Origin of the sequence: Streptomyces massasporeus (genome assembly GCF_014648995.1) — a bacterium.
Lineage (GTDB): Bacteria > Actinomycetota > Actinomycetes > Streptomycetales > Streptomycetaceae > Streptomyces > Streptomyces massasporeus.
Genome location: NZ_BMSE01000029.1, coordinates 1 through 56,158 on the forward strand (window position 1 = coordinate 1; position 56,158 = coordinate 56,158).

59 protein-coding genes and 3 pseudogenes (1 of these 62 cut by a window edge) are annotated in these 56,158 nt (G+C 68.9%); 46 read left to right on the forward strand and 16 right to left on the reverse strand.

Going from position 1 to position 56,158, the window contains the following annotated elements:
• Positions 1–20: 20 nt before the first annotated feature.
• From IE153_RS38015 to IE153_RS42130, 3 genes are all read right to left on the reverse strand, one after another.
• Positions 21–1,475: a hypothetical protein gene (locus tag IE153_RS38015; RefSeq protein WP_189594242.1), complete on the reverse strand. Its 1,455-nt coding sequence runs from the start codon at positions 1,473–1,475 to the stop codon at positions 21–23.
• 169 nt (positions 1,476–1,644) lie between these two features.
• Positions 1,645–2,463, reverse strand: coding sequence for a DciA family protein (locus IE153_RS38020; RefSeq protein WP_189594243.1), 819 nt, complete (start codon positions 2,461–2,463; stop codon positions 1,645–1,647).
• On the reverse strand, positions 2,463–3,191 hold the full coding sequence (locus tag IE153_RS42130; RefSeq protein WP_229829362.1) for a hypothetical protein: 729 nt from the start codon (positions 3,189–3,191) through the stop codon (positions 2,463–2,465). Before IE153_RS42130 ends, IE153_RS38020 begins: the two co-directional genes overlap by 1 nt.
• A 634-nt stretch (positions 3,192–3,825) precedes the next feature.
• On the opposite strand from IE153_RS42130, the gene IE153_RS42135 reads away from it, so the two are divergent.
• Complete coding sequence (locus tag IE153_RS42135; protein ID WP_229829363.1) at positions 3,826–4,119, forward strand: hypothetical protein; 294 nt, start codon at positions 3,826–3,828, stop codon at positions 4,117–4,119.
• 1,039 nt (positions 4,120–5,158) lie between these two features.
• Here the strand turns inward: IE153_RS42135 and IE153_RS42510 are convergent.
• The 3 genes from IE153_RS42510 to IE153_RS38040 form a co-directional block, all read right to left on the reverse strand.
• Positions 5,159–5,716, reverse strand: coding sequence for a helix-turn-helix transcriptional regulator (locus tag IE153_RS42510; protein ID WP_308432236.1), 558 nt, complete (start codon positions 5,714–5,716; stop codon positions 5,159–5,161).
• A 216-nt stretch (positions 5,717–5,932) separates the two neighbouring features.
• Positions 5,933–6,475: a GNAT family N-acetyltransferase gene (locus IE153_RS38035; protein ID WP_229829364.1), complete on the reverse strand. Its 543-nt coding sequence runs from the start codon at positions 6,473–6,475 to the stop codon at positions 5,933–5,935.
• Between the two features lie 8 nt (positions 6,476–6,483).
• On the reverse strand, positions 6,484–7,806 hold the full coding sequence (locus IE153_RS38040) for an NsdA family TPR-like regulatory protein (RefSeq protein WP_229829365.1): 1,323 nt from the start codon (positions 7,804–7,806) through the stop codon (positions 6,484–6,486).
• A gap of 220 nt (positions 7,807–8,026) precedes the next feature.
• Between IE153_RS38040 and IE153_RS38045 the strand changes: the two genes are divergently transcribed.
• Complete coding sequence (locus tag IE153_RS38045) at positions 8,027–8,311, forward strand: hypothetical protein (protein ID WP_189594245.1); 285 nt, start codon at positions 8,027–8,029, stop codon at positions 8,309–8,311.
• A gap of 41 nt (positions 8,312–8,352) precedes the next feature.
• Here IE153_RS38045 and IE153_RS38050 read toward each other — a convergent pair whose 3' ends face one another.
• Positions 8,353–9,609 (reverse strand): helix-turn-helix domain-containing protein, encoded by a 1,257-nt coding sequence (locus IE153_RS38050; RefSeq protein WP_189594246.1) that lies wholly within the window; start codon positions 9,607–9,609, stop codon positions 8,353–8,355.
• Positions 9,606–9,935: a putative quinol monooxygenase gene (locus IE153_RS38055; RefSeq protein WP_189594247.1), complete on the reverse strand. Its 330-nt coding sequence runs from the start codon at positions 9,933–9,935 to the stop codon at positions 9,606–9,608. Before IE153_RS38055 ends, IE153_RS38050 begins: the two co-directional genes overlap by 4 nt.
• 219 nt (positions 9,936–10,154) lie before the next feature.
• On the opposite strand from IE153_RS38055, the gene IE153_RS38060 reads away from it, so the two are divergent.
• The 12 genes from IE153_RS38060 (at position 10,155) to IE153_RS38115 (ending at position 21,027) form a co-directional block, all read left to right on the forward strand.
• The gene (locus IE153_RS38060) at positions 10,155–10,556 is read left to right on the forward strand and encodes a hypothetical protein (RefSeq protein ID WP_189594248.1); all 402 of its coding nucleotides are present in this window, start codon (positions 10,155–10,157) and stop codon (positions 10,554–10,556) included.
• Positions 10,557–11,265: 709 nt separating this feature from the next.
• Positions 11,266–11,535, forward strand: coding sequence for a WhiB family transcriptional regulator (locus IE153_RS38065; RefSeq protein WP_189594249.1), 270 nt, complete (start codon positions 11,266–11,268; stop codon positions 11,533–11,535).
• A gap of 102 nt (positions 11,536–11,637) precedes the next feature.
• Positions 11,638–11,787, forward strand: coding sequence for a hypothetical protein (locus IE153_RS38070; RefSeq protein WP_189594313.1), 150 nt, complete (start codon positions 11,638–11,640; stop codon positions 11,785–11,787).
• A gap of 206 nt (positions 11,788–11,993) precedes the next feature.
• Positions 11,994–12,185, forward strand: a complete 192-nt coding sequence (locus tag IE153_RS38075; RefSeq protein WP_308432240.1) for a DUF5999 family protein — start codon at positions 11,994–11,996, stop codon at positions 12,183–12,185.
• 106 nt (positions 12,186–12,291) lie between these two features.
• A complete protein-coding gene (locus IE153_RS38080) occupies positions 12,292–12,657 on the forward strand; it encodes a hypothetical protein (RefSeq protein ID WP_229829366.1) in 366 nt (121 codons plus the stop codon).
• 59 nt (positions 12,658–12,716) lie between these two features.
• Complete coding sequence (locus IE153_RS38085; RefSeq protein ID WP_189594251.1) at positions 12,717–14,897, forward strand: hypothetical protein; 2,181 nt, start codon at positions 12,717–12,719, stop codon at positions 14,895–14,897.
• Positions 14,898–15,012: 115 nt separating this feature from the next.
• Positions 15,013–15,489 carry a hypothetical protein gene (locus IE153_RS38090; RefSeq protein ID WP_189594252.1) on the forward strand — a complete coding sequence of 159 codons (477 nt, stop codon included), beginning with the start codon at positions 15,013–15,015 and terminating at the stop codon, positions 15,487–15,489.
• A complete protein-coding gene (locus IE153_RS38095; RefSeq protein ID WP_189594253.1) occupies positions 15,486–15,791 on the forward strand; it encodes a hypothetical protein in 306 nt (101 codons plus the stop codon). Before IE153_RS38090 ends, IE153_RS38095 begins: the two co-directional genes overlap by 4 nt.
• Before the next feature lie 554 nt (positions 15,792–16,345).
• On the forward strand, positions 16,346–18,097 hold the full coding sequence (locus IE153_RS38100) for an ATP/GTP-binding protein (protein ID WP_189594254.1): 1,752 nt from the start codon (positions 16,346–16,348) through the stop codon (positions 18,095–18,097).
• Between the two features lie 19 nt (positions 18,098–18,116).
• Complete coding sequence (locus IE153_RS38105; protein WP_189594255.1) at positions 18,117–18,536, forward strand: conjugal transfer protein TraB; 420 nt, start codon at positions 18,117–18,119, stop codon at positions 18,534–18,536.
• 77 nt (positions 18,537–18,613) lie between these two features.
• On the forward strand, positions 18,614–20,758 hold the full coding sequence (locus IE153_RS38110; RefSeq protein WP_189594256.1) for a chromosome segregation protein ParM: 2,145 nt from the start codon (positions 18,614–18,616) through the stop codon (positions 20,756–20,758).
• Between the two features lie 80 nt (positions 20,759–20,838).
• On the forward strand, positions 20,839–21,027 hold the full coding sequence (locus IE153_RS38115; RefSeq protein ID WP_189594257.1) for a hypothetical protein: 189 nt from the start codon (positions 20,839–20,841) through the stop codon (positions 21,025–21,027).
• Between the two features lies 1 nt (position 21,028).
• On the opposite strand, the gene IE153_RS38120 is transcribed toward IE153_RS38115, so the two are convergent.
• Positions 21,029–21,190 (reverse strand): hypothetical protein, encoded by a 162-nt coding sequence (locus tag IE153_RS38120; RefSeq protein ID WP_189594258.1) that lies wholly within the window; start codon positions 21,188–21,190, stop codon positions 21,029–21,031.
• 153 nt (positions 21,191–21,343) lie between these two features.
• Here IE153_RS38120 and IE153_RS38125 point away from each other — a divergent pair, with 153 nt between their 5' ends.
• From IE153_RS38125 to IE153_RS38145, 5 genes are all read left to right on the forward strand, one after another.
• Positions 21,344–21,892: a DUF6197 family protein gene (locus IE153_RS38125; protein WP_189594259.1), complete on the forward strand. Its 549-nt coding sequence runs from the start codon at positions 21,344–21,346 to the stop codon at positions 21,890–21,892.
• Between the two features lie 113 nt (positions 21,893–22,005).
• Entirely contained in the window at positions 22,006–22,239 is a 234-nt protein-coding gene (locus tag IE153_RS38130; RefSeq protein WP_189594260.1) for a hypothetical protein, read from the forward strand.
• 88 nt (positions 22,240–22,327) lie between these two features.
• Entirely contained in the window at positions 22,328–23,497 is a 1,170-nt protein-coding gene (locus IE153_RS38135; protein ID WP_189594261.1) for a tyrosine-type recombinase/integrase, read from the forward strand.
• A gap of 21 nt (positions 23,498–23,518) precedes the next feature.
• Positions 23,519–23,839, forward strand: a complete 321-nt coding sequence (locus tag IE153_RS38140; protein WP_189594303.1) for a helix-turn-helix domain-containing protein — start codon at positions 23,519–23,521, stop codon at positions 23,837–23,839.
• A gap of 13 nt (positions 23,840–23,852) precedes the next feature.
• Positions 23,853–26,177: a site-specific integrase gene (locus IE153_RS38145; RefSeq protein WP_189594262.1), complete on the forward strand. Its 2,325-nt coding sequence runs from the start codon at positions 23,853–23,855 to the stop codon at positions 26,175–26,177.
• A gap of 199 nt (positions 26,178–26,376) precedes the next feature.
• Here the strand turns inward: IE153_RS38145 and IE153_RS38150 are convergent, their stop codons facing one another.
• Complete coding sequence (locus IE153_RS38150; RefSeq protein ID WP_189594263.1) at positions 26,377–27,693, reverse strand: MFS transporter; 1,317 nt, start codon at positions 27,691–27,693, stop codon at positions 26,377–26,379.
• Between the two features lie 89 nt (positions 27,694–27,782).
• On the opposite strand from IE153_RS38150, the gene IE153_RS38155 reads away from it, so the two are divergent.
• The gene (locus tag IE153_RS38155) at positions 27,783–28,763 is read left to right on the forward strand and encodes a winged helix-turn-helix domain-containing protein (protein WP_189594264.1); all 981 of its coding nucleotides are present in this window, start codon (positions 27,783–27,785) and stop codon (positions 28,761–28,763) included.
• Positions 28,764–28,840: 77 nt separating this feature from the next.
• On the opposite strand, the gene IE153_RS38160 is transcribed toward IE153_RS38155, so the two are convergent.
• Positions 28,841–29,578, reverse strand: a complete 738-nt coding sequence (locus IE153_RS38160; protein WP_189594265.1) for a dienelactone hydrolase family protein — start codon at positions 29,576–29,578, stop codon at positions 28,841–28,843.
• 285 nt (positions 29,579–29,863) lie between these two features.
• Here IE153_RS38160 and IE153_RS38165 point away from each other — a divergent pair, with 285 nt between their 5' ends.
• The 16 genes from IE153_RS38165 (at position 29,864) to IE153_RS38240 (ending at position 40,922) form a co-directional block, all read left to right on the forward strand.
• Positions 29,864–30,436, forward strand: a complete 573-nt coding sequence (locus IE153_RS38165; protein WP_189594266.1) for a hypothetical protein — start codon at positions 29,864–29,866, stop codon at positions 30,434–30,436.
• Positions 30,437–30,802: 366 nt separating this feature from the next.
• Positions 30,803–31,630 carry a hypothetical protein gene (locus IE153_RS38170; protein WP_189594267.1) on the forward strand — a complete coding sequence of 276 codons (828 nt, stop codon included), beginning with the start codon at positions 30,803–30,805 and terminating at the stop codon, positions 31,628–31,630.
• 46 nt (positions 31,631–31,676) lie between these two features.
• Positions 31,677–31,973, forward strand: coding sequence for a hypothetical protein (locus tag IE153_RS38175; protein WP_189594268.1), 297 nt, complete (start codon positions 31,677–31,679; stop codon positions 31,971–31,973).
• Positions 31,974–32,061: 88 nt separating this feature from the next.
• Entirely contained in the window at positions 32,062–32,742 is a 681-nt protein-coding gene (locus tag IE153_RS38180; RefSeq protein ID WP_189594269.1) for a GGDEF domain-containing protein, read from the forward strand.
• Complete coding sequence (locus IE153_RS38185; RefSeq protein ID WP_189594270.1) at positions 32,739–33,194, forward strand: ASCH domain-containing protein; 456 nt, start codon at positions 32,739–32,741, stop codon at positions 33,192–33,194. The genes IE153_RS38180 and IE153_RS38185 overlap by 4 nt, the downstream gene beginning before the upstream one ends.
• Positions 33,191–33,739 carry a WhiB family transcriptional regulator gene (locus IE153_RS38190; protein ID WP_189594271.1) on the forward strand — a complete coding sequence of 183 codons (549 nt, stop codon included), beginning with the start codon at positions 33,191–33,193 and terminating at the stop codon, positions 33,737–33,739. Before IE153_RS38185 ends, IE153_RS38190 begins: the two co-directional genes overlap by 4 nt.
• Positions 33,739–34,548 (forward strand): Lsr2 family DNA-binding protein, encoded by an 810-nt coding sequence (locus IE153_RS38195; RefSeq protein ID WP_189594304.1) that lies wholly within the window; start codon positions 33,739–33,741, stop codon positions 34,546–34,548. The genes IE153_RS38190 and IE153_RS38195 overlap by 1 nt, the downstream gene beginning before the upstream one ends.
• A 2-nt stretch (positions 34,549–34,550) precedes the next feature.
• Positions 34,551–35,042 carry a hypothetical protein gene (locus IE153_RS38200; RefSeq protein WP_189594272.1) on the forward strand — a complete coding sequence of 164 codons (492 nt, stop codon included), beginning with the start codon at positions 34,551–34,553 and terminating at the stop codon, positions 35,040–35,042.
• A gap of 10 nt (positions 35,043–35,052) precedes the next feature.
• The gene (locus IE153_RS38205) at positions 35,053–35,370 is read left to right on the forward strand and encodes a hypothetical protein (protein WP_229829368.1); all 318 of its coding nucleotides are present in this window, start codon (positions 35,053–35,055) and stop codon (positions 35,368–35,370) included.
• Positions 35,371–35,954: 584 nt separating this feature from the next.
• Complete coding sequence (locus IE153_RS38210; protein ID WP_308432238.1) at positions 35,955–36,893, forward strand: hypothetical protein; 939 nt, start codon at positions 35,955–35,957, stop codon at positions 36,891–36,893.
• Positions 36,890–37,243, forward strand: a complete 354-nt coding sequence (locus tag IE153_RS38215; RefSeq protein ID WP_189594273.1) for an ASCH domain-containing protein — start codon at positions 36,890–36,892, stop codon at positions 37,241–37,243. Before IE153_RS38210 ends, IE153_RS38215 begins: the two co-directional genes overlap by 4 nt.
• 1,159 nt (positions 37,244–38,402) lie before the next feature.
• A complete protein-coding gene (locus tag IE153_RS42660; RefSeq protein WP_308432239.1) occupies positions 38,403–38,840 on the forward strand; it encodes a hypothetical protein in 438 nt (145 codons plus the stop codon).
• Between the two features lie 26 nt (positions 38,841–38,866).
• Positions 38,867–39,190, forward strand: a complete 324-nt coding sequence (locus tag IE153_RS38225) for an MFS transporter (protein WP_229829369.1) — start codon at positions 38,867–38,869, stop codon at positions 39,188–39,190.
• Between the two features lie 78 nt (positions 39,191–39,268).
• A complete protein-coding gene (locus tag IE153_RS38230) occupies positions 39,269–39,562 on the forward strand; it encodes a DUF1330 domain-containing protein (protein ID WP_189594305.1) in 294 nt (97 codons plus the stop codon).
• Positions 39,563–39,667: 105 nt separating this feature from the next.
• Positions 39,668–40,057, forward strand: coding sequence for a hypothetical protein (locus IE153_RS38235; RefSeq protein ID WP_189594274.1), 390 nt, complete (start codon positions 39,668–39,670; stop codon positions 40,055–40,057).
• A gap of 397 nt (positions 40,058–40,454) precedes the next feature.
• Entirely contained in the window at positions 40,455–40,922 is a 468-nt protein-coding gene (locus IE153_RS38240) for a hypothetical protein (protein ID WP_189594275.1), read from the forward strand.
• A 51-nt stretch (positions 40,923–40,973) separates the two neighbouring features.
• On the opposite strand, the gene IE153_RS42140 is transcribed toward IE153_RS38240, so the two are convergent.
• Positions 40,974–42,338: a NucA/NucB deoxyribonuclease domain-containing protein gene (locus IE153_RS42140; RefSeq protein ID WP_229829370.1), complete on the reverse strand. Its 1,365-nt coding sequence runs from the start codon at positions 42,336–42,338 to the stop codon at positions 40,974–40,976.
• Between the two features lie 520 nt (positions 42,339–42,858).
• Between IE153_RS42140 and IE153_RS42965 the strand changes: the two are divergent.
• From IE153_RS42965 to IE153_RS38275, 6 genes and pseudogenes are all read left to right on the forward strand, one after another.
• Positions 42,859–43,850: pseudogene (locus IE153_RS42965) on the forward strand (IS630 family transposase).
• 87 nt (positions 43,851–43,937) lie between these two features.
• A complete protein-coding gene (locus tag IE153_RS38255; protein WP_189594276.1) occupies positions 43,938–44,405 on the forward strand; it encodes a hypothetical protein in 468 nt (155 codons plus the stop codon).
• Positions 44,406–45,172: 767 nt separating this feature from the next.
• Positions 45,173–45,790 (forward strand): sigma-70 family RNA polymerase sigma factor, encoded by a 618-nt coding sequence (locus IE153_RS38260; RefSeq protein ID WP_189594277.1) that lies wholly within the window; start codon positions 45,173–45,175, stop codon positions 45,788–45,790.
• Between the two features lie 248 nt (positions 45,791–46,038).
• Positions 46,039–46,434, forward strand: a complete 396-nt coding sequence (locus tag IE153_RS38265; RefSeq protein WP_229829371.1) for a hypothetical protein — start codon at positions 46,039–46,041, stop codon at positions 46,432–46,434.
• A gap of 1,529 nt (positions 46,435–47,963) precedes the next feature.
• Positions 47,964–48,773 (forward strand): hypothetical protein, encoded by an 810-nt coding sequence (locus tag IE153_RS38270; RefSeq protein WP_229829372.1) that lies wholly within the window; start codon positions 47,964–47,966, stop codon positions 48,771–48,773.
• A 364-nt stretch (positions 48,774–49,137) separates the two neighbouring features.
• Positions 49,138–49,617 carry a hypothetical protein gene (locus tag IE153_RS38275; RefSeq protein ID WP_229829373.1) on the forward strand — a complete coding sequence of 160 codons (480 nt, stop codon included), beginning with the start codon at positions 49,138–49,140 and terminating at the stop codon, positions 49,615–49,617.
• A 5-nt stretch (positions 49,618–49,622) separates the two neighbouring features.
• Here the strand turns inward: IE153_RS38275 and IE153_RS42145 are convergent.
• Together IE153_RS42145 and IE153_RS38280 are read right to left on the reverse strand one after the other, a co-directional pair.
• A pseudogene (locus IE153_RS42145) lies at positions 49,623–50,047 on the reverse strand (IS630 family transposase); the annotation flags it as partial.
• 205 nt (positions 50,048–50,252) lie between these two features.
• Positions 50,253–50,993, reverse strand: coding sequence for a DUF4241 domain-containing protein (locus IE153_RS38280; RefSeq protein ID WP_189594278.1), 741 nt, complete (start codon positions 50,991–50,993; stop codon positions 50,253–50,255).
• Between the two features lie 322 nt (positions 50,994–51,315).
• Between IE153_RS38280 and IE153_RS38285 the strand changes: the two genes are divergently transcribed.
• From IE153_RS38285 to IE153_RS38295, 4 genes are all read left to right on the forward strand, one after another.
• Positions 51,316–52,581 carry a ParA family protein gene (locus tag IE153_RS38285; protein WP_189594279.1) on the forward strand — a complete coding sequence of 422 codons (1,266 nt, stop codon included), beginning with the start codon at positions 51,316–51,318 and terminating at the stop codon, positions 52,579–52,581.
• Positions 52,578–53,729, forward strand: a complete 1,152-nt coding sequence (locus IE153_RS38290; RefSeq protein WP_189594280.1) for a ParB/RepB/Spo0J family partition protein — start codon at positions 52,578–52,580, stop codon at positions 53,727–53,729. Before IE153_RS38285 ends, IE153_RS38290 begins: the two co-directional genes overlap by 4 nt.
• A 314-nt stretch (positions 53,730–54,043) precedes the next feature.
• Complete coding sequence (locus IE153_RS42810; RefSeq protein WP_368858388.1) at positions 54,044–54,391, forward strand: DUF5959 family protein; 348 nt, start codon at positions 54,044–54,046, stop codon at positions 54,389–54,391.
• Positions 54,375–54,695: a hypothetical protein gene (locus IE153_RS38295; protein WP_189594314.1), complete on the forward strand. Its 321-nt coding sequence runs from the start codon at positions 54,375–54,377 to the stop codon at positions 54,693–54,695. The genes IE153_RS42810 and IE153_RS38295 overlap by 17 nt, the downstream gene beginning before the upstream one ends.
• A gap of 678 nt (positions 54,696–55,373) precedes the next feature.
• Here IE153_RS38295 and IE153_RS42815 read toward each other — a convergent pair.
• Positions 55,374–55,784 (reverse strand): annotated as a pseudogene (locus IE153_RS42815) (transposase); the annotation flags it as partial.
• 279 nt (positions 55,785–56,063) lie between these two features.
• On the reverse strand, positions 56,064–56,158 hold the 3' end of the coding sequence (locus IE153_RS38305) for an alpha/beta fold hydrolase (RefSeq protein WP_229829374.1). Its footprint extends 688 nt past the window's final position; only the last 95 of its 783 coding nucleotides appear in the window; the start codon falls outside the window, past its right edge; the stop codon is at positions 56,064–56,066.

Sequence of the window (56,158 nt, forward strand, 5' to 3'; positions counted from 1 at the left end):
ACCGGAGGTCTTCGCCATGATCAAGCCCTGCGACTGTCAACAACGCTCGTGATCAATACAGCTCGCAGGACTCCGTAGTGGTCTTTCCACACCCACACCGGGACCGTGTCCGCTGCAGGCTTGTTGGCAGCAGTGCTCGGGGCGGTGTCCGGTTTCGACGGTGCGGTGCTCTGGTCTATGGGGTGTATCGGAGCCTCGGGGATAACACTCTTGCGGGCGTTGTCGGAGCGTCGTACCCACTCTTCGACTTCGCGGCGGTGGGACGCGGCGAGGTGCTTGCCTGCCTTGGCGGCGTTCTCGGCGAGGTTCTTCGCGTGGCTGTGCAGCGTCGCCTTCGACAAGTGGCGCCGGCCACGATAGCGAAGGTAATAAAGATCCCGGCGCACCATGTCTGCGGCGACTCGCGCGGCCCAGTCCGGCGTCCGTTGCATGTCGCGTCGTGCCTCTGACGCTTGCCGTGCCCGGGTGTGAGCGGCGATGAGAGAGGCGGCGTCGCCGGCGATGCGGTTCTCGTCGTCGGTGCGCTCGTGCGCTGAAGTCGCGTTGACGCGGGTCAGTAGTTCGCGGGCCTTCTTGACGTGTGCTTCAGCCACGGCCTGGTCCAGACGCTCGAACAGCTGGCGCCGGACGTCGGCTTGTTCCTGAAGCCACAGGTGCGCGTCGTGTACGGCGTCGTCGAGTTCGGCCTGCGTTGCCGCGCTCGCGCCGCTCAGGTCGGCTATGTCGTTGCATACCCGGGTCACGACGACGACGGCGTCGACTTTGCGGGCGTCGGCCAGCCGGCGCAGCAGCACCTGCGCGCGAGTGTCGGCGTTTGGTTGCTTCTTGGGCTTCGTCGTAGGCCAGCGTGATGGTGGGGCGGTGGTACGGGAGCGGATGATGTGCTCCACAGCCGGGGTCGTCAGGCCGTGCTCCGTTATCTGGCAGTCGTCCAGCGTGAACCACTCGGTGTCCCGGGCGAACGCCTCGGTGCCGATGCGGACCCGCCGCGCGGTGCCGTCGCTGTCGAGACGGATCCGGTGCACGTACCAGCGGCGGATCAAGGTGTCGCGGTCGACCGGAACAGTCTGGGCGAGCACGGGCTCGAGACCGGTGTCCCATGCTGGAGGCACTGCGTGGTCCAGGTGTACGCGCAGGGCGCCGCGCGGCCAGCGGATGTCGACGACGGAGCCGAGCGGCGCCCCGGCCGAGCCGGTGTACTCGAAGCTCGCCTGCTCGCCGTGGCCGGCGAGCCAGGCCGCGGCCGCCGACCGCACGTACAGGTGATCCGCGCTGTTCACGCCGCGGGCGCGGCGCCCGCACGCGTGCGGCAGTCCGTCCGGATCCGGGTGATGGGCGAAATGACAGGCGCGGTCCGTGTACAACTTCGTGGTCAACTGACCACCGCAGCCACCGAGCAAAGTCCCGCACCAGAAGGTCTCGCCCTCGTAGCGGTGGCGGAACACGTCCAACTCGATGGCCTCCATCGGCAGCATCAGTGGCTCCTCCGACTCCGCAGTACTCAGCACCGCCGTCTGGATCCGCCGCCTGTCAGCCTGCACAAATGCTCCCGTCGCGTCTCGCCGATCGTGCCAACTCATCGTGTCACTACGGGCGTTCACCAGCCAGAGCGTCGGTCCCGTACGTCCGTCTCCGTTCTGCTGGTCATGCCGTTCCACCCAACGACTGAGGCCCGTTCTTGTGGGGCAGCGTTCCGGCCTTCTCGGCGCGGGCCCGGCGCAGCGCGGCGGCCTCGGTCGCCGCGGCCTGGCGGCGACGCTGAAGGCGAACCTGCTCGATCAGGGCCGGCGCGTCATCCGAGACGACGTCGGGCTCGGGGAACGCGCGCCGGGACAGCTCCCGCATCGCCCTGGTCTGCCGTTCCACCGCCTCTGCGATGGCCGGGTCCACACGGGAGGGCCGGGCCGCCTCCTGGTGCGCGGCGAGCGCACGGTGGTAGCCAGGCGAGGCGGTCTCCCGGGTGCGCACCGGCCCGGCAGACACCCCGACGGGCTGCAGGTTGGCGTCGGCCGGGCCGGACACCGGGACCGTGCCGGGCGCGAGGATCCGCAGGGCGCGGACGACCGTGCGGCCCGCCGACTCGTTGGCGGCCGCGATGATCCGGGTCTGCTCCAGGCGGGCCTTCGTTGCCCAGGCTGACGACTCCGGGCACATGGTCAGCCGACCGGAGTCGGCGTCGTACCCGACCGCGGCGACGTGCCCGGCGAGTTCGGGGGCGATGGCCGCCCACCGATCCCGCAGCATCGCGCCAGCGGCCGGGAGCTCCCAGGCCCGCTCGGTCACCAGGGCGTCGATCGTGGCACCGAGCCCCATCGGCTCGCGCCCGTCGCGACGGGTCACCCGGGTCGTGCGCGGCTTGGGCTGCACCGTGCGGCCGCAGCCGTTCGTCTGCGCAGCCGCCTTGGCAGCGCGCAGTGCGACGCGGGCCAGGTCGACGCCACTGAGCTGCGAGTTCTCGGTCATCAGGCGACCTCCCCGGCCAGCTCCTGGACGCGGTGGACACCGCACACGCTGCGCGACAGCAGGGGCTTCCGCCCGCACGGCACATCTCCGTCCCGGCCCGAGCAGGTCTCCTGCCTGGCCTGGGCGGTCTGCGCGGGCACGGCGGCGGCGGTATCCAGCACGGCGGCCTCCTCCCGGCAGAGCTTGCACAGGCCGTCCTCGAGGGCGGGGCCGATCACGACGATCCGGGCGCCGCAGTCCCCGCAGGACCCGCGCGGCGGACCCTCTACCTCGCGCTGCGCCGGGACCGGGGCCGGAGTGCGGACCGCGTCGTCCAGCACGCAGTCGACGCAGCGGCCGCCCGGGCCGGGACGGGTGCCGTGCTCGGGACACAGGCCCTGCTCGATGCGCTGGGCACGGTGCCGGGCGGCGGCCTTGTCCTGGACGATCTCGGCACACACCTCGCAGTCCTTGCCGGTCGACCACAGCACACCCGCCTCGCAGTCCTGGTAGCCGCAGCCCCAGCGCGGCAGGGCCACACCCAGCAGCCAACGGCCCGGGTCGCGGATCTCCGAGAGCATCACCTTGGCGAACCGGACGGTCAGCCGGTGCTGCAGGCGTTCGGCGTCGGTTCCCTCGCGCAGCTGGCGGCCCACCTCACGCGCGATCTGCCGGACGACGAAGTCGCTGGTCACCCGCTCCAGCAACAGGTGCACCGGCTCCAACACGGCGTAGATGTGCGGGCTCATGGCCAACTGCGGTCCGTCGTACGACGACCGCGCGGACCCCCCGCCCCTGCTGCGCTTTTCCGTTTCCGGCTTCGAGGGGGAGGGCTGGCTGTTTCCACCCGCGCGAAGCGCGAGACCATCGTCGGCTTCCGTACGCGCAGCAGTGTCAGCCGGGTTTTCCACAGCCCCAGCGCCTTCAACTACCGGTACCTCGCCTACGGCGGATGAGAAGAACGCGCCCTCGTCATCCGGTGAGTCAGACCTAGGTGATTCCTCATTCGCGAGGGATCCCTCACCCACCGGCGAACCCGATCCCTCACCAACTTGGGAACTGACTGTCTCCTGAGAACCATTGGTCACAGCCGCCTCAGCAGCCACGGCGACCGCCGCGCAGACGCCGTCCGGACGGGCCTCGGGAGCGATGTCGTGCGCGATGTAGTGGTGACGCCCCTGCGCCCCCGCACGCCGCTGCACCGTCACCCAGCGCGCCGCCTCCACCTCGTCCACCACCGCCGACGCCGCCGTCACCGAGATCGACTGACCGGCCTTGTCGCCCGAGTGATGCCGTAGGCCGGCCGCCAGCTCCGCCTCCGTCAGCGCGATTCCCCGAGCCTGCGCGTACGCGATCAGCGCGAACGCACGCAGCTGCCGGGGCGTGAGGTCCTCCGAGGCCGCCACCGGCAGCCACACGAACGCCTCCGCACGAGTCATCGCTCGCACCGTCCGCACCGCCGACGTGCCCGTGCCACCCGGCATCGTCCGACGATCCGAGAACAGCTCCACCACGCCGTCCGGACCCGGACGGCGCAGCTGCGTCATCCCCCGCTCCACTGACGCCACCGACAGCCCCAGATACGAGGCGATCGTCGTGGACTTCGCCTGGCACCCCTCCGGCCGCAGCCCCAGCGCCTTCACCTTCACGTACACCGACAACGCCACGTCCTGGTAGTGCGGCGAGGACACCAGACGTATCGGCACCCGCACCCGCTGCCGCCGAACCGGCGCCCTCTCGTCCATGGCAGCGGCCGACGCCGCCACGGCGCTCATCGGCCCACCGCCCCGACCGGAGCGATGGACACAGCAAGGGCCGAACATCCCAACATCGCCTGTGCCGCCATCGGGCCGGTGTACACGCCAAAGCGGACACCCCCCTCAGCAAGCAGAACTCGCGTTTCCTGATCCACCCGCCGACCCTGCACCGAACAGCCTGTGGACAGATTCCGCTCAGCCCCGATCACCCCCCGCGCTCCCGCACCGCGGGCAACAATCTTGGAACCCGTCCCGCCACACGGGACGCCAACCTCCCGGACGCCGCCGTCGACGGAGTTGTCGACGACCTCCGAGAGCGGGTGCATGAGCCGGACGGCAGACGCCGCGATCACGCTCATCAATCCCGCCCCGAAAGCGCTGCTCTTGTGGCTTCCTACCGGAAATCCAACTTCCGGTACGAACCGCGTAAAGAGGGATGACTCGGGCGACGATCCCGTCACACAAGAAGCCCGCCATGCCTGAACCGGCATGAAACGGACAGGGTCAGGCTGACAGGGGACACCACTCTCGGGCACTATGAGAACGGCCTACCTTCCATATAGCTGGACGACCGAGCCCCTCCGGGCTGGACGGCCAGATGTGCGGATGGGTTGGGATCGCCCCCTTCGTGAGAAGCGGGCGGACACCAACTGGGTGGGGGGAGATTTCTCCTCTCTCTTGGTTTCTGGTGATCGCGAAGCCCCTGTGGTGGGAGCCCGCGATGACGCCAGCGGTGCTGATCTGCGGCTGTGGTGGCCGTGGTGAGCGGCCGGGTGGGTTGTAGTGGCCCTGATGAGGGGCCGATGGAGAGATGTGCGGCTCGATGAGCCGCGGCTCAGGACCGGTGACAGCCGGGACCTGAGCGGCCGACGCGGGTGGTTAATCCGGTCGGTAGACGGGCCGCGCGAGGCCAGCGGGTGGTAAGTCCGCTCCTTGGCGCGCGCGGCCGATGACCTAGGTCATCCCGACCCCCTTGATTCCGAGGCCGGCGTCGGCATGCCCGCATCCGGCTCCGCAGCTTCCGGGAATCGCTCTGCGAGCCGCTTGAGCAGGTGCATGTAGACCGCGCGGTGCGGACGACGCGGATGGGTCTGCCCCAACTCCCAACGAGCCACGGCGAGGCGCTTCACGCCCACAGCATCCGCAACCTCCTGCTGGGTAAGGCCCGCAGCGAGGCGCAGCTGCTGCCGCACACGCGGCGGCGGACCACATGCTGACGCTGGCACCGAGGTCCTGCGGCGGCCGGGCCTGCTTCGGATCCAGGAGGCGCACCTGGACCATCCGCGCCGGGCAACCGAGGCACGGCGCCTCGAAGACGGAGACGTAACGGCCGTCGAAGGTGACGGCTTCGGAAATCTGCCGGGGAGTTCCCGCACCGGCGTGCGCGCACGTATCGGGATCCTTCTCAGCCCAGCCGTGTCGGCCGGGGTGGCCAGGGAAGAGCCCGCACGGCTGCGCCTTGATTTCATCCTGCGGGTTCCAATCGACCGGGCAGCTGTCCAGCGTGACGAGTTCATGTACGTCGTCGTCCCAGCGCACCCACCAGTTGTCCCCTTCAAAGAAGGACTCGACTTCGCTGTGGTGCGGCACCCCCGTGTGCCCGTTCGACAACTCGCACCACTGAAGGGCGGTGAAGCCGTCGACGGGGCTTTGAGGATCGGCACGCTTTAGCACCTCGACCTGGTCCTCAGTGAGCTTCGTCCTGCCGGCGCAGTGCACGAACCGTGTCGCCATCACCAGCTCCACTCGTGGGCGAGTGCGGAGAACAACACGCTGTCGCGCCACTGCCCGTTGGTGAAGACGTGGTCCCGCAGCGTGCCTTCGCGAGTGAAACCGAGCTGCTGCGCGATGGCGATCGAGGCGGTGTTGTCCGGGCCGATCGCTGCGGTGATCCGGTGGAGACCGAGCTCCTTGAACGCGTACGTGACCAGAGTGCGGGCCGCGTCCGTGGCGTAGCCGCGGCCCCACTCCTTCGCTGCGATGGCGTAGCCCAGCTTCCCGGCCTGGACGCCGCTGAGCCCAATCCGGGCGAATCCGATCACGTGGTCGTCGTCGCGCTTGGTCACCCCGAGGTAGAACTCGGTCCGCGGTTCCTGCCGAGCGCGCTCGAGCGTGCCCTCGATCATGGCGACGGCCTGGTCACGGTCACGGCTGTCGAAGCTGAGCCACGTCGTGACTTTGTCGTCACCGATGATCCCCAGGACGTCGTCGACGTCCTGCATGGAGAACTCCCGCAGCACGACGGTGCTGCCGGTGACGCGGATCGGAAATGGCAACGGGACTCCTAACGAGGCAGGGACTTCAGGGGCGTACGGGTGAAGATCTCGATCTGCTCCTGCAGTTCGGCGCCAGCGTCGGCGAGTGGCGAGTCCCGCAGCGCGCGGTGCACCCGATGCGTGCAGTTGATGATTCCGTTGATGCGCTGTTCGGGATCGAGCCCGAGGACCGGTGCAACGGCCTCTTCTGCGCCTTCCAGCTCGCCAGCCTGGATGCGCGCAATGGCCAAGGCGCTGTGGGAGCCGGCCTGGTCGCCGAAGGCCCACTCCGGAGACGAGTTGTCCGCGTAGGCCGCAACGGCCCGCGTGGCATAGTCGCCTGCGGCTTCAGCCTGCGACGGCAACCACGACAGGGCTTCGGCCGCGTAGTAGATCTGCCGTGCGCGGCCGAAGCTGCACAGGCCCCCCAGCTCGTCGACCTCGTCCTCCTGGACGAGGTCCCACGCGTTCTCGGCTCGTTCGATGGCGGCCCGCGCCGCGTTCGCGTTACCGAGGGCTGCCCAGGCGCGGGCCTCGTTCATCGGCAGCCACACACTGGAGGTGTTGGTCGCAGCGAACTCGGCGCCGGACTGGGCGTACTTGACGGACTCGCGCGTGCGGCCAGCCCAGTACGAGACCAGGGACTGGATGCCACGGATCCACGCGCGCAGGCCGTTGTGGTCGGAGTTGTCCGCGCAGACGAACGCCGTCCGCGCCTGGGTCAGGGCCGCGTGCGGGTCGGCGAGGTCGTGCGAGGCCTTCGCGAGCAGCCCCCCGGTGACCCCGGCGAGGAAGTACAGCTGGCGCGCCTGAGAGGGGCGGCGCTGCTGTTCCAGCAGGGTGAAGACCGTGTCCTGCGTCGTGATCAGGTCGGGCAGCAGCTCCGACAGCGGCAGCTGCGGGTAATCCGTCGACAGACGCTGAACGTCCGCGTGTACCTGTTCCATGACGTCGGACGTCAGCTCCGTCTGACCTGCTGCAAGGGCGAAACTCTTAGCGCGTCGTGCTGCCATTTCAATCATCTCCCGGTCCGCAGTCGGCTGCCCTGTGGCCAGGACCAGCCCCGTGGATTCGTCCACCGCCGGTAAGGCTTCGCCGCCCCAAGGAGCGAGAAGCGCATCGAGCGGCTTGCCGAACATCTGTTGCAGAACACGGCGCATGACTGGAGTGGTGCTGGCCCGCTCTCCACTGGCCAGCCGCCGCAGGTGCCGAGTGCTGAGGGTGACGTCTTCACCCAGCTCTCCGGCGAGACGCCCGAAGTCACGGACGATCTCTTCATACGTGCGCGGCTGCTGGCGCAGCAGGAACTCCAGCGTGGTGCGTGGATCCCCCTTGCGTGCGTTGCCGGCCACCGGTCCTCCCGAGTCACGAATACGTGCTCTGCAGCGCCAGTGTCGTGCTGCGACGACGGCTAGTCAGCAGAGTAAGAGCCCTTGTCCGGCTGCGGTCCTCTTCATGTCCCGGACTGGTCCGGTACGGGGCCGCCGCCGGACCTCGTTTGGTCATGCTCCCCCATCAGACGGTTGTGATCAGCAAATTCATGCGATCCAGCGGCGAGTTGAGGGGGGCACCATGACCGACAACCGGCACCTGGTGACCGACGCGCACGGCCGCTCCACTGACCTCACATCCAACATCCCCGTCACAGGCTGCCGTTGCGGTGGGCGCGCACCGCTGCCGAAGACCCGGCACTGGGTCCGAGCCGCTGTAGCCATCACGGCGATCCTGACCGTTGGCCTGGTCGTCTCGGTCCTGCTCCTGATAGTCCGCGACATTCTCGTGGCGGTGGCTGGAAGCAGCGTCACTGGCTTCCTCCTCAAGGTCCTGTTTGCGTCGTCCGACAGGCGCGACCGGTGAGCGCCGCGGGTGGGGTAGAGCTGCTGGAGCTCGGAGCTGAGCTAGTCCAAGGCATCAGCCCGGTCGGCGAGCTCCAGCAGCTCTCGCGAAGCATTCGGCCCAGCAACCAGCACCAGCTCGCGGATTGCCGCTCGGGCAGCTTGGTGCGTCTGGATGATCTCCGGCGCGATGGCTTCCGCGCGCAGCAGGCAGTCGAGCGCCTCTCCCCCGTGACGCCTCTGCGCGTGGGCGCGCCCCAGATCCATCAAGAGCCGGCCTTGCCGCTCGGGCGAGAGCTCAGCGGCGTCGATGGTGAGACCGATGTCCAGCGCCTCGCCAGCATCTCCCAGGTCCACGGCAGTGCTGACCGCCTGAATCTCGACGTTGACCGGACCGAATTCCAGGTTGAAGTCGTTGCGGTTCTCACCGAGCTGCGCGGCGATGGCACGGGCCTTGGCGATCTCCTCCTTGGCTTCCGTTCGCGCACTGGCACGGGCGCGGACGAGAGCCAGGGCCAAGTGGAGGGAGCCGAGGACGGACAGCGACTCCGGCGACTGGCTGGCCTGACTGCCGAGCGCGCTGATCGCGGTCTGCGCAGCGTGTTCGGCCTGTCCGAGGCTGCGGAGTCGTACGAACGCTTGCACCATGCGGAACACGCTGGTGCAGACGTGCAGAGGATCGCCGGATCGCTCGGCTGCGAAGACCGCGCGGTCGGCGGCCACCCAGGCGGCATCCGCCTCGTCCTGTCGAACGAACGCCGCGGACAGGGCCTGGTAGGCCCGGGACAGCAGCAGGTAAAGCTCCGCCTGGTGCTCGCTGGGGGCTGTTCGAGCTGCGCGCTCCAGCTCTGGGAGCAGCTGCACCGCAAGGGTGCTGACCTGCGCGAGCTGACCGGCGTGTGTCAGGTCCCAGAGGTCATCGACGTCGCTCCGCAGCGGCTCGAGGCCGCGCGTCGTCCCGGAGTCTTCATGGCCGGCGCCCAGCAGAGTCTGAAGCGCCGGGTGGCCGGACAGCAGTCGGCGGGTCTCGTCCAGATCGTTGGAGAGCGACTGAGGGGTGGGTGCCTGTGATGGCCCGTCTGCCGGAACGCTGGGACGCAACTGCTGGACGGACACGCCCAGTTCGTCCGCGATCTGCTGGAGCAGGTCCATGCGCTGGACGGGCTGCACACCCCGTTCGACCTGGGAAAGCCAGCTGCTGGTCTTGCCGAGGGCTGCCGCGAACTCGGCTTGTGTGCGCCGCCGCTCCTTCCGGAATCTCTGGACGCGCTGCCCGAAGGCACGATCCTGCGGATCGACGTCCTTGCCGGTCGGCTTCACGACTGCTCCGTTCCGGGGCGCTTGCTCAGGTCCTCCAGCTCGTTGAGGAACGTCACCTCGACGTTGCTCAGGAGCGACTCGCGGGCCGCGAGGAAGCGCTGAGTGTGGGCCTGGTCCTCGTGCGCCTGGAACGCGCCGCGGTCGGCGTACAGCTCGTAGAAGACCCGGACCAGGGGCTCGTCCACCGGGGTGTGCACGGCGTAGACGAGCGTGCCGGCCTCGGTGCGAATGCCCTCGATGGTCTGGGCGACCAGGTCGTCGAACTCCAGGGCTGCCGAGGTGTCTCGCAGGGTGAAGCGCACCACCAGTGCGTATCCGCTGGCCACGAAGTCTTCCTCTCCACGTCGCGTAAGCATGCACACATTCTCACACCTAAAGCCGTGGTGCTAGTTAACAGTCAAAGTGTTGACTCGCACTCGCAGTGCTACTACTGTCCAAGATGTTCCACCCCGCAAGGGATGGACCGCCAGAAGGCGCTTATTTGGCCTGCCCGGATGCACCTGACCCGCCTCTGCGCGGGCTCCTACCGAAGGGAGCTCCACCCCATGAACCTCACCAGCCGCCCCGTTGCCAGCTTCGCCACCGAGGACTTCGACGTTGAGACCCAGGAGTTGCTGGCAGCGATCGAGGTGGAGCTGCCGGATTTCGGCGACGTCGACCTGGACGTCGCGTTCGGTACGCCGCTGGAGCTGCACGAGTTCGTCACCCCGTGCGAGCTGGCCCGCTGGGACGCCGCCTCCAGCCTGAAGAAGGGCCGGAAGGCCGCGCAGGACAAGGTCGCCCACGACTTCGCGGCGCGCAGGGCGGCTGCCGAGGACATCCTCGCGACGGACCCCTCGATCACCGAGCTGGTCCGTGAGCGCCTGGTCGACGCGCTCATCCCCTACGCCGCGCAGCTGCGCATCACGAGGCCGGCCGCCGCGGCGCCTCTGCCGCTCGCGGCCTGACCTTCCCCGCACCACCTCCGGGTCTTCGGACCCGGCTCCCCCACCCGGAACCGCCCCCGCGGGCGGCGCCGGATGAGGGAGCCGGACACGGTCCCCGCCAGCACAGACGCCCTGGGGCGAAGCCCTCCACCTCGGTGGGGGTGGGTCCCCCCGCCCTCCACCTGAGAGGGCGGATCCCAGGAGTGGCCGTTCTTTCTCAACTCCACAGCGACCATCCGGCGCTACGACTAGCCGGCACTCCCGAGCAAGAGACCTGCGGAGGGGTGTCACCAGGTGAGTCCTCTGGTTGAACCGGCCCAGTCCGCAGGGGATGCGGACCGCCAGCCCGCAGGCGAGATGCGGGACAGGCAACAGCGACAAGCCAGCCCTGCCGCGCAGACAGCTTCCGAAGCACCTTTTCCCTTGCCGCCCTCGGGCGGACAAGCGATCCGAACGCGCGGTGAGAAAGGGCGAAGATCGCGGGCCCCGTTGGAAGTACGACGACCGGTTCGAGTCCGGTCCGGGGCACTGCGGCCCACGCGCCGCTCGGACCTGGGCATTCGCCCTCGTCCGAAACGACGACAACCCCCACGGGATGAGGCCCCAGGGGGTTGTCCGGGACCTGTATGGAGGCCCTGTTGAACCCCTTCAGCGTCGCACAGAACGACGACACCACCGACCCGATCATCGAAGAGGCCCTGCGCCGGGCCCGCGCCGGGAAGTGACCGCGATGGACTGGCGCCATCGGGCGTCGTGCCGCGAAGTGGACCCGGAGCTGTTCTTCCCCATCGGCAACACCGGCCCGGCGCTCCTGCAGATCGAGGAGGCCAAGGCCGTCTGCCGCAACCGCTGCCCGGTCATGGAGCAGTGCCTGCAGTGGGCATTGGAGTCCGGTCAGGACGACGGCGTTTGGGGCGGACTGTCCGAGGACGAGCGGCGCGCGATGAAGCGTCGCGCCGCCCGGAGCCGGCTCCAGGCGAGGAAGGCGGCGACGGCATGACGGACGCCGACCAGAAGCGCCTGGAGGAAGCGGTCCGCCGGACCAACGACAACCACGCCTTCGGCCGCCGCGCCCATGGCTGAGTCCTTGTACGACCGATACATGAAGGCCGCGGCCGCCAACCGCGCGCACGGCGAGACCTGCACCGGGTGCTCACCGGACGCGCGATGCGGCACCGGCCAGCGGCTGTCCGAGTCGTTCGAACAGCTCCAGGACGCCTACCTCGCTCAGCAGAAGAAGACGCGAGGCTGACCCGCAGCGCGGGACGGAACTTCAACTTCGCGCCCGCACCACGCTATTCGACCAGGCCGGTCGCCCGCACAACGGGCGGCCGGCCTTTCGCACGCCTCCGACCCGGGAAAGTCCCGGGCCCCGCTTCCCCGCCAGGAGAGCTCATGCAGCGCAGCACCCATCTCGACACCGCGACCGCCACCGGCACCACCCGGCTGCCGGACTCGCTGTGCACGCACACCCCGAAGTGTCCGGCCGCCGACAGCCCGGACCGCGAGGCCGCGCACGTCGTGGCCAGCCACCCGGAACAGGGCTGGAGCTTGCTGTGCAACGGGACCGTGCTCTTCGAGGACACCGGCGAGCTGCTCCCTGACGGCCAGGTCATCGCCCCGCACCGGCCGCTCGCGGTCGTGGCCTGACGGCTGCCTGATCCGCCCGACCCGACCGCCTACCACCGTGGCGGCCGGGTCGGGCGGTGACTGGGAGCCGGACAGCCCGGACCATGTGAGCTGCCAAGGAGTTGCCGTGCGCGACAGCGCCCAGAGCACCACCCCCGCGATCAAGTTCCAGCGGGGCCAGTTCGTCCTGTACCGCGACCCGGAGAAGTTCTGGACCGGGCAGACCGGTCACACCTTCGTCTGCCGCATCGACCGGGTCTGCCTGGACAACACCTACGACCTGACACCGCTGCCCAACGGCCGCCCGATCTACTACGCGAACCCGGACTACATGCGGCTGCTGCCCGCCGTCGACGCGATGCGCGACATCGACACCGCGCCGCTGAACACGGACGGCGCTGCCGACGACATGACCGCGGCCGCCCTCGCCTGGCTCACCCAGCAGCACGCGACCGCCAACCAGCGGCCGGAGCTGCCCGCCCAGCACGACTGACCGAACCACCCCTGAACCGCCGCCCCGACCGGGGCGGCAACGACCCGGAAGGAGGCGGCGTGGCCGCCACTCGAACCCGTAAGAGGCCCACCGCCCGCAAGAAGCCGGCGGCCCGTCCGGCTCCGCAGCCCACCGCCTCCCCCACTCCCGCCGCGTCCCCGGCCCCGGCCGAAAGGACGGACACGGGCCTGGACCTGGAGGCACTGGCCCGCGTCGCGGACGCCCGGGACCGGGCCGCCGACATCATCGACACCGCGCGCGAGCAGGCCGCCGCCCTCCAGGCAGAAGCCGAGGGCCAGGCGGCGCGCACCGTCGCCGACACCCACGAGCAGGTCACCGCGCTGCTGACCGAGGCGCAGACCCGCGCCGCGGGCATCACCGCCGACGCCGACCAGGAGGCCACCGCCCAGCGCGCGGCGGCCAAGGACGACCTGGAGGCGGCGCGCGGCGAGGCCGACCGGCTCCTGGCTCAGGCCCGCGACCGTGCCGAGACCCTGGTGAAGGAGGCCCGCGCACAGGTCACCGACCTGACCGAGCTGGCGGCGACCGACCGCGCGGCCACGGCCACGGCGGTTGCCGAGCTGCGGCGCCTCGCAGAGGCCGACCTCACCGAGATCAGCGCCCTGGTCGACCAGCGCCGCACCGAGGCCGGCCAGATCCTCGCCCGCGCCCAGGAGCAGGCCGACGAACTGGTGGCCACGGCGCAGCGCGAGGTCGACCAGGCCCGCGAGCGGTTCGCCAAGCTCGCGGAGACGGCCGCCGGCCAGTACGACGCCCGGCGCGCGGAGGCGGAAGCGCTGTACGCGGACGCGGTCAAGGCCGCCGACGACCGGCGCCGCGAGGCCGACGCCCACGTCGCCGCCGCGCACACCGAGGCGGAGCAGGCCCGCACCGAGCTGCGCGAGCAGCTGCGCAAGCTGACCGACCAGTTCGACGCGGAGGCCGCCACCAAACGCAAGGCCCTCGCCGACGAACTCGCCGGGCTCAAGACGGCCTGCGACAAGCAGCGCGAGCGGCTGAGGGAGGAAGCCAAGACCGTCGCGCAGCAGCTGCGGGAGGCCGCCCAGAAGGAGGCCGACCGCATCACCGAGGAGGCGCAGCGCAAGGCCAAGGGCATCACCGAGCGCGCCCAGGCCGACGAGGCCCGCGCCCGCCGGATGCTCGATGAGGCCCGCGAGGCAAAGAAGGCCAACTCCCGCTTCCGCGGCTGGCACCAGAACCTCAGCCGCAAGGCGTGGAAGACCGCCCCGTGGATCGCGCTCGCGGCCGGAGTTGGCCTCGCCGCCTCCGGCGAGTACGAGCTGGCCCGCATGGTCGGCATCAACGAGTACGTCGCCCCGCTGCTGCCCGTCAGCATCGACGTCTACTGCGTCACCGCGTTCCGCGCCAAGCGGGACATCCCGGCGGCGCTCGCACTGATGGCGTCGGCGAACGTCACCTACCACCTGGCGGAGCAGGCCCACCTCGTAAAGGAAGGCCAGTCGGCTCCCTGGCAGCTGACGACGTTCGTCGTGCTGATCTTCGTGGCCGTCATCTGGCGCGTCCACGCGCTCATGCACGACGACGCCGGTACGCACGGACACGGTGGTACGGACACGGCGACCGCGACGGACGGACGTACCAGTACGGCCGCCCGGACGGCCGCTCGCACGGACGGCTCGACTGGTACGCAGCACGCCCGTACAAGCCCCTCCGGTACGGACTCGTACGGCGCGGCAGCCAGTACGCCGCCCGCTCGTACGGCCCACGGCACGGCTCGTACGGAGCCAGTACACGGCACCTCGCACGCCGCAGCCCCGGCGGCGGCGAATGTGGGCGTGACCAGCGCGTACAGCGACCGTACGAGCGGCGTACAGGCCGCTGCGGACGGGGCGGCGCGTACTAGTACGGAGCACACCGGCCGTACGGGTACAGCGACCTACGCGAGCGAGACCCGTACTAGTACGGTCACCGCCCGCGCGGCTGCCGTAGACGGCGTTCCGGCAGCCCGTACCAGTACGGCCGGGGCCCGCTCGCGTACCAACGCGACGGCCACCACCGGGCGTACCGGTACGGCAACTCCCGCCCGTACAGACGAGGAGCTGCTCCCCGCCGTACAGGCTCTGCCGCGCGAGACGGACGGCTTCGTCAACATCAGCCGCGTCCGGACCGAGCTCAGCGTCAACCAGCCCCGCGCGATCCGGCTGCTGAAGGAGGCCGGCCTGCTGCGTCCCGAGGACGCGGACAAGTACCTGACCTGATCCACCGTCCGGCACACACCAGTGAGGGCCAGCCCATCGGAAGTGGGCTGGCCCTCGCTGCGACTGCCGGAAGCAGTCGACAGCCCCACCAGTACACCAGGAGGGAATCCCCGCCGTGAACAGCAACAACGACCCGAACTACTCCCCTCTGCGCGACGTGGCGCAGAGCCCGGAGGCAACCGCCCGGTACCTGGCCGACGTTCAGCGGGTCCTGCTGGACATCGGCAAGAACCTGGAGACCCTCGCGCACGAGACCCGCGTGCACCTGCGCGACACGCACGTGGAGGGCGACCGCTGGTACCACGCCAGGCTGCGCGCGATGCCCGTCGAAAAGGCCCTCGGGAACGTGCTCAAGAACCTGAACAACCTCACCGAGGGCCTGGAAAAGAGCGCCTATAAGCGCCGCGCTCACGACGAGGCCGTGATGAATACGGCAGAGGAAAGGAAGGAAAAGGAGCTGGAAAGGCAGCGTAAGAAGAACCCGCAGCCGCTCCAGGCCGCACCGAATCCGTCGCAGCAGGGTGCACAGAGCCAGAATCTCGGCTATGGTGGTCCCACGTCGATTTACGACATGGGTCGGGAGTCGGCGTGAACCGCCCCCTCAGCAGCGCCGAACGCTCCGCACGGCGGCGCCAGAACTGGCTGAAGGAAGAGGCGAAGAAAGCCCGCGAATCTCGCGGCGAGGCAGGGCAGATGGAATTCTGGCTCCGCCTGGCACGATCCCGAATGGCCAAGGACGTCAAAGCCGGTCGCGGCGACGTCTACTCCGGATTCGCGCTGATCTGCCGCCTGTTCATCACGGCGCTGGACCAGCGCGTGGAGGGCAACGGACGGATCTGGAACGACCTGCTGCAGTACGCGCAGCAGGTCGTGGCGAAGCACCCCCCCGCGTGACTGAACGTCACCAGTGAAGGTCCCGCCGGGCTCCGGCGGGGCCTCGCGCGCGTAAAGCGTGCACACGTGCACGTGCACACGCGTGCACACAAGACCCCACGCTCTGTCAAGTCCCAGGAGGGAGGCGCACCGTGTCCGATGAGGATGGCACCGGGACCTTGGTCCAAGGCCCCTGGAGCGGTGATTCCACGTACGTGCCACCGCCGATCCCGGATTACGGCGACACCATTCCGCCGCCGGAAGACATTCCCCCGGCGCCCCCGGAATCGCCGGAAGAAACGACAATGGAACTGCCGACGATTCCGGCTGCCCCGGACCCGTCGACGGCCCTGCGTTCCGAAGGAATTGCGGCACCGGAAATCAGTGAAGATGATGACGAATACGAGGAAGGCGAATACGAACAGCCTCGTTCTCTCGCTGACCGTCTCGGCGACTGGCTGGAATTCCGACTGGAAAGGGCGCGGGTGCTGCATGAGGGCGAAGCGCCTTTCCGTGAGGCCGAAATAGCGCGGAAGGCTGCGCTGCTGGAGGGCCGCACCGCGCAGGAAGTCGCGATGATGGAGCAGAACGGAAAACTCCACGCCGCGATGATGAAAGCGAAGGGCGACAAGGCGGCGGCGCGCGGAAAAGCGGATGCCGGCCGCGTGAAGTCGTCCGCTTCCGGACTGGGGTCGGACAAGGGCCGTTCGAAAGCCGGCGGCGGGGGCGGGTCCTCGCGTGGCGGGGGCGGCAGCGGGCCGTCCCGCACCAACTCCGGCTCGGGGCCGAACCGGTCCGGGGCATCGCGCGGCTCCAACTCCGGCGGCCCCGGCGGTCGTTCCGGCTCTGGATCGACCGGGGGCGGCAAGGGCGGCGCGAAGGGCTCTCAGACGGGCTCTGGCGGCCGTGCAGCAGGTTCCGGGCGCAACGGTTCGTCCGGAGGAGCGAAAGGCTCTCAGACGGGCTCTGGCAGCTCCGGCCGGGGCGGCAACTCGAAGGGCGACGGCAATGGCCCGACGTCCAGCGCCCGTGCCGAGCGGGCCCGCGGCCGCCAGGAGCGGGCCGGGGTCCGGCAGGCCGGGCGGCAGGAGCGGCGCAGTGCCGGGCACGCCGCCGGCGTCGCGGACCGCTCCAAGGACCGCGACCAGGCCCGCGCCCAGCGGCAGCAGGCGTGGGAGGACCGCCGGGCCAAGAAGGCGGAGCGGGCGGAGGCACGGAAGGCGAAGCGGGAAGCCGCGGCGTCGGCCGCATCGGGCCGCACCACGTTGGGCCAGGCCGTCGCCGAGGAAGCCCAGCGCCGCTTCGACAAGCGCCGCGCCGACGCGGAGGCCGCCAAGGACGCGAAGGCCAGCACCGAGAAGGTGAGCCTGACTAAGGACAAGGACTCCAAGGGCAAGGGCACCGAAGGCAAGGACGAGAAGGCCGCCAAGGACGGCCCCGTCGGGGCCTCCAGCGCCGCGAAGGACGGCAAGGCGGGCGATGAGCCGGGCAAGGAGTCCACGGCCGGTGACGGGGCGTCTGACGGCTCGAAGAAGCGTCGTCGGTTCCGGCGCCGGCGCACCGGCGGCACGGGCCGGGCCGGACGGCGTGGACGTACTCGCCGCACCGGCCGGACCGGGCGGGCGGGGCGAGGTCGTACGGGTCGGGCCGGTCGGCGCGGCCGTCCGGCGGACAGCCCGTTCGGCGAGGAGGACTCCACCCCGACGGTGGAGTGGCCCGAGCACGAAACCCGCCCGCCCAAGCGCACCGCGAAGGGCGAGGACGACATCGTCGACGCGGACATCGTCCCCGACGCGCCCGCGGCCGTGACCACCGGCGTGAAGGGGCTGCCGCCCGCGCCGGAGAAGCACACCGCACGGCCTGGCACCAGCCGACCCACCAGCACCGAAGGGAGCAGCGTGAGCAGCTCGGAGGTCAGCAGGCCGTCCGGCGCGGGCGGCCTCGCCGCCCAGCACCGCACGGATGTCACGTTCGACCAGTACCTGATGGAGATGGCGAACATCGCCATCAAGGCCGCCTCCGACCAGGAGCGTGCCGAGGCCCTGATGGAGGCCCTCGGAAAGGTCGCCGACGCCCTGCGGGACATGGCCGCCGACCTGGTCGGCGACCACAACGTCGACACCGCCGTCACCGACTTGATCGCCGACCTGGCCGACTCCGCGACCACCATGAAGGCGCAGGCCCAGCGGTGTGCCGAGCAGTGCGACATCGCCAAGGAGGCCGCCAAGCTCGCCGCCCGGATGGTCGCCCGGATCTACGGCGAGGACATGGCCGCCAAGGAAGACGCCGGTCTCAAGCACGCGTCGGCCGCCGCCCACCACGACTGAGCACGGGAGGAACCTCGCGATGAGCAGCGACCTCGCACCCCGCAACACCAGCGCGACGCCCGCCGTGGCCGACGACGACAACCGGTACAAGGCAGTCCAGGCCAAGCTGGACAAGCTCGGCAAGGCCCTGGACGACGCCACACTCGACCTTCTCGGACTGTGGCGCAGCATGCAGGAAAACGCCAAGCACACCGACGGCGTCGCCACGGACATCGAGAACGCCGACCTGGACCCGAAGTTCGTCGGCCTCACCGCCAACGTGGCCACCGCCTTGGACGGCGCGGCCCGGGAGGTGAGGAAGCTGTCCGACACGGCTCAGGAGACCGTCGACCTCACCCACGAGACCCGGCGCGCCCACGCCAAGCTCTACGGCGCGCTGGACGACATCCGCTCCAACCGGCGCGAGAAGACGCCCAGGCCGGGCTTCTTCGACCGCTGACCCCGCTCCCCCACCCCGCCACGGGCGGCCCCGCAGCTCTCGCGGGGCCGCCCGTGCTGTTCCCGAAGGAGAAGCCGGTGACCACGCCGCGCAGTGTCGCGCTTGAGCGCCTCGCCTACACCCTCGCCGCGCCCGTGCTGGCCGTGGCCCCGAACCTCTACCCCGACAGCCCCGTCAACTCCGTCGTGCAGCTGGCCGGCGCCGCCGGGATCGGCGGCATCTTCCTCGCCGCCAAGAGCGATGAGACCGGCGCCGGGCGCAAGATCCTGCGCTGGTCCCCGCTGGTCCTGGCCGCCGCCGTCGACGTCGCCGCCGGGCACACCGGCGGCTTCGGCCCGTACTGGATGGACGGGCTGCTCGCCGCCGGATGGGCGGCGGCCGGCTACCTGGTGATGCCGTTCTCCCGGCACACCCGCCGCCGTCACCGCCCCGCGCTCGCCTCCCCGGCCCCGCAGCCGGCGCCCGCCCAGGTCGCGGAGCCGACCGTGGCGCAGCCGGGCGACGGAGCCGACCAGCTCACCCGCGAGGCGCGGGTGCTGTGGGAGCGCGCCGGGATGCCCGCCCGCACCCACGTCGTCAAGGCCACCCGGCACACCGCCATGCGGCACGACCTCACCCTGCTGCTGCGTGCCTCGGAGACCGGGCGGCCGATCACCGGCCTTTCCCCCGAGGTCGTCGGAGCCGCATTCGGCGTGTCCGCGGCCGACGTCACCCTCAAGGACGTCGCCATCCAGCCCGGCCGCCAGGGCGGACCCGGTTGGATGGAGGCCCTCATCACCCCGGAGGCCAACGCCCGGAGGCGTACCAAGCCGACCGACCAGGAGCGTTGGATTGACCGGGTCGCCGGCCCCAAGGGCGGCGCCCCCGGCTCCGAGCTGGTCCACAAGACCCGCGACAACGAGCGCGGGGTGACCTTCTACCGGGCGAAGATGAGCGACTCCACCGAGTCGCCGCGCATTGACCTGCCCAAGGTCTGCCGTGCGCTGGACCTGCCCGAGGACGACTCGTGCGTGTTCGTCCTCATCGACGGCTCGGAGTTCCTGATCAGCGCGTTCGACACCCCGCCACTGTCCGCGATCTTCCCCGCCACCCGCGAGCTGCTCACCCCGGACGCCAAGGGCATGTACGTGTGCGGGTTTACCATCACCGGCCAGCCGGTGAAGACCATGGTGTACCAGCACGACAAGAACGCCCCCGCCCACGGCCTCACCCTCGGAGTGTCCCGCTCCGGCAAGACGCAGTTCTTCGCGATCAACATGGCCGCCCAGTCCCTGGACGGCCAGGTGGTGTGGCTGTCCACCGTCCGCAAGGACGAAAAGACCACCGTGCTCGGGAAGTACATCGACCGGCAGGGCTCCAACGCCCTGTGGATGGCCCGCTCCCTGCGGGCGGCGAAGGCGCTGTGCGAGATCAGGGCGGAGATGCCCTGGCCGCACGACGGCCAGCCGCACGACTACAAGCCGGGCGACACGCGCTGCCCCTACCGGCAGCTCAACGTGTACGCGGATGAGTTCATGACCGCCGCGCAGGACTCGGACTTCGGCGAGTTCATCCAGAAGGACGGCGAGGACCTCACGGTCACCGGCCTGAAGTACGGCATCGGCTTCAACCCGGCCGGCCAGTCGCCGTTCGCGCACAACGGCTTCTCCACCGAGATGAAGGACAACCTGCGGCAGAACAGCCGCCCGGTCATCTTCAACATGGGATCGCCCGGCGCCACACGCAAGGCGGCGGAGGGCACCATGGAGAACGCCTACGACGTGCCGACCATCCCGGCCCGCTACTCCCGCAGCGAAGGCTCCGCGATCGAGCGGGCCATGCGCGGCGAGGCCGACCCCGAGAACGGCGTCTCCACCGGCGGCGTCGCGGTCATCGTCCTCGACAACGGCCGCGCCGTGCTCATGCGGTCGCTGTACGCCGACTTCGACACCGACCTCTCCCGGCTGTTCCCCGACGAGGTCAACCGGCTCACCGACTACGAGATCAGCGAGCTGGAGAAGCGCGGCCTGTGGTTCGACTGGAACCAGCCCGTCCGGCCCGGCGAGTTCTGGCCCGAGCCCGACGAGGACGACGAGGGCGAGGGCCGCTCCCGCCGGCGCGGCGGCGGAGGAGGCGGCAAGGGCGGAGGAGGCCGCGGCGCCAAGAGCGGCAACCGCCGCTCCGAGCAGGTCGCCTCTCCCCGCCAGGCGCTGGAGGCCATCAAGAGCCTCACCGACGCCTGATCACACCCACCCATCCCCGGGGCCGGCCTGCCCGAGCGCGGCCGGCCCCACCCGACCCCTTGTGAAGGAGCACCACCACCGTGGCCCTGTCCATCTCCGCCGCCGTGCTGCTGGGCATCATCGTCGTCGTCCTGGTCAAGGGCGGATACGTCCGCGTCGGCTCCGCGCTGGCCTGCACGCTGTTCGGCTTCACCCTCGCCGCGACCGGCCTGGCACCGACCATCAACAGCGGCCTGGTCTCGCTCGCCGGGCTGATCTCCAGCCGCTGAACTACGCCTCCGTCCACGGCGGGTCAGGGGTGTAGTTGAGCCCGTCGCAGAAGCGGCAGTCCCACTCCGAGGGCACTTCCCACTTGTCGACCCAGAAGCCGACCTGCTTGCCCACGAAGTAGTTGTCCCCGCCGCACCACCCGCACTCGAAGACGAACTCCACTCCATCCCCTTCCCCGAGCCTGATGGTCCGAGGATGCCCGGGGCGCGGGTGCGCCGACACCCAAACGCCCACTCCTCCGCTACACAACGCCGAAGGGCGCCGCCGGAGACCCATCCCAACGGCGCCCTTCGGTGCCCCCTGCCTGGAGTCCCGATGTCCCATGCCTCGCTCTCCCCCGCCATAGACCACCCCGCCCCGACCACCCCGGCCGCGCCGCCGGCGGAACTGAGCCTCGAGGAACGCCTCACTCTGGTGAACGCGGCGATGACCGCGCGCCTGGACGAAGCGGCCGTCGCCTACGAGGTCAACACCGCGCACATTCCCACCGAGCCCGTGGACCTGGCCGACGTCGTCACCGTCCCGCTGACCCCGATGCTCCAGCCGCCGCCGCAGTCCTACCCGACCCCGATCGCGGCCCTTCTGCAACGCGCTCACCACCGGCTGCTCACCGGCGGCTGGTGCTCCGGCGCCCTGGTCGACGAGGACGGCGCCCGCTGCATGCTCGGGGCCATCCGGATCGAGGCCCGCGGCGACAGCGGCCTGGAAGCCGACGCGGCCTCGGTGCTCCTGGACGCGATCCGCCGCAAGTTCGGCGACGACGTCGACTCCGTGCCGTCCTTCAACGATGCGCACGGATCGGCCCGCACTCCGCTCCGCATGGTCGACCAGGCCGCCGGCCTCGCCGACGCCCGCGGCCTCTGAACCGCTCCGGACCACCTGCCTCGCACCCGAACCCTTCGCGGTCGGGTGCGTGCCAGGCCGCCCGGCCTGCGCACCACCCACCACACCCGCCCGAATGAGGGAGACGCCCCGCTATGCAGTCCGACGACAAGCCCATCAACGGCCAGCCCAACCCGAACTTCCTCGACCTGCTCGCCCAGACGCCCGAGCCGCCCGACGAGAAGGAATGGCCCCGCCCGAAGCGCTTCGCCGGACTGCGCGAGGCATGGGACGCGTCCTGGAAGCAGGGCGGCTTCCTGTACGAAAGTGGAGTTCCGACGGGTTCCCTGAGCGGCCGTCGGCTGATGCTGTCGCATCTCAGCAGGTAGATGGCACGTTCTGGTCACTCACTCGTTCGTGTGGGATCTCCGCGATAATTGGCGGAATCTGCGAGCGATCCGCGTAATTTGCCGGTACATGGCGGATTCAGGAAGTCGACGGCTGTCGCTGGTGCCACCGCCTGCGGCCCCGGCGCCGCAGGAACCCCGAGCACAAGAAGAGGGCCTGGCGGATGTGCTGACGCTGCAAGAGCGAGCCGCAGCGATCTCCAGCGAGGCGGACGAGGTGGCGTTCTTCCACGACACCGTGGCCGAGTACACGTGGGCGCGGGACGTGGCCGGGCTCGCGGCGACCACGTTGCGGCAGGTGGTGCAGCCGATCATCGAGGTGTGCGATTTCTACGACACCGTGCCGTGGCATCTCACCTCACGGCAGGTCGACTGCTACTTCGCCGGCCCCGGCAAGCGGGCGCACAGGACCATCCGGCAGAAGATGGTCCGGATCGACGGCTTCTTCGCCTTCCTGGAGCAGCGGTACGCGGGCGAGATCCTGCGGCGTTTCGGAGCGGCCGTCGAGTCGCCCATCGACCCGTTCAACCAGCCACGGCACCGTGGGGAGTTCGGCCTGCGGATCCCGCCGTCGAAGCGGGCGACGACGGAGTTCTTCGCCTCCTGGCGAAAGGATCTGCCGCACGCCCGCAAGTACCCGGTGGCCGCACGGGACTACGTCATGGCGAAGATCGCGTACATCTCGGGCGTCCGGGCGACCGAGCTGTGCTCGGTGCGGATCGGCGACGTCCACTGGGAACTCGGCCAGTGGGGTCGCTTCGTCGTTCAGGGCAAGGGCGCCCGGGGCTCCGGCCCGCGCGAGCGGGAGGCGTATCTGTTTGCCGACGGCCGCGAACTGCTGTGGTGGTACATCGAGGAGATCCGCGGAGAGTTCGCCGACGATCCCTGCGACCCGTGTGCGCCGCTGTGGCCCTCGGAACGGCTGCCGACTGCGGTCGCCTCACTGAACGTTCCCATCGCCCCGCCGGTCGGCTCGGATGCCTTCCGGCGGGCGCTGAAGGCCGCCTCGAAGCTGCATCTGACCGGGCCGGTCACCACGCTTCACCCGCATCTTCTACGGCACGCGTGCGCGACCCACAACTACGAGTCGGGCATGCCGTTGTGGGACGTGCAGAAGATCCTCGGCCACGAGTGGCCGACCACCACGGTCGGCTACCTGGGATCGGTCAAGGCCGACCCGGAGAAGGCGAGCCTGGCAGCGTCGCACCGAGCGGTGCGACGCCTGAGTGGAGAGGCGTGAGACGTGAAGTGGAACTTGCGCATGGTAGCGGCCCAGCGGGACATCTGGCGGCCGACGCAACTGCTGGTGGCGTTTCGGGAGGTCGGGTTCACCCCCTCCCTGAGCAAGGTCGCGGCCCTGTGGTCGGGCAAGCCGGTCACGGTCCGGCTGGAGGACCTGGACAAGATCTGCGCGGCCCTGGACTGCACGGTTGCCGACTTGATGGTGGCCGAGCCCCAGCAGCACCTGGCCCAGCGCGAGCAGCCGCAGCAGCGGGCCGTCGGCGAACAGCGGGAGGGCGGACCGGTCCGGCCGGTTCCGCGTCGAGGTGGCGGGCCCCGCCGCGGCCTGCCGCCGAACTGAGGCGGCGGGACCCATGGTGATCAGCGAATGCGTCCGCTGCCATGGCTGGGGACCGGTCCGTCCGCTGGGCAGCTGCCAGGCCTGCCTCAACTGGACGCCCCGCGGCGGTTACAAGGGGCGCTGCCATCGGTGCCGGCACGAGGGCAAGGTCAACCGGGACGGGCTGTGCCGGCTCTGCATGCTGGAGATCCGCATGGTCCCCGATCATGAGTGGGCCGACGCGGCGGCCAGGCGGACGCTGGGACCCGTCCGGGATCTGCAGCTGCCGCTGCTGCTGGAGGGTGTCCGCCTGCCCGTGGTCCTTGCGCGCCACCATGACCGGCCGCTGGTGCGCGAGCGGCTGCGGACCGAACGCTCGGCAGGCCCCTGGACCTGGGCCAAGAAGGGCGATGATCTGCAGGTCTGCCCTCCGCAAGTCACTGGCCAGCTGCCGCTGCTGCCTCGCCTGCCCAGGACGTTCACCCGCCAGCACGGCTACCGGATCGCCGCCCGCGACTTCCCCGAGTGGGCGGACGTCCTCCAGGCCGTCGAGCGGGTCCGCGTCCGGCGTGATCTGTCCGTGGGGTGGAGCGAGAGCGTGGTGCAGATGATGCGGCTGGCGCTGGCCTCCCGGGAGGCCAGCGAGCAGCTGGTCGACGAGTACGTCGTCGCCGAGCTGACCCGGATGAGGCCTGCCGTCGCCGAGGTCCTGCGGGAGGCCGGGCTGCTGCGGCGCCGTCTCGGTTCCGGACTCGCCCAGAACGGCTACCGGCGTGAACGGCGGCGCATGGTCTCCTGCGAGCACTGCCTGGCCTGGAGCGGGGATGCCAGGCCGCTGTGTGACTCGTGCCGGGAGTGGGCCCGTCACCCGGATCGGGAGAGTGGCCGCCCCTGCCTGCGGTGCGGCCGCACCTGGCCCCTGAAGGAGGGACAGTGCCGGTTCTGCCACCTGGTGCTGAACGAACACGTCGGAGACGGCCCGGTGATCGAGCAACTCTGGTTCGGAGCCGGCCTGGGCCACGGCCTCTACACGAAGCAGCCCGGCGACTACAGCCAGGGCAGCCGCAAGAGCCGCCGGCGGGAACTGGAGCGTCGGGAAAAGCAGACCCGGCAGGCCGACCGCCGGCTGTCCCCGCCCTTGATCAACCCACACCAGCTGGAGTTGTTCCCGCCTCCGGCACGTGTCTGGAGGCGAGCCCAGCACACCCAGTTGCCCACGATGACACCAGAGGCCGAACAACTCGCTGCGGAATTCTGGCAGTTCACGGAAGAGCAGCACTGGACCACCCCCTCCCGGGACGTCAATGCCAAAGTCCTGCGGCTTCTCGTCGCCTGGCTCGGTATCGCCGCCCCCATCCTCGAAGCCGACGTCCGCGCCGTCACCAGACTCGGCCCGAACTGGTCAGGACGTCGCGTCGCCGCATTCCTCGACCAGCGCGGACTACTCGTTCCCCTGGAGCGGACCGACCCGGAGCAGGCCGCGCTCGAACGGCTCCTGCAGGGTGTTCCCGATCACCTGCGGGACGAGGCGGACGCCTGGGTCCGCGTGCTCCGCGGGGAAGGCCGCAGGCCCTCCCGCACGATGAACTGGTCGACCATCCGACGCTATGCCCACTTCAACGTCCCGGCCCTGCAGCAGTGGGGCCAGCGGGTTAGCAGTCTCCGTGAAATCACCCCGAAGGACATCGAGGACATACTCAGCAGCCGCACGGGAGAACCAGCCCATTCGCTCCATACCAGCCTGCGATCGCTCTTCCGCGCGTTGAAGCGTGAGCGCGTGATCTTCCGCGATCCAGCCCGCGGTGTCTCCGTGGCCGCCAACGTGAACGCACCCCGGCGCATCCCGTCCGATCGGCTCGTCGGTCTGCTGGACAAGGCCCCGACCGCGATGGCGAAGGTCGTCGTTGCCCTCGTGGCCATCCACGCTCTGGGGCCACAGGAGATCCGTCATCAGCTCCTGACCGGCCTCGACCTTCCGGCAGGGCGCTTGATCGTCCGCCGCCGCTTCGGCGATCACGTCGTCTATCTCGACGAACTGACCATGAAGCTCCTGAGTGACTGGCTTCGCGCACGGGCTGAGCGCTGGCCCCGCAGCACCAATCCGCACCTGATCGTCACGCAAGTCACCGCGGTCGACCCCAACGGCCCTCCGGTGTCCAAGGACGGGCTGCGGTCGGTGTTCAGAAAGCTCGGTATCCAGCCCCGGAGGCTCCGCATCGACCGGCTGCTCGATGAGGCACACGAAACTGCCGACCCCGTGCACCTGATGCGCGTCTTCGGGATCTCCGACACGACCGCACTGAAGTACGTGAGAGCAGCCCACCCTCACCGATTCGGGCCAGAGCCCACCCAAGCCTGATCGGCAGTCCCGAGCCCGGGGTGCAGCCGACATACGCACCAAAGGGGCGATGAGTTGATCTTGATGCGACTTCGCACGTGGTCAGCACAGTGAAGCGCATAAGAACTCCTAACACAATGAGCCATCGGGAATGACTGTCTGTCATGGAGGCGTGGAGGTTGGGTGTGTGATGGTTCGCGGCCGACCCGACCTGCGACAGTTACTGCGCAGGAGAGCTACACGCATGCTGTTCGGTGCCGTTCTCTGATCCCGTTGAGCAGTTCGGGACGGGGACCGGGGAGGCGGGCGGGTGCCAGGTGAGGATCCAGCCGGCGGTAAGCGCCGCCGCGCCGCCTGCCAGGGCGATTGCACCGCCTGTTCCGATGCTTGCGGCCACCGCGCCGAAGCAGGCCGGCCCGACGCCCTGCAGCGTCATGCTGCCGGAGCCGAGCAGACCGAAGGCCTGGCCCTGGCCATCTGGCGGTAAGGCGTCCAGGAACGGCCGTTGCAGGCCGAGACCGTAGGCGAATCCGAAGCCGCAGAGCAGCAGCAGACAGGACGAGACGCCCACTCCGGGCTCGGCAGCGAAGCCGACCAGCGGCAGTCCCATCAGCGCAATCAACGGGACTACCAGTCGCTCCCGGGTGGGCGGCCGTAGCAATCGGCCCACCAGAAGGTCACCGACAAGCATGCCGACCGGCAGACATCCCATCAGCACCGCGTACCATCCGGGCGCGAAGTGGCGTCCTCCCGCGTAGGCGACGAGCAGGCCTTCTGCGCCCGCTACGAAAGCGGTCGGCAGCCACTGCGCCAGCATCAGTCGTCGCACCGTGCGTCCGCGCAGCAGCAAGCCGGCACCGTGCAGGCTTGCCCGGACGGCCCCGCCATCGCCCCGAGCGCTGCCAGGTGGGCCGCCGAACTCTCCCGGCTGCAGCCCGGGTAGCCGGATGCGGACAGCGAGCGCGCAGCCGAGGTAGAGGACGGCGCTTACCGCGAGCGCCCGGTGCGGGCCGAGTACCGCGACGACCGCACCTCCCAGTGCCAGACCGACCAATTGCGCGCCGGAGGCAGCGATGTTGTTCAGTGAACGGCCCAGTACATAGGCGTCGCCCTTCAGCGACTGCGCGACCAAGCGACCCGACGCGCCGTGAAACACCGGTGTGGCGAGGGCGACCAGCGCCACGACACCGAGGCTTACCGCGATCGGCATCGGCACCAGAGCGAGCAGCAGGGCGGCGGCGAACGTCAAGGCGTAGCCGCCGGTGATGAGCGAGCGGGGTGGCAGTCGGTCGGCCAGGGAGCCCAACAGCAGCGAGCCGAACAGCTGCGGGATGAAGCCGATGCCGAAGGCCAGTGCGCTCAGCGGCGCGGAGCCGGTGGCCGAGAAGATCAGCACCGAGAACGTGGTGATCCGCAGCGCGTCCGCAGTGATTGCGACGGTGCGTGTTGAGAAGAGCAGCCGGAATCGTGGCTCTGCCAACACCTCCCGGTAGGTGGCACGGTGGTTTCCCTGCGCGGGCTCGGCGGTTGGGGTCATGACGCCCAGCCTCGCCGTGCGCCCACACCCCTCACCAATGATTCGTCGCTGGACGAATCGGAACAGACGTCCCGCAGTAGCATGGCGCGGTGCTCCGCTTCGAAGTCTCCGTCGAGGACCTGCTGCGCAGCCGCTTCGCACTGTCGCCCGCGATGGACCTGTGCTTCCTACTGCGCTCGCTCGCCGGCCAAGACAGGCCGCTGCCGCGAGCCTGGGCCATCCGACTCCTGCCGGCCTTTGAACGGCTTCGCCGCGAGAGCGAACTGAACGCCGCCCTCGCCCTGCATACCCCGCATTCCGGACCGAACTTCGTCGCCCCGCCCCCGCGCGGCCTCAACCAGACCTGGGCAGACGACCTGGCCATGATCCGGGCGACACCGTTGGAAGCGGCCCGCCACGAAATCGCCACCACCGCGACCGGCCCGTCCGCCCGTGATCCCCGCGTACGCGCAGTGCTGGACTCGACGGACGCCGTCTCCAGGATCGCCGAGGCGATGGACCAGGCCTGGCACGAGCTACTCGCCACGGACTGGCCGCAACTGCGGGCGATCTGTGAGCGCGACGTCGTGCACCGGGTGGGTTTGATCGGCGAACACGGCTGGGTCACGACCATCGAGAGCCTGCACCCCAGCATCGCCTGGCAAGCCGGCGGTATCGAGATCGGCCACTTCCCTCAAGTCGGAACAGTCCGCCTCGCCGGCGACGGGCTCCTGCTGATCCCTTCGGTATTCGTCGCGAATATCGCCGCGCACCTGGAAGACCCCTGGCCCAGGACCTTGATCTATCGTGCCCGCGGCACCGCCGCCCTGTGGGGCGAACAGGAGAGCGTCCCCAGACCGGACGCCCTGACCGCTCTCGTCGGCCGGGCCCGAGCCCGGCTGCTGTTGGCGCTGGACGCCCCGGCCAGTACCAGTCACCTCGCCCGAAGCCTCGCCATGGCACCCGGCGCGGTAGGAGACCACCTCGCCATCCTGCGAGGCGCGGGACTGCTCGTCCGCGCCCGGTCCGGACGGTCCGTGCTCTACCGCCGCACCCCGCTCGGCGAGGCACTGGTCGCCGGTACGGGCTGAAGGCTGTGCGGACTTGAGGGGAGGGGACTGTCAGTGCACGACGCGGACCAGGCCTGGCGCCAGGCTGTTTGCCTGGGTCATGCACCCAGATCCTCTGTCACGGGCAGGCACTCGGCGAGCAGGTCGACGACGTCGCGCCAGGCTCGCTGCGCGTGCTGTGGGTGGTAGCCGACGCCGGGGACCGTGGGGTGGTCGACCGGCGGGTGGTGGAAGGCGTGCAAGGCGCCGCCGTAGACCGCGAGGCGCCAATCGACGCCTGCGGCCTGCATCTCAGCGGTGAACGCGTTCCGTTGTGCGGGCGGCATGATCGGGTCTTCCGACCCGACGCCGGCCCACACCGGGCAGCGAATGCGCGCTGCCTCGCCCGGTCGGCCCGTGGTCAGTGCGTTGACTGTCCCGATCGCGCGCAGGTTGACGCCGCCGCGCCCGAGTTCCAGCCCGACGGCGCCCCCGGTGCCGTAGCCGATGGCGGCGATCCTGTCGGGGTCGGCCCGCGATTCGGTGCGCAACACGTCGAGCGCCGCATGGCCGATGCCCCGCATCCGGTCGGGATCAGAGAGCAGCGGCAGGCAACGGCCCAGCATCGCCTCGGGGTCGCCCAAATAGCGCCCGCCATGAAGGTCGAAGGCCAGCGCTACGTATCCCAGCTCGGCGAGAGCATCGGCCCGGCGGCGCTCGACGTCGCTGAGCCCCATGCCCTCTGGTCCGAGCAGCACCGCGGGCCGGCGGTCGACACCGGCCGGGAGCGCGAGGTGCCCGATCATCGTCAAACCGTCCGCCGGGTACTCGACCGTACGCGTCGTAATCGCCCTCATGAGACTGGACTGTAGTGATCGTCGAGCCCGGCCCGGCCGCTGTTCTGCCGCTGGCAGAACAGCGCGTGTGTCCCTCTGAAATGCGGGGGCCGAGCCCTCAGGGCTTCAAGATCATTTCGTTGCCCTTTGGCGCGTACCTCGGTCACACCCCAACCCGTCGGCTACTACGCCAGCGGGCGCCACGTCCCCTTCCGGTTCCCCGCGATTCCACCCCGAGAATCCGCGAACCCGTCGGCTTGGCGATGGGAGGACGTCCGGCACGCGCGGTTCGCGGGCTGGCACGGGATGGCCAACTGGATCAAGGCGGCGCTCAGCCTGGCCAGCGTGTGCGCGTTCATCATCATGCTGGACGCCGCCGGCGACATCCTCTCCGCCGTAGCCCACCGGATCGCGGTCGCGACCCCCGAGACACAGCTGGCGTCCGAGACCTCCAACAGCTTCTGGGCAGTGATCGACACCCGGGTCCGCACGTACATCGCCCAGCACACCGGCCACCTCGCCGTCAACGGATCCGCCGTCTACGCCTTCTGGCAGGCGGTCGGCCTGTTCGGCCTGATCGGCGGCTTCTTCCACAGCACCGGCGCTCGCATCACCTACATCCTCTGGGGAGCGGCAAGCGTCGGCATGGTCTGGTCCGCCTCCCCCGCCGACGGCCGCACCGTCGCCACCGGCATCGCCGTCCTCGCCTGGACCATCGCCTCCGTCGTCGCCCTGCGCGGCCTGAGCCTGCGACCGGTCATCCACACCGCCTTCCAGCCCCACATCGACATCCGCCCCGAGGTCCACATCCCGCCGCAGCCCGTCCCCGTCCACGACGACCTGGACGAGCCGGACAACGTCAATCCGCTCCAGCGCTGACCCAGGCACCACTCCCGCCCACCCTCTTGCTGGCGCCGTGCAGACCAGGGCGCGGCGCCCGGATCTGAACGGACATCTCGCACCTGCGGGGCCTCCCAGACCTTCCCCACCGAGGGCGGCGTGGACCGCACCGCCTGGCGGCACACCCACCCGACCCTCTTCGACCAGCTGCGACAGAAGGCCGCCCGACTGCTCCGGACCCGCAGCACCCGCTGACCTGACGCCCTGCCTGGCCCTCGCCCGCCCCGCGCCCCGGGGCCGGGCGAGGACCGGACAGGCCGCCCGGCCACCAACTCCCGCGCCCCGTCGACGCACCGACGTCAGCGGGGCGCGGTGAGCCCACCCAACCGCTGGAGGAGAACACTCGTGCTTATCCCCCGCCCGCGCCGCCGGATCGGCCTGCCCCGCCTGCAGCGTCCCGGATCCCGCTACCCGGTCCCCCAGCATCGACTTCCCGGCTCCTGGAGCAACGACGACGCCGCCCGCGAGATCGTGCTCCAGCGGCTGAGCGCGGAGCGCCGCTCGGACTACGACGAGATGGTCTACCTCACCGACTTCCACCTGGACCGCCTCGCCCTCCAGCGCTCCACTGAGTGGATCGAGGAGGAGCTGCAGCGCCTCGCGGACGAGCAGCCGGAGTTCCTGACCGTTACGGCACCGGCACCGAGTTCACGATCCTTCGCTTCCCCAAGCGCTGACCGGACGCTCTCCGTACGGCCTCGCCGCACCGCCCCCCGGGCGGGCGACGGCGGGGCCGTGCGGTGTCCGTCCGGTCAGCCGAGACCGGACGACCGGCCCTCCCCGGAGGTCACCGTGCCCCTCGCCCGCCGCTCCCTCATGGAAGCCGCCGCTGCCCGTTTCGGCTGGCGCCGCGCCTACGGCGACACCACACAGGTCGAAGCGCTGCTCACCGAGCAGACCGAGACCGCCTACACCGAAGCCGCCGACCACGCGCAGATGGCGACGGCCAAGAACGCCGACGTCCTCACCGTGCAGCCCTGCGTCCTGGATGTCCGCGGCCGGGTCCTGGCCGACGTCCTCTACCTGGAGGGCGTCCTGACCGGCGCCCGCAACCGCGGCCTGCCCCTGGAGCTCATCGAGCGCCTGGAGGACGCCGTGGACCACGGCCACGAGCTGACCGTGCTGCTCGCGGACACCGTCCGCATCACCGCCGACCACGCGGCCGGCCACTGACGCCGCGTGTCCCGCCACGACCAGCGATGGAAGGAGATGGGCCGTCATGCCGCTTCGCTACTTCGAGGTTGACGTCCCGACCAAGCACAACGATCAGCCGGGGCAGCGCATCCACATCTTCGTCGGCCTGGCCGACGATCCTCTCGCTGCCCGCACCGCCGCGCACGACGCATACGACAAGGCGCGGCTGCTGCACCAGGCCGGGCAGGAGATCCCGCACGAGTTCGTCAGCGGTTGGGGTGCCCGGGGGCTGCGGCCCGACTGGGACCTCGACTGGAACAAGGCGACGGCCGCTCCCTGGGTGAACCCCCACGGCCTGTTCGGCACGCGCCGCACGTTCTGAATCCGCCCCGGGACGGCCGCCAAGGCCGGAAAACCAGTCGGCCGCCCCGGGCCACCCATCCCGTACATGACGAGAGGGAGAGACCAGTATGGCCTCCACCGTGCGCGTACAGGCCCCGATCGGGCAACGCGCCCTGTTCATCACCACGCTCGCCGTGCCGCTGACCGGCTGGACCGTGCACGCGGTCAGCCTGCGCAGGAAGCTGTCCGCCGCCCGACGCGACCCGCTCACGGGTCTGCTCGGACGCGACGGTTTCACCGCCAAGGCCCGGCAGATCACCGACCGGTACGGCGACAGCGCCCTGGTCGGCATCGCGGACCTGGACCACTTCAAGCAGATCAACGACGGACCCGGCGGGCACGCCGCCGGCGACCGCGTCCTGGCCGCCACAGCGCAGCGGTTCACCGCCTGGGCGGGCAGCCGCAGGGCGGTCGGCCGGCTCGGAGGAGACGAGTTCGCCTTCGCGGTCCGGATCGGCCCGGCCTGCCGCGAGCTCCGTCTCGCCCAGCTCACGCAGCTGCTCGCGCAGCCGGTGGAGGTCGACGACGGCGTCCTGGTCGACGTCGCCGCCTCGATCGGCGCCGCCTGCCCCGACATCCTCGGCACGACGGACCTGTCCCTGCTCCAGCGGTCCGCCGACGCCGCGATGTACGCGGGCAAGCACACCGGCCGTCCGGTCCTCGCCGCCCGCTCCCACGCTGCCGTGCCGTCCGTCAACGGCCGGCGCGCCGGGCGGCCGGGCACCGACACCCTCGGGGCCGCCGCGTGAAGAGGCCGACGCTGTACGCCCCGGACCACATCCGCGGCATCACCATCAAGCAGCCCTGGGCGGCCTGCATCCTGCACGGCGACAAGCGCGTGGAGAACCGGCCCCGGGCCTGGGCTCCGGGCTGGCGCCTGCTGCACGCCGGAGTCGAGACCGACCGGGCCGCGCTGCGCGACCCGCTCGTGGCCCGCACGATCCACGGGCACGAGCTGCCCACCCGCGCGGTCCTTGGCATCGTCCGCATCACCGGCTCCCACAACGACCCCGGCGAGCCGTGTAGCCCCTGGGCGCAGACCGAGTGCGTCCACGTCGACCTGGACGACGTCTACCCGCTGGCCCTGCCGGTGCCCTGCGACGGCCAGCTCGGACCGTGGCTCGTCCCGCTCTCCGTCTTCGAGCAGGTCCTCGTCCAGCTGCCCGACCTCGCCCCACAGCTCACGGAGGTCCCGTCATGAGCGGTGCGCGTACCGGCATCCCGAACGCCCCGTCCGTGGTCGCCGACGACCGGATCCCCTTCCCCCACACCGACACCCGCACCCGCTGCCAGAGCGACCCGAAGCTGTTCGCCATCGAGGACATCGCCGACCGCATGGAGCGGGAGAAGGCCCTCGCCAAGGCCAAGCTCGCCTGCTCCGGCTGCCCGATCGTCACCGGCTGCCTCAAGTGGGCGCTGGCCAACAGGCAGCTGACACCGACCGGCGTGTGGGCGGCGACCACCGCCCGGCAGCGGGCCACGCTCCGCAAGGGCCTCAAACGGCGCCTGGGGGACGACTGGGTCGGCGTTGTTGCCGAACAGGACCGCCAGCGGCAGGAGAGGCAGCAGGCGGCCCGCCACGCCCCGCCGCCCGTCCGTGACCAGGTGATGGCCCGCCTGGAGCTGGAGCTCATCCCCACCCGGCCCGCCCCGTACGAGCCGTGGAAGGAACCGATGACCCCGGCCCGGCAGGCGCAGAACATGGCGGTCCTCAAGGCCGCCCTGTCCACCAAGGCGGCCGCGTGATGTTCGGCGACTGGCAGGAGGCCCTCCAAGCCGAGGGCTTGCCCCTGAACCCCAACCCCGTGGAACAGCAGGCCGCCGCAGTCCGCACCGTCGCCCGGCACGCGAGCAGCAAGGAGGACCTGGTCCTCCTCCTGGATGCCGTCGGTCTGCCCGGCGACGACGACACCCTCACCGCCCTGCTCCCCCTCACCCCCGACCACGCAGGAGAAACCGGCATGTACGAGCGTCCCCTCAACGCGACCGAAGCGACCGCGCTGTCCATGTACTACGACGGGGCGAACACCGCCGCCATCACGGACGCCACCGGACTGACCGAGGACGAGATCACCGCCCTTGCGGAGACCAACGACCCGCCGCGCAGCACGCCCACCGACGACGCCACCGAGACCGACAGCACCGAGGCCGACGGCGTGGAGCAGCTGCTCGCATGGGCCGAGGGCCACCCCACGGCCAGCATCCGCAACAAGGCCGCCCGAGTCCGCGGCGACCTTGCCGAGCTGACCGCCCGGCGCACCACCGACGACGCACAGCGCGAAGCCGAGGACCGCGTCACCCGCCTCAAGGCCGAACTGGAGAAGGCACAGGAAGACCTGCGCGCCGTGAAGGCCGGCACCGCCCCCGCGGCGACGGTCGCGCCCACCCCGATCCGCTCCGGCCTGGGCAGCGGGCGCAGCAGGGAAGAGCTCGCCGCCATCCGGACCTGGGCGCGCGCCAACGGCCACCAGGTCGCCGACGCGGGCATGATCCGCAAGTCGGTGCTGGAGGCATACGACGCCGCCCACCAGACGCCGACCGCGAAGGCCAGCTGACCATGGCGGCCACCGACCCGATCGTCCTGGACGGCTTCCTGGACGAAGAGACGGTGCCCGGCGACGTGCACGGGTCGACGGCGCGGTTCCGGCTCACCGTCTCCCCCTCGGACGAGCGCACGGACGAGATGCTCCTGCCGTGCAGCGTCGCCGACTCGGAGCTGGCGCACGCGGTCATCCATGACCTGGTCCCCGGCGACAAGCTCCGCGTCACCGGCTACCTCCGGCTGCCCCGCACGCCGGACGAGCCGATGTGGCTGGTCGTCACCACCCTCGCCGTGCTGGAGACCGCCCCGCAGCTGTCCGACCCGGCCGCCTTCGCCACGGCGGTCATCGAGCGGTGCGGACCGTACGTCTGCTGGTTCGAGGCCGACACCACCGAGGTGGAGGTGTTCACCGAGGGCGGCGACTGGGTCGGCACCGCGCCCGAGCCGAACGACCTGGGCGAGCTGCTCGAAGCCTTCGAGCACCGCCAGGCCGCCGGCGGCGAGTAGCGGAGCCGCCGTGCCCATCCGTCTCGAGAACCTGCACCGGTACCCGCGCGACTGGAACGAGATCAGCGCGCGGATCAGGTTGCAGCGGGCAGGCGGCCGCTGCGAGTGCACGGGCCACTGCGGCCTGACGCACCCGGGCGGCCGCTGCCCGGCCGTCCACGAGCAGATCCACCCCGACACCGGCTCCGTGGTCGGCCTCACCACCGCCCACCTCAACCACACCCCCGAAGACGTGCGAGACGAGAACCTGCTCGCCGCCTGCCAGCTGTGCCACCTCATGGATTTGCGCAGCGATCAGTTCCTCGTGGTCACCGACATTCCTGAGTAGCATCCACACCCCACCTCGAGTGCTGTGCCCCGCCTGCTCCTGGCCGGGTACGGCGCTCAGCGCCCCGGCCGCCGGGACTCGTTATCTCCGCCGTCACGCGTTACGTCGCCGACCGGGGTGCCGACCACTGGCACGAGAACGGCCCCGAGGCGCCTGCCTTGGCCCGCATGGCTTACAACAGCGGTAAGGGCCAGCGGCGCACTCGGGGCCCGGGCGCCGGGCCCTACTGGATCAGTTCTGGCACAAGGGGTGGATCGCCGCGGCCGCATGGGTCGCCGCCGGGGCCCGCGCCTTGACCCGCCGAGGCACCCGGCCCCCCAGGGCCGGAGTCCGCCTCCTGTGACTCCACGCCCCGGCCTGGCTGTCCCCCCGGACCGGTCCACGCAGTCACAGCAGCTCACCGACACGAGATGAGGCACCAGCATGACGCTCATCAGCCCGAACACCGTCCTCGCGAACGCCCTGACGAAGGTGGAGGACGTCCTCGCCCCGCGCATCCGCGCCAACAGGCCGCAACGGATCGCCCTGGTGGTCGGTACCCAGATCAACGGCGCCCCCACGCCGGAACCTCGCTGGTGCAGTCCATGGCGTTCGCCACGGCCGCCCGCCTCCACGACCGCCACGACCTGCCCGTGGAGGTCCGCTTCTCGGCACTGGACAATGCGCCGCACGAGTTGGCCACCGACCCCGTATCGGGGAACCGTTACCAGCGGGCCTACGCCCAGGCCCTCGGCACGGACGGCATCGCCCGCCTGATCGCCACCCTCTACCAACCCCTGTTCGACGCCCTCTCCAAGCGGCTGGCCGTGCCGTACAGCGTGGAGACCTACTCACAGCAGCAGGCGACCAGCCAGTTCCGGCAGACGTGGCTGCGGGTGCTGCCGCGCCTGGACGCCGCAAGCCTCTGGCTGGCTCCCTCCACGGGAGTCCCGCACCTGCGGGTGCCCTGCCCGCACTCCTGCGGGTGGGCGGAGAAGTACGCCGAGCGCACCCGCGTGGAAGACGCCGGCCGCGGCCTCGCCCGCGTATCGGCGGTCTGCCTGCACCACGGCCCCTACACGGCCACCATCACGCCTGACGGTGGCGGCTACCTCGACCTCGCCACCCTCTACCGCAACATGGTCAAGGAACTCGCCGCGCTCGCGGAGACCAGTGTTCTTCAGGTGATGGTCAAGGGCACCGACTGGATGCCCGGGAGCATCCTGGTCGACGGCGCGCTCCAGGCCGTGGGCCTGACCCGGGGCCAACTGCCCGCTCGGCTGTTCTGCCTGATGATCGTCGCCGAGACGGGCGCCAAGCTCTCCAAGAGCCTCATCCGCTCCGGGGAGGCGGCGTTGCCCGCGGGCGCCGAACCGTGGATGCTCGACACCCGGAAGTGGCCCGGCACCGTGGGGGAGTTCGCGGACCGCCTGCTGAACCTGGCGGGCCTGCTGCTGTCCCACCCCCGGCACTTCTTCCGCTCGTACTCGGCTGCGGAGCTGTCGCGGCTGATGTCCTTACCCGCAGGGAGCCCGGCTACATGAGCACCGCCTCAGCCCGCGTCATCGAGCTGAACCTGTACCCCCAGTACTTCGATCTCGTGGCCGCCGGCCGCAAGACCCGGGAGGTCCGGGTGAAGTACCCGAAGTTCGACGGCCTGGCGGCCGGTGACCTGATCCGGTTCACGGTCAAGGGCACCGACCGGTCATGCATGACGCGGGTGACACGCGTTGCCGAGTACGCCTCGTTCGAGGAACTCCTGGACGCCGAAGGGCCCTCCCAGGTGAACCCCGAAGCCAGCCGTGAGGAGCAACTGGCCAACATCCGGCGCATCTACCCGCCGGACAAGGAACGGCTCGGCTGCCTGGCCATCGGTATCGCACTGGTCAACTGACCCCAGCAAATGAGGCCCCCGGCCACGCCCCTCCGACGAGGGGCCGACCGGGGGTCCTTTGCGTTGCGGCCATCCTCGCGGCTCTCGTCCTGCTCCTGACCACCGCCGGCTTCACGGCCGTCGTATAGCGCGCAGCATGCCCGCCCGGGCCACGACCGTGCGCAGGCCACACACGACAAGAGGCTTACCTCATACGGTGGAAAGCCCCTCCCGCGGCCGCTGTGCCTTTCGCCGTGGCCGTCCTCGCCGACGACGTCCGTGTGCGCCGTCCGCCGCGATCCGCTCTCGGGCCTGCCCCGGCCCCGAGGCTCTCCTCGCCTACGGCGAGCGGCTGCTGCGTACCCCGGCCGGGTTTGCGGCGCGCCAAGGTAACCCATAGGACCCGAATGGAAGTGGGGATGGCTACGAACCGTGCGCGTGGACGTACAAACGGCGCTCGTGGACCTATTCGCGGGACATCTACCGGCGACGGACCGGCGGTAGGGCTCTCCCCGGGTGGCGCCCGTGGCGGAGCTCTTCGTGAGGCGGCAACGAGGGCCGTTGTCAGAGGTGATTGGCAAGATTGCGGCCATGAATGACACTCCTGTCACTCCGCCACGGCCGATCGACGTTGCCGCGGTCTCTCCCCAACTGGCCCCGCTGGCCCGCACGGCGACCCGCCTGCACCCCCGCCCTGGGGCGCCGACGTGGCACGACAGCTCAATCGGCGGGCCGCTGCTGTGGCCCGCCGAGGAACCGTGGCCGCACTGCGAGGAACCGCATGTGACGGACGGCATCAACCCAGCCCAGTCCCCGGCGGATCTGCGGCTGGAACGACGGATCTTCGCCGCCTCGCACGGCCGGGACCTGACTCCCGAGGAACGGGAGACCCTCGAGCGGATCCGGCCCCCTCAGACGTATCCGTTGAGGCTCAAGGTCCAGGCGTACGACGGCCCCATAGCGATGCTGCCCGTCGCGCAACTGTACGCACGGGATGTGCCCGATCTGAGCCCGCCGGAGGGTAAGGACCTGTTGCAGGTTCTGTGGTGCCCCTTCGATCATCCGATCATGCCCAGGACCCTGCTCTTCTGGCGTTCCGCAGCCGCTGTCACGGACATCCTCGACACCCCCCCCAGAGCCGCCCGCAGTGCAGTTCGACGGTTATCTACCGGAACCGTGCGTGCTCGAACCGGAGCAGATCACCGAGTACCCCGACCATCTGGAGCTGAGCGAAGAACTGCAGGAGCAGCTCAAGCAGTGGAGTGTGCCGCAGGCAGGAAAGGAAGACATGGACCCGGCCACGTACTACGACTGTGTGCTGTCCAACGCACCCGGCTGGAAGGTCGGCGGCTGGCCCGCTTGGAACTCCACCGACCCCAGCCCGCAGCACTGCTCCGAGTGCGGCACCGGCATGGAGGTTCTGATGACCGTCGCCACGTTTGAGGAAGGGGACGACGCCGGGAACAGCTGGTCTCCGTACCCCCACCCAGGTGCTGGACCGTACCCCGGCCACCGCGGCTACAACGCGACCGGGGTCCAGATAGGCAGCGGCTACCGGCAGCATCTTTTCGTCTGCCCGGCGGAGCCCGAGCATCCGCACATCGAGTTGATGACGTAGCCCGTGCGCTGGCCGGCAGCGCCGTCGTGGTCGGCGGCGGGTTCGCCCTGATCGCGGCGGCTTGGTCGGGCCTGGCCGAATTGTTCGCGGCGATGGGGGTGCTCGGCTTCGGCGTCGGCGGCCTCTCGGCCGCGATGCCCGGCGTCATTTTGGCCGTCACTCCCAGGAGCGAGACGTCGAGCGCCATGAGCTTCAACTACGTCGTCCGCAGTGTCGGATACTCCCTGGGCAGCGACATCGGCGGCCTGGTCCTGGCCGCGGCCACCGCCCTGGCCACCTCTCCCACGACGACAGCGCCTACACCACCGCGGCGCTGGTCGGCATCGGCGCCACGGCGATCACGACGCTGACAAGCCTCGCTCCCCCGCCGACGCTCGTCCGAGACCAGCCCGCAAGTCAGATGTACTCATCCCAACACTGGAGGTTCCATGCCCAAGGGCTACTGGGTCAGCGTCTACCCCGCCATTTCCGACCCTGAGGGGCTGACTGCCTACAACGAGCTGGCGGGTCTGGCTGTCCGGTCTGAGGGCGGGCGCGTCCTGTCCAATTTCGGTCGAGTCGTCGCCCACGAGGCCGGAATGACCGAGCGTGTCGTTCTGATCGAGTTCGACAGTTTTGAACAGGCGGTCGCGGCATACGAGAGCGAGTCATACCAGAAGGCGCTGGTGGCCCTCCCCGACGGCTTCGAGCGCGACTTCCGCATCGTCGAAGGCATCGACTGACCGAGGTCCTCCAGTCGGACCGACTGGCCCCCGCGACTTCGAGGACGACACCTTCGTTCTTGTCTCCGCAGGCCCACTCTTGGACCGCACCGCCAGGCGGAACCAGTGACATACCCGCGACTGCTCGCCCCCGAGGAGAAGCTCGCCGACGCGAAGAAGCTGTTGAGCCTCCCGCCTATCGTCGTGATCTGCGGCTCCACCCGCTTCATGACCGAGATGAACGAGGCCGATCTGCGGGAGACCGCAGCCGGGCGGATCGTCGTCAAACCAGGCTGTGACATGAAGTCGCCGCACGCACTCTGGGCCGATCCTGTCGACGGCGAGGGGTTGAAGGCTCGGCTCGACGAGCTGCACCGGGCGAAGATCCGGCTTGCTGATGAGGTGCTCGTGGTCGGCAACTACATCGGAGTCAGCACCAGAGCCGAAATCGCCTACGCCCGGTCGCTGGGCAAGCCCATGCGGTTCACCCACCCCGACGTCGACCCTGACGCCTGACCGCCCGCCGCTCCCTCGGCAACCAGGGCCGGCAGCCCGCCGCCTGACCGTGTCGCGGTGGCTTCGACCACCGCCCACTCCACACCCTCAGCACACACGAGGCCCCTGGCCGCCCCTCGCCTGAGGGTCGGCCAGGGGCCTCTCTGCGTTCTGGACCAGTCGATCACCCCATGTGCGCCAGCACATCAGGCCGCGTACGCGACACCGCACCAGGACAAGGTGAACCCAACGCCTCGGTGGAGGTGGAGCGACGCAGTCCCGCATACCTGTCGAGATCCGGCATCTTTCCCGTCAGGACGGCGGCCTACCGTCGGCAGGGGATGCCCATGTGGTCCCGGAGGGGGCCGACTTAGGATCACGAGGATGACCAGTCGTTTGTCATGCCAAAGGAGCTCTCATGGCCGAGCTTGTCCGGCAGCAACACCTTGATGCAGATGTGGGGCATCACGGCTTCGGGCTTCAGGAGTCCGATGACGGTGACCTGCCTGTCCCGTTCCCTGACGACTTCAAGCAGGGCGTGTTCCTGAACGACTTCCCGGGGCGTCTCGACCTCTACAGCGGCGGCCACACACATACCGCGGCGGTCACCCTCGAGGTGTGGGACGGGGAGCCCCCTGAGCAGGATCCGTCCCGGTGGGACGAGCAGGCCGAGGCCCCCTTCGAGTCGACCAGCGGTGAAGTGGCCGTGTGGTCCATGGACTTGGGACGCGCCGACGATGTGATCACGCTCGCCGATGCGGGGGGCTCCTGGCGAGTCCGGGTGAGCTGTGCCGGGCGCAGCGAAGCTGCGGCACTGTCGGAGCAGGAGGGTACGGGCGAAGGCGTGGAGAGGTACCTCGTGCAGTTCTGGCCCGCAACGGCCTGAACACGGACCAGGGGCGGGAGCGCCGGCAGTTGGGCGCCCCGCCCTGGCACGTCAGGAGACGATCTTCACGATGAAGCCGTCTTCCATGCCGTCGATGACCCGGTTCTTGGCGTAGAAGCTGAGCAGCAGGCTGCCACCCGCACCGTTGTCCGCTTCTGCGATCGGTTTCACCGAGAAGTTGAACTTCTTCGCGTCCGCGTCGTAGTCGTGCTCCGCAGCGCCCTCATAGGTGGTGGCGAAGGGGTACTCGTCGCACTCGCGCGTGCCACCGTGCGTGTAGTTGGCGCCCCAGTATCGCTTGCACTGCTTGACCGCCGCCTTGCGGTTGTCGTCCTTGCGCTTTTGGTTGACCAGTCGGTGCAGCGGCGTGTCGGGCGTCTGACCGGGCACCTTCTTCGCTGACATGTACGGCTTGGTGTCCTGTGGCTTCGTGAACGCCGTCTTGATGTGCTGAGCCACAGCCCGCTCCTTGGCGCCGGCCTTCGCGCTGTAGTTCAGCATGCCGATGTAGGCGAATGAGGCCGCGCCTCTCTTGTCGGGGTTGCCGCCGCCGGTGGAGTTGGCCAGGTACTTGGCGGCGTCCCAGCGCGGCGGCAGGAAGAACAGGTCACCCTTGAGGTCGCCGGTGATGTTGGCGTTGGGTGGCGGTGTGATGGTGATGGACGGCTGGTAGATGGCCGCGATCAGGTCGGTGCTGCCTTGACTGCCCTGCCCGGGCTTGGCGTTGACGGTTTCGTTGAACGCGCGCAGGACCTTGAGTTCGGCGAAGGTCTTCGTTCCGGGCATGTTGCCGCCCCTGGTGTAGCGGACCGTGGACGGCCAGCTGTTGGGCATCTTCCCCTTGGTGGCGATCTTCATCGCCGGTGCCTCGGTAGTGCCCTGAGATTCCATCTCGGTGAAGTAGTACTTGAAGTTGATCGTGCGGCTGTTCTTGGCGATCGTTCCCACGACCCGCACATTGAACATGCTCACACCGGAAGGTCTGCCGTTGACGAGCCAGGTCTGGACGAACGAAGCGCCCGAACAGGCCGCGAACCGGGACGTGAAGTAGAACTTCTTGTCGGTGCCCAGGCCCTTCTTGCATTCATCGAGCGTCATCGTGCGTGCCGGCTCCGGAGCCGCAATCATGGGCGTCGGCGAGGCGGTTGAACCGACAGGTGTGGTGCGGGATGGCTGGGTCGCCAGCCGCGCGTACGACGCCGCAGGGCCCACCGTCTCGTGCGGCAACTGCGCGATCGGCTCCGCGTGACGGGCAATGTCCCGCAGACGTTCCATGCCTCCCGCGCTCTGCAACTCCTCGAGCGATGGCGTCGCCGAACCAAGCGGCAGGACGTACGACTCAACCTCGAGATCAGGCGACGCGTCTGCCTGCGCCATAGACGGCACGGCCGACAGCAGGGCGACCGCGGTCGCCATGGTGAGCGCCTGTCTGCTGGCGCGCCTGAGCCACGGTATGTGCATCAAGAACCCCCGAACCTATGCGAATCGAATCAATGATCCGAACATGTGGTCGAGGGAAGGTCTATCCGGTCGGGTGATCGTACGCATGAGCGACACGCCGGACTTGACGCGATCACGACTACGGTTGGCCGAGATCGACTTTTGCCCTGCGCAGGCGTAAGCACCGACATACAGCGACACCGGCTGCTCATGGCGCTGACCGGCGCCATGAGGCCCCCGCGCGTCGTGATCAGCGGTCTTCGATCTCGACGCGGGTGCCGGGTGAGTGGCGCAGTGAACAGCCGTCACCCTTCTCTGCCGACCGACCTCCGAGTATTTGGTGCGCCGGCCCATCCGTTCCGTCCGATCTCTCTCGGTTGCCTGCACCCGCCCAACGGCCCGTACGGCTGCCCTCAGGGCCTGCTACTGAACTTGATTGGGTGATGTCGGGTCGTTCGGCTGAGCGTTGAGCCCTCTGCGCTGTACTGCTGTGACCGTGAGGTACGCCCAGGGCGGCGGCTTGACCGACGCCGAGAGGGAAGCCCGGGAGCGAGTGCGGCTGGATGCGGTGGCTCGGTTCGAAGCCGGGGACAGGAACAGGGTCATCGCTGCCACTCTGCGGGTGTCTGAGAGATCGGTGGAACGGTGGCGGCAGCAGTGGCGTGAGGGTGGGGCGGCTGGTGTCGCCTCGAAGGGGTCGCCCGGTCGGCCGAGGCTCAGCGGTGCCCAGGTCGCCAGGCTGGAACGGGAGTTGGAGCGGGGACCGCTCGCACACGGCTGGGCCGACCAGCGGTGGACCCTGGCGCGAGTCAAGAAACTGATCGGTCGGCTCTTCCGTATCTCGTACACGGTGGAGGGCACGTGGCGACTGCTCAAGCGTCACGGCTGGTCGTGGCAGCAGCCGGCGCGCCGCGCGATCGAGCGTGACGACGACGCGGTGGAGCTGTGGAAGAAGGAGGTCTGGCCGCGGGTAAGAGCACCGCGGCGGCCGCAACGGCTGGATCGTCTTCGAAGACGAGGCCGGCCAGTCGCTGACGCCGCCGCGTGCCAGGACCTGGGGCCGAATCGGCCGGACCCCGGTGGTGCGAGTCCGAGGCCGAGGCTCGGGCCGGGTGTCCTTGGCGGGCATGACCTGCTACAAGGCGGGCGAGCGGTCGCGGCTGATCTACGCAGTGCGCGAATACCGCGGACGCAAGGACCAGCCCAAGGGCTTCGGCTCGCGGGACTTTCGTGACCTGCTGGTCCGCGCACGGATCCAGCTTGGTGGTCCGATCGTCTTGGTCTGGGACAAGGCTGCCTGCCTACGCCCCAGACCTGAACCCGCAGGAAGGCGTGTGGTCCTTGGTCAAACAGGACCTCGGCAACCTCGCCGCCGCCGACCTGGGGCAGATCCCCCGGACCGTGAAACGCAAGCTCAAGATGCTGCAGTATCGGCCCCAGTTACTCGACGGCTGTCTCACCGGAACCAGCTTGGCCCTAGACGGGTGACCTGCTTGGGAACCTGCCATCCGAACGCGCGTTCAGTAGCATCGCATCGCCTGGATGAGGTTCCCGCCTGACGAATCGAGTGAGCCCATGAGTGACGATGTTCTCTCTGTCATTCCGACCGACCCACACTGGCAGCCCGAACAGGCCGCGGCTGACCGTACTGCGTCGATCGTGGAGGACCTGGCCCCCGGACTCCCCGACGGCGTGGACGTCGAGATCGACGTCACCTGGCACGACACACTCACCGTTGTCGACTGCGGCCAGAATCTGCAGAAGATCGGTTGTCCCCACTGCGGCGCGTCGATCGACATCGAGTGGTGGGCCGACCTACTCGAAGCCCACTGCGACGACGGCTTCGTAACCCTCGCCGTGGTGGTCCCCTGCTGCGGCACCGCGACCTCGCTGGACGCACTGGACTACGACTGGCCATGCGGCTTTGCTCGATTCGAAATCGCCATCTGGAACCCCGAGCGTGCTTGGTTTAGCGACGAGGAACTGGCCGCCATCGGGGAGGCACTCGGACATCCAGTACAGCAAGTCCGGGCCCACATCTGACGCACGTCAGCCCGCGGGGTACCGACATCACGAGTTCAAGTTCAGTAGCAATTCACCAGCCCTGACATCCGAGGGCCGCGCACAGCCAACCGCGTCGCGAGGCATCGCACGCGCCACCGGGAGAGCACCGTGCGGCAGTCCTTCCATGCGGGAAGACGCAGGAATGAACCGGCACCTTGCTTGCCGTGTGCCGGCCGACAGCCACGACCGTGCGCGGCACGGTGACGTTGCACGCCAAAGGCCCGCCGTCTCAGTCGTTCGGCCGGAGCAAGACGGCGGGCCCTTCTCAGACAGCGGAGGCATCCAAGGCCGGCCTAAACGCCAGTGGCCACCACCAGGAGCTGTCGGACTGTTCAACGATCCCGGCAAGCAGGACGTTTAGTCCGAAGCGTGTGAACTTATCCACGCTGCGCAGAGCTTGGAGACGGCGTGTGGCTGGTCCCACACTGCGAGTGTCAACCTAGCGGGGCTTTTCCGCCGCAGTCCTTGGCCGGAGCACGGTGAAAAGCCCTCTCAGACAAGGGAGTTTGCGCTATGCGGCACCTTCGGCACCGCCTAGGAGACAGGTCCCAACACCCGTGGTGCGGCCTACCGCTGCCACACAGTGGACGAGTCAAAGTCCTCGTGATCATCATCCTGCTGGCTAGCGCAGTCGGGCTCGCCGCGCTCACTCCCACGGTTGCAGCCAGCATCGCCGCGCTCGTCCAGTCCGGGGTCGCAGTGTGTATTGCCCTGCGCCACCCCGCTCCCGCGACAGCTGAAGGGTGATGGGTTCGCCGACCTCGCCGGCTCCGCGCCCCTCGGACGGGGAGCCGGCCTCCGGGATCGAAAACATCGCCCAGTGCGTAACCCGGGCACAGGCTGGCGACAGTGTTGCCTTCGCACAGCTCTACGACGCCTACAGCGACACGGTCTACCGGTACCTGTACTACAGGACCGGAGGAAGAACCACCGCAGAGGACCTGTGCAGTGAAGCATTCACTCGCGCGTTCCAGCACTTGGACACCTTCACGTGGAAAGGGCGGGACTTCGGAGCGTGGCTCGTCACCATCGCCCGCAATCTTGCGGCTGACCACTTCGCCTCAGCGAGGTTCAGGCTGGAAGTGACGACTGGCGAGCTGCTGGACGCTAACGGCGTCGAAAGAAGCCCCGAAGAGGTTGTAGTCGAAGCGTTCCGCCACCGTCGACTGCTGGACGCTCTCAGCAGGCTTCCTCCTCGGATGCGGCAGGTCACATGGCTGTGGGCGATCGGCACTCCCCCGCCCCAGATCGCGCGGCAACTCGGCATCAGCGCCAGCACCGTGCGGGTGCACCTGTATCAAGCACGCCAGCGTCTTGCTGCCGATCCCCTCTTGGCCTCACATGCCGGCGAGGCAGCATGCTGACCCTCCGGGGCGGGGCCCTCTGAGGCCTCCCAAGCAACGCCGACTGGGGAGAGATGCGGCGTAATCACCCTTCCAGGGTGAGTGGTGGACGCGCCATCTCGAGGGCGTCTCCCCTGGCTGGTGATTACGCCGTAATCGCAAGGCGTCGGCTCGTACAGGCCGCCAAAGCGGTTAGGGCACGTCCGGCGGGGCCGTGTGGGCTGGTCAGAGTGCCGCGACCTAGTGTTGCTGCTGAACGAGGGGGTCGCATGCCGCGCGATACGACCGAAGCAGAGGTGGGAATGAAGGGGATCACGTTTCCTGCCTGGCACGGAAAGCACTACGTGACCCTGGCTGAGCTACTGGTCCGCCTCGGCAGCTTCGGCTTGGACCTGACATGGCGCGTCGAAATTGACGAGATCGTTGATCCTCGCTGCCTCGAGATGGAGAGACGGTCCGCTGACGCAGGCATGGACACGCTGACGCTGTTGTCGCTGGCGACCCCCTTCCTCCAACTGATCGACGCCAGAGCACAGGGTTCCGACAAGGGCAGGGTGATGGTCGTCCTGACCGAAATGGACAGCTCGTTGTGGGATGTCAGGGCCGTCGACGAGCGCGTACTCAGCGAACTTCGCCGCCACTATCAGGGTGCAACGGACCTCTGAGCGGGGAGTCTCACTCCGGGCGGAGCCATAGGCGATCGTGACCACAGTGACCGTCCCTGAAAAGACGTACGCCTGCTTGTAGTCCTGGACCGATGCGCTACCGAGCCCTTGGGGTCCTCGTGGTTGAGCGCCATCCATCATCCGCTGACAGCGTCGCATCGACCTCGCCCCCGGTGATCACCGGTAGATCACCAACGATGTGGGGTGCTGAGTGAAGCGTGATTACGACGTAATCACCGGGGCGGCTGCAGAGGCTCGGATCGGCCGCCTTGTCGTGCTTCGCGGTATGCGAGGCAGAGCAGGGCGCCGCTGACAGCGTGATCCCCGGACTTCCCCACCCACCACTCCCCCGTCAGTCGCCTGGAGGCCCCCACGGAAGTGATTACGCCGTAATCACTCAGCCGATCCCTGAGGGACTTCGGCTTACGTTCTTCCAACGATGCCGGACGCGATGGGCAGGCGCTGGAGGAATGACCCAGCGAGCAGCGCCAATGCCTACTCACACAGCGGAGCGGGTCGAGACTGGTTGTACCTAGAGTGGATGCGAAGGCTGCGGTCTGCCGTCACGATAAGGCCGTGCATTTGTGCAGCCCTTGCGACTGGGCGATACAGGAGGGAAGCCGGGGGCGATGACGAGTGGGCACGAACCTAGCGAGACACCCCTCGGCTCACTGGCGACGCGTGCCTTGACCCGCGAGGCCCAACGAGCACGCCAGCTCCTGGCCGCCGGGAAGTGGCGCCCTACCACCGCAGACTCCACGGCAGCAGCGGCGGTCCTCGCTCGCCTTGCAGCCCAGCTACCACCCCGGCGGGATGCGGCCACACGGACGCTTGCCACGGACCGGGACCGGCGGCTCCAACGCATCCTGCGCACTGCACTTCACCACTTGGACGCGGGTGCCGTCAGCCCGCCCACAGCCGCCCTCCTCGCCGCCGTCGCCCGGGCCTTCTTGCCCTGGCACGCCGCGCCGGCACCACCGGTCGCAGCGGCGGCGCCGCGATACGAGCCTTTGGCGGGGAGGCCAGGCGAGCTGGCCGTTCCACCAACGGAAGCGGGGGATGCTCTGCTTCCCTCTCTGATCGCATTGTTCGCCATGCTGGCCTCACGGAGCTCAACCGGCCCCGACCCGCTCACACCTCCGGTCGAACCCTGGCAGGTGCGGTATGTGGGCCACTTCCGCCGGTACGGCAGACCCGCTCTTGGGGTGTGGACGGCAGAGACTGTCAGCTGCCCTGCGTGCGGACGTAAGGCTGGCCCATGGACTGTGGCCTGCGACTGGCGCCAGATTTCACTGGGCTGCCCTTGCGGGGTTGTCACCCAGGACCACGGTCTCGCCTTCTCCGAGGTCTGGCTTCTCCTACCGGACACATGACCGGGCAGCTGGCCGACGGCCGGCACGGCAACAGCCAAGTGCTGCTACTCGGCCTCTAGTCAGGACGATGGCAGGGTTCAGTCTCTTTGCCCGCGGGAGGCGTGAATCGGCGATTCACATTCTGTGAATGGCTGCCGGGCAGGCACACTTCACCCCATGGCAGCCCGCATCCGAAAGCCCACTCCCCCGACGAAGCCGCTGGTCAAGCAACGCGTCCGGGTCGGAAGGATGGACGCCGTCGCCGCAGTCGGAGAACTGCGCCAACTACACGAAGGTGCAGCCGATCCTGACGTGGAACGCATGCCCGCTGACGACGAGACCTATAGCGCTCTTCTCTACGCAGAGAAGCACGCCGGTGCCTTGCGCCGGCTATCGCCGGAGCAGCAGCGGGCAGCCGCCCTCAAGAGGGTCCAGCTATGGCAATACCTGCGCGAGCAATCAGAAGTCCACCAGGCCAGAGCCGTGGATGATGCGCGAGCCGCGGGTGCTGAGTGGCAGGACCTGGCGCCAGCCCTCGCGGTCAAGGCAGCGAGCGCCGCCTACAACAAAGCCAAACGGCTGCAAGCGGCGACCTTGATGGATGACGACCCTGACGCACAGCCAGTGCGACGCACACCCGAAGCAGTTGTGGCGACCGAGCAACGGCGCATACGTCAGAGGAACGCTGAACGGCGAGCTCAGGACGCAGCGCAGCAAAGGCACCCTCTCCTGATGCCGGTGGCCCAACGGCTCTTGCAGCATCGAGACGATCTTGTCCTGGACGAGGATGCCGAGTACTGGCTGGACGAAGTCGCTGAGGTGCTGTCCAACTGCAGCACACCCACTCAGGTCGTCAGCCTCAGCCGCTACCTGGCTGCCGCAGTCAGGGCTCTGACCAACCTAGAAAGGCGGACGGCTCGGCCCGCAGCGACGACCGACGACGCGCACCTTGCCTTGGCTGCAGCTGCTGAGCTGGTGACCCGCTGAGCCGCGCAACCGCTGCAGATACTGCGCATTGCGCAACCGCTCGCCGGTACTGCAGACCAGCACGGCTACCAGCGCTGGAACCCACGGCCGGCTGGCTGACTCAATAGGTGGGCAAGACGCCCCCTGCTGGAGTGGTTGTGCCAGAGCACAGGGCCGATGAGTGATTACGCCGTAATCACTCATCGAACCAGCCGGCGCCGTGGCGAACAGCTCAAGCGGGCGGTGCCCGCCGTCACGCCCGATGCCCGCGCCACATCGCGAAGCATCGTTCGCACCGAGCCCCCCGCTGGGACCGGCAACGCGGACGAGGCTAGTGCTCTGGCAGGGAGGGTTCGGCGCGTTGAATAGGCTCAGCCTGGGTGCGTTGGAGGAGGAGGACGGGGTGACGCGGAGACCGTCGGTGGATGAGGCCGCAGGACTGCTGAAGGGTGAACTCGGCTCCCGAGCCCTTGCCGATCTGGTCACGGAAGACGTCTGGCTAGCCTTCCTTCGTTTCGGCCGACGGCTGTTCCACGGCCCGGACGCACCCGACGCCGACGGCCTTCTGCTCCAGTACGGGACCCACATGTTCGACGGTCCTGCGACGTTCATGCTGGACCTCGCCCGGCAGTTCGAGGTCTCCGACAGCGACGGTGATCACGACCACTACGTGCACGTCCACTGCGAGCTGCGATACGGACTCACACCCGCCCTGGAGGCTCTGGGAAGCTACACCTCCTGGTTCTTCCACGATGCCGGAGGGGATCTCGAAGAGTGGGCCCAATGGCTGAGTCAACGGGCAGCGTGGACAGCGATCCACAGACTCAAGCCAACCGAGATCAGGGTGTACCAAGAGCAGGTGTAGCTCTTTCAGGCCGCCATCGTGGTGGGACGCCCACCCCAGCGGATGCCGGCCTCGCTTCGGAGGCGGGCGCGTTCGCGTCGCTGGGCGGCGAGGACGTCGGAATGGCGGGCGTTGTGGTTTCGCCAGCGCGGCAGGCATGCAGGGCCCGGGTCTGGACGGTGTGGTTGGGGTGGTGCGTGTCGGCCAGGGTGAACTGCCGCAACGGCCCCCACGTGGGCCGCAATGGGGTAGGCCCACGAGGCATAGGTCGGCGTAAGAATGGGAGCTCGACCTTGCTCCAGGCCGCCCACCGGCGGCTTCTCCAGTTCAGGTGGGCGGAGTGGTTGTCGGGGATGACGTGGATCGGAGCGCTGTCGGATCGGGCGACGCGGATCGATCGCAGGGCTGCCCAGGTGTGGTCGATGCCCTTGCGGGTTCGGTTGATGCCCCACAGGCTGTCCTGGCCAACGAACTAGCAGACTGTTGACCCTTCTCCCCTGCATGTCATGTACATGACATGCAGGGGAGAAGGGTGAGTTGAACTACGGCGTCCCCTCCTGGTCTGGGAATCACGACCAGTCCGACGCATCAACGCATGAGTTGCTCAAGGGCCTTCTCGGGCACTGATCGTGATGTGTCAGCGGCCCCCGGCAGTCTCAACCGGAAAGATCCTGGGAGAGCGAGTGATATCCATCAGCCACGGCGACTGAGGCAATGGATCCGCTCTCGGTGCGCCCTAGCCAGACAACAGAAGCTCCTTCAGCAGTGAACGTCACGAGGTCCGCTTCGTGCTCCTCGTTGCTTACACGCTCGAAGTAGTCATCGAAGAGACTTTCGGTCTCACGCGGCTGCCGGGTGCCGGTCTGGCATCCTTTCCAGAACTCGCGGAACGGAGCGGTCAGCGTCGGCCAGGCAACGGCGTCGGAGAAGCTCCCCATGTTGGTCTCGGAGTTGAACCCGATCCGGCTTCCGGGGCGAAGCGTGTCGATATCGTCTTCGACGCCGAGAGCCATCTCCCAGCCAGCTACGGGGGCCTCGGTGATGCACAGGCGGATGGCGGCAACTTCCCTGCCGTCGAAACGCTCGCCCATGAACTCGTATGGTGCTTCCGTCCAAGCGGCCTCCACTCGGAAGACACCAGGCGGGATCCGCTCTGCAAGCTCCCGGCCGACTCGTGTCTCCAGCTCCGGATCCTCGTCATCCGGCCACGGAGAGTCAACGATGAGGCGGCCGCTGGGGACGCGGATCGTCGTTACCTCTGTCACTTCGACGACCTGGACGAACGTCTCCGGATCATCAGAACGCGTTCCAAGTCGTGTCCCCGGCGTGAAAACCGCTTCCAGATACCAGCTCTCCGCGGGCCCAGCCGCCAGCCGGGCATCTGCTGCATGATCCATGTAGCAGACGATATTCGGTCGGACCGACACGTCCGCGGCGAGCAGCAGTCACAGCACCACGCCGATCGCCCAGTGGTTTGCCTCAACGAGGCCACGGCGTCGCCTACAGCCATGTCACAAACGCCAGTTGCTGGCTGAGCTTGACGCTACGCCGACTCCTGCCTTCTGCACGGCTCTGCGTCCGAGCGAAGCTGGCCGTCCAGGCGCAGACGCGCGCTGATTACGGCGTAATCAGGGTGGGGGAGTGCCTGACACCCATCAAGTTGGCCTAACTAACGTGTCGATGCTGCACTTGATCATGGACGTTAGTATGGTGTCCTCCATGAGTTCGCCAGCCACTTCCAGCGACCGCGAGAAGGTCGTCTCCAAACTGCCGGGATGGCTCCGGCAGAACCTCAAAATCAGAGCCGCCCAGTACGGCATCGAGATTCAGGCCGCCGTCGAGCAGGGCATCACCGACTGGTGCAGCCTTGCCTCCACGCCTGCCACCATCGACACCGCCGGCGCCGACTCCTTCTCCACCTTCCTGCCCCCCGGGCAGTGGGAGGAGTTCCGTCAGATCGCCGCGGACCGGCGTGTCTCCCTCATCCAGGGCCTGGCCCAGTCCGTCCAGCTATGGCTCGACGCCAACCCCGCCCCAGAAGTCGAGCGACCCACCATCACCCGCCGCATCGTCGTCTGCAACCAGAAGGGCGGAGTCGGCAAGACCGCCGTCACCGCCGGACTGGGCGAGGCCCTGGCCGAAGACCCCAACCGCCTCCACCCCGTACGCGTCGCCAAAGCCCTCACAAAGGCCCTACGCGCCAGCGAAACGCACAACGAGGATCCCGAGTCGGGAGCCGACCCGCTCGACATTGAGAACCTGCCCGGCCTGGGGCTACGAGTACTTCTCGTCGACTTTGACCCGCAGTGCCACCTCACCAATCAACTGGGCGGCAGCCCATTGCCGTTGAATGGCGACAGCCTCACCAACCACATGGCGGGCGACCCCAAGGGCGACCTGCGTGACCTCATCATCTCCGTCGATGACGACAGTTTCGACGGCCGCCTCCACCTCCTGCCCGCCTGCAACGACGCCTTCCTGCTCGACGTTCGCCTCTCCGCAGTACGCGCCCGGGAAGCCGCGCTCGAGCGAGCCCTTGCCCCACTCGAAGCTGATTACGACGTAATCATCGTCGACTGCCCGCCCAGCCTCGGCCTCAGCATGGACGCCGCCGCCTACTACGGCCGCCGCCGCGACGGCGAGAAGCCCGGCCAGTCCGGAGCCCTCATCGTCGTCCAAGCCGAAGACAGCTCCGCCGACGCCTACGAGCTGCTCACCACCCAGATCGACGACCTGCGCAGCGATCTCCAAGTCGACATCGACTACCTCGGCATCGTCGTCAACCTCTACGACTCCCGCCGCGGATACATCGCAACCTCCTCGCTGCAGGGGTGGGTGGACATAAAGGATCCGCGAGTCGTCGGCCTCATTGGCGACCTCAAGGAACAGAAGGAAGCAGTGCGCGTAAAGAAGCCCCTACTGTCCTACGCACCCAAGTCCCAGCAGGCCGTCGGCATGCGCGCCCTGGCAAGGGAGGTCTCGTGAGCAAGGCCGACCAGCTGGGCTCCGGCCGATTCGGCGGAACGGTGCGCACGGTCAGCGCCCGCCGCCAGGCCGTCGCCGCCGCAACAGGAGTTCCCACCGAGGGTATCGCCCCTCCCACCGAGCTCCCCGTCCACCGGATCAGTCCTAACCCCGATAACCCCCGCTCTACTCTCGGGGACCTCACCGACCTCGCGGGCAGTCTCAAGACCCACGGTCAGAAGCAGGCCATCACGGTCATGAACCGCGATGCCTACGTCAAGATCAACCCGGAACGCGAGACCGACCTCGAGCACGACACCACCTACGTCGTGATCGACGGCAGCAGCCGCCTCGCTGCTGCCCGCGAGGCCGGCCTCGCCACGGTCAAGGTCATGGTGAGCGACGAGCAGGGGACTACCCCCGAGGAACTGCTGGAATCCGCTCTCGTCGCCAACATCCACCGCCAGGACCTCGAAGAACTCGACGAAGCCCGCGCCCTCCAGCGTTTGTTGGAGATCCATGGCAGCCAGCGCGCCTTGGCCAAGCGCCTCCACCGCTCCCAGGGCTGGATCTCCCAGCGCCTGGCTCTCCTGAAGCTGACTCCTGAACTCCAAGCCCGTATCGGTCAGGAACCCATCGACCTGCTGCGCGCGGTCGGCAGCAAACCCGTCGAAGAGCAGACAGGCGCTTTTGAAGAGCTCAAAGCAGAGCGCGTAGCAAAGGAAGAGAAGGCACGCTCATCGAAGCACGCAGCGCCACCAGTTGCAGCCGATGCCGGCCGGGACGAGCCGACGGACCAACTAACCACCCCTGACAGCGGCGCAATCAGCCGCACGACTCAAGAGCCCTCGTCAGCCGACAGCCAGGTGAAGGCCTCAAGCTCCGACGCCGAGCTGGTCCAAGAGTCGCCAGCGTCGGAGGCGATCCCCGAACCTCGCGCTGATCCCCGTCCCCCTAAGACCAACGTGAGCGAGGAGCAGGCAGCCCGCCGAGTGCCGTTCGACAGGCCCGGTGAACTCGCGATGCTGCTGGACGTGAGGATGGAGAACGATGACGCCTTCTTCGCACTCGTCGAACTCTTGAACCGCAAGGCCCTCGAGCGAGACCCGGGCCGACTTAGCGAACTGGCAAGGTCATTCGCCGAGCAAGCCGCCCAACCTCCCGGCTGACCGGTCCGGCCCTCTGCGTGTAGACGTGCCCCGTCGTGCGAGGGATGGGGCACGTCTGGAAGATTCGGCGAAATCAGTTGCTGCACGGGCCGGTCTTTGGACAGGCCCGCTCACAAGCCTTTCAGCGATCACGCGCCGGCCGGGCAGGGCGCCTCCCGCGCCTGTCGTCCGTGCCAGAGGTTCGCCCGAACGAACCCTCCGAGCGCAGCAGATCCGTTTGCTGCGGTTCGACGAGAGGGACAGGGCCGACGTGTCTGCCGAGAGAGGCAGAGCGCAGAATCGCTCCTGACGAAAAACCTGACGCCACGTCACTGATGCGAGGCAACACACGCATCCAACTAGAAAGCCATGCAGTTTCCGGCGCCTCCAGCGCCGCAATAGGACGTCGTCTCAGGTGGCGCTGCACCAGTAGCAGCAGTGGGCCGTCGATCTTCATCGAACTCGCCGACGAACGGGACTGTCCGGAGATCGTCGTGGAGGACGAATCGGGATCCATGGTCACCGTCCAGGTGCCGCTCGGGCCGCCGGACGACTGGATTGCTGATCATCAACAGCGTCTGCAGCAGGTGGAGCGACCCTTGACTCGCCCACTAAGACTCCGCCGACCTCTGCCGCTCGAGACCCGCAGCATCCATTCTCGAGGGTATGCCGCCTTCCACTGAAGTCCTCGAACTGTGCCGGGCAACGTTCCCTCCGGAGTCACTTGATCTCGCCCCTCGCACCCTGGAAACCTACGACGCTGAGCAGGCTGATCGAGTACATCGGATCGCAATCCAGCTGAGTGAGGGGAAGCTGAACCGGCTGGCCTGGTGGTTGGACGGCGCAGAGGAGAATCTGGAGACGTTCCTCTGGTACGGGAAAAATCCTCAAGAAAGCGTCCGGCCAGAGACACGAGCGTTCGCGGTGGACTTCATGAATGCTTTCGCTGACAAGCACCGGCTGAAGCCACCGCAGTCTTCGAGCTGAGCGGGGCCGTCTCTGGGCCGTCCGAGAGCGCTCAAACGAGGACCAACGCTGACAACCACCGACAGCTAAGTGCGTTGTGGCAAAGGGAGTCCCTGTTCGATGAGCAGGGGCTTCTTCGCGTGCGGAGCATGACTGCGAGGGGGTAGGGGCAGGCAGCGGACGGCTTGCTGTTGATCGAGGAGGGTGCGATGCCGTCGGTGCTGAGGTTGATGGAACAGCGGGAGGCGCGGGCAAGGCAGGATCTGGAGTCCTGGACGGAGGTCCTGGAGCAGGCTCAGGCGGAGGTGGATGCCGCGCGGGGAGCGGGTCGAGCGGGCCCGGGTGGGGCGTGAGGAACTCGTGTCGGTGCTGGCCGAGGAGGGGCCCGGTGAGTACGCCGGTTCCCGTGCCGTCCGGTGGTGAGACGGCTGCCGCCGTGGGGGCGGGCGGCTCCGGGGCGGGGCACGGCGAGAGGCCACGACCCACCTGCGGGCCAGGACGACAAATCCGCGCCGGCCGTCGGATCGGCGCACGACTTCGACGTGCACTCCGTGGCGGGCGAACGCCTTCGCCAGCGCCGGGCCCTGGTAGGCACTGTCGACCCACACCAGGCTTCAGCTGCCGGCCCGGCTGGTCCATGAACGTCTCCAGCAGTGTGGGGGCGGCCTTGGAGTCGTGCACATCGGCCGCGGTCACGGTCACCTCCAGGAGCAGACCATCGGTGTCGGTGAGGATGTGGCGCTTGCGCCCGTCACGTGACTTGCCGCCGTCGTATCCGCGGCTGTCCTCGCCGACGGTCTCGGAGGCGTCCACCGACTGGCTGTCGATGATGCCCGCGCTGGGTTCGGTGTTGCGGCCTGAACGTTCCCTCGCCGTGTGGCGCAGGCGTTCGTGCAGCTCACGCACGTAGTCGCAGGCCCGCCAGCGGCGGAAGAAGTCGTAGACCACCCGCCAGTACGGGAAGTCGACCGGCATGGCCATCCACTTCACGCCGTTGTCGACCAGGTAACGCACCGCGTCGAGTATCTCGCGGTGGCAGTACGCCTCCGGACGCCCGCCCTGCGTAGGAGCCAGGCCGGTACCGGCATCGCGGAGCGGACCTCGGCCCACTCCGCGTCCGTCATGTCACTCGGATAGCACCGCGCCCGCTGTTCCGGAGCGATCGAACCGAACCTGTGTACGTAGCAGCCGCACCCAGGGGTGACCGTAGTGGACGCGGGTACAGCGGGGATGGTCAACTCGTCAGACAACGGGTCTCCTTGCTCGTGACCGGCCTCAACAACCACGTCACTACCAAGGGGCCTGCTTCTTCATGCCCACGACCACACTGGCATCTCTGCCCGAATGATCAACCGCCGCTCGAACAGTGTCCGGATTGCCGCAACGCTCTCAGTCGCTGCTCGCGGACAGCAGGAGGTCGGCGATCCTGCCGGGATCGTCGGACATGGGTGAGTGTCCGCAGCCGGGCAGCTGGACATGGCGGG

Bases quoted from the DNA above. Each gene is read 5' to 3' on its own strand.
- IE153_RS42810 (WP_368858388.1), top strand. From the start codon at position 54,044: ATGCGAGGCAACACACGCATCCAACTAGAAAGCCATGCAGTTTCCGGC.
- IE153_RS38255 (WP_189594276.1), top strand. From the start codon at position 43,938: ATGAGTGACGATGTTCTCTCTGTCATTCCGACCGACCCACACTGGCAG.
- IE153_RS42130 (WP_229829362.1), bottom strand. From the start codon at position 3,191: ATGAGCCCGCACATCTACGCCGTGTTGGAGCCGGTGCACCTGTTGCTG.
- IE153_RS38070 (WP_189594313.1), top strand. From the start codon at position 11,638: ATGAAGGCCGCGGCCGCCAACCGCGCGCACGGCGAGACCTGCACCGGG.
- IE153_RS42140 (WP_229829370.1), bottom strand. From the start codon at position 42,338: ATGGCGACCGCGGTCGCCCTGCTGTCGGCCGTGCCGTCTATGGCGCAG.
- IE153_RS38180 (WP_189594269.1), top strand. From the start codon at position 32,062: ATGGCCTCCACCGTGCGCGTACAGGCCCCGATCGGGCAACGCGCCCTG.
- IE153_RS38125 (WP_189594259.1), top strand. From the start codon at position 21,344: ATGTCCCATGCCTCGCTCTCCCCCGCCATAGACCACCCCGCCCCGACC.
- IE153_RS38130 (WP_189594260.1), top strand. From the start codon at position 22,006: ATGCAGTCCGACGACAAGCCCATCAACGGCCAGCCCAACCCGAACTTC.
- IE153_RS38280 (WP_189594278.1), bottom strand. From the start codon at position 50,993: ATGGATCATGCAGCAGATGCCCGGCTGGCGGCTGGGCCCGCGGAGAGC.
- IE153_RS38210 (WP_308432238.1), top strand. From the start codon at position 35,955: ATGGCGTTCGCCACGGCCGCCCGCCTCCACGACCGCCACGACCTGCCC.
- IE153_RS38060 (WP_189594248.1), top strand. From the start codon at position 10,155: ATGAACCTCACCAGCCGCCCCGTTGCCAGCTTCGCCACCGAGGACTTC.
- IE153_RS38150 (WP_189594263.1), bottom strand. From the start codon at position 27,693: ATGACCCCAACCGCCGAGCCCGCGCAGGGAAACCACCGTGCCACCTAC.
- IE153_RS38045 (WP_189594245.1), top strand. From the start codon at position 8,027: ATGACCGACAACCGGCACCTGGTGACCGACGCGCACGGCCGCTCCACT.
- IE153_RS38165 (WP_189594266.1), top strand. From the start codon at position 29,864: ATGGCCAACTGGATCAAGGCGGCGCTCAGCCTGGCCAGCGTGTGCGCG.
- IE153_RS38135 (WP_189594261.1), top strand. From the start codon at position 22,328: ATGGCGGATTCAGGAAGTCGACGGCTGTCGCTGGTGCCACCGCCTGCG.
- IE153_RS38265 (WP_229829371.1), top strand. From the start codon at position 46,039: ATGCCGCGCGATACGACCGAAGCAGAGGTGGGAATGAAGGGGATCACG.
- IE153_RS42510 (WP_308432236.1), bottom strand. From the start codon at position 5,716: ATGAACTCGTCACGCTGGACAGCTGCCCGGTCGATTGGAACCCGCAGG.
- IE153_RS38195 (WP_189594304.1), top strand. From the start codon at position 33,739: ATGTTCGGCGACTGGCAGGAGGCCCTCCAAGCCGAGGGCTTGCCCCTG.
- IE153_RS38270 (WP_229829372.1), top strand. From the start codon at position 47,964: ATGGCAGCCCGCATCCGAAAGCCCACTCCCCCGACGAAGCCGCTGGTC.
- IE153_RS38145 (WP_189594262.1), top strand. From the start codon at position 23,853: ATGGTGATCAGCGAATGCGTCCGCTGCCATGGCTGGGGACCGGTCCGT.
- IE153_RS38240 (WP_189594275.1), top strand. From the start codon at position 40,455: ATGGCCGAGCTTGTCCGGCAGCAACACCTTGATGCAGATGTGGGGCAT.
- IE153_RS38175 (WP_189594268.1), top strand. From the start codon at position 31,677: ATGCCGCTTCGCTACTTCGAGGTTGACGTCCCGACCAAGCACAACGAT.
- IE153_RS38295 (WP_189594314.1), top strand. From the start codon at position 54,375: ATGCCGCCTTCCACTGAAGTCCTCGAACTGTGCCGGGCAACGTTCCCT.
- IE153_RS38160 (WP_189594265.1), bottom strand. From the start codon at position 29,578: ATGAGGGCGATTACGACGCGTACGGTCGAGTACCCGGCGGACGGTTTG.
- IE153_RS38230 (WP_189594305.1), top strand. From the start codon at position 39,269: ATGCCCAAGGGCTACTGGGTCAGCGTCTACCCCGCCATTTCCGACCCT.
- IE153_RS38020 (WP_189594243.1), bottom strand. From the start codon at position 2,463: ATGACCGAGAACTCGCAGCTCAGTGGCGTCGACCTGGCCCGCGTCGCA.
- IE153_RS38140 (WP_189594303.1), top strand. From the start codon at position 23,519: ATGGTAGCGGCCCAGCGGGACATCTGGCGGCCGACGCAACTGCTGGTG.
- IE153_RS38105 (WP_189594255.1), top strand. From the start codon at position 18,117: ATGAGCAGCGACCTCGCACCCCGCAACACCAGCGCGACGCCCGCCGTG.
- IE153_RS38065 (WP_189594249.1), top strand. From the start codon at position 11,266: ATGGACTGGCGCCATCGGGCGTCGTGCCGCGAAGTGGACCCGGAGCTG.
- IE153_RS38215 (WP_189594273.1), top strand. From the start codon at position 36,890: ATGAGCACCGCCTCAGCCCGCGTCATCGAGCTGAACCTGTACCCCCAG.
- IE153_RS38285 (WP_189594279.1), top strand. From the start codon at position 51,316: ATGAGTTCGCCAGCCACTTCCAGCGACCGCGAGAAGGTCGTCTCCAAA.
- IE153_RS38100 (WP_189594254.1), top strand. From the start codon at position 16,346: ATGATGGAGCAGAACGGAAAACTCCACGCCGCGATGATGAAAGCGAAG.
- IE153_RS38200 (WP_189594272.1), top strand. From the start codon at position 34,551: ATGGCGGCCACCGACCCGATCGTCCTGGACGGCTTCCTGGACGAAGAG.
- IE153_RS38190 (WP_189594271.1), top strand. From the start codon at position 33,191: ATGAGCGGTGCGCGTACCGGCATCCCGAACGCCCCGTCCGTGGTCGCC.
- IE153_RS38015 (WP_189594242.1), bottom strand. From the start codon at position 1,475: ATGCTGCCGATGGAGGCCATCGAGTTGGACGTGTTCCGCCACCGCTAC.
- IE153_RS38260 (WP_189594277.1), top strand. From the start codon at position 45,173: ATGGGTTCGCCGACCTCGCCGGCTCCGCGCCCCTCGGACGGGGAGCCG.